This is a genomic window from Sphingomonas sp. (assembly GCF_965200105.1).
Taxonomy (GTDB): domain Bacteria; phylum Pseudomonadota; class Alphaproteobacteria; order Sphingomonadales; family Sphingomonadaceae; genus Solisphingomonas.
This window is the reverse complement of sequence record NZ_CBDATN010000003.1, coordinates 1-54,367: the sequence shown is the minus strand read 5'-3', so window position 1 is coordinate 54,367 and position 54,367 is coordinate 1. Positions and strand designations below refer to the sequence as shown.

General features: G+C 70.2%; 61 protein-coding genes and 1 other RNA gene. 34 read left to right on the top strand and 28 right to left on the bottom strand.

The genetic code is table 11. The features are described from left to right. Window positions 1-11: 11 nt before the first annotated feature. The 6 genes from ACOFKX_RS12920 to ACOFKX_RS12895 form a co-directional block, all read right to left on the bottom strand. Window positions 12-1,463, bottom strand: a complete 1,452-nt coding sequence (locus ACOFKX_RS12920; RefSeq protein WP_419827492.1) for an efflux transporter outer membrane subunit — start codon at window positions 1,461-1,463, stop codon at window positions 12-14. Then, entirely contained in the window at window positions 1,460-2,641 is a 1,182-nt protein-coding gene (locus ACOFKX_RS12915; protein WP_419827491.1) for an HlyD family secretion protein, read from the bottom strand. Before ACOFKX_RS12915 ends, ACOFKX_RS12920 begins: the two co-directional genes overlap by 4 nt. A 12-nt stretch (window positions 2,642-2,653) precedes the next feature. Beyond that, window positions 2,654-4,216: an MFS transporter gene (locus tag ACOFKX_RS12910; RefSeq protein WP_419828265.1), complete on the bottom strand. Its 1,563-nt coding sequence runs from the start codon at window positions 4,214-4,216 to the stop codon at window positions 2,654-2,656. A 63-nt stretch (window positions 4,217-4,279) separates the two neighbouring features. Next, on the bottom strand, window positions 4,280-5,230 hold the full coding sequence (locus ACOFKX_RS12905; RefSeq protein WP_419827490.1) for an alpha/beta fold hydrolase: 951 nt from the start codon (window positions 5,228-5,230) through the stop codon (window positions 4,280-4,282). Then, window positions 5,227-6,048: an SDR family NAD(P)-dependent oxidoreductase gene (locus ACOFKX_RS12900; RefSeq protein ID WP_419827489.1), complete on the bottom strand. Its 822-nt coding sequence runs from the start codon at window positions 6,046-6,048 to the stop codon at window positions 5,227-5,229. Before ACOFKX_RS12900 ends, ACOFKX_RS12905 begins: the two co-directional genes overlap by 4 nt. Beyond that, the gene (locus ACOFKX_RS12895; RefSeq protein WP_419827488.1) at window positions 6,045-7,493 is read right to left on the bottom strand and encodes a flavin-containing monooxygenase; all 1,449 of its coding nucleotides are present in this window, start codon (window positions 7,491-7,493) and stop codon (window positions 6,045-6,047) included. The genes ACOFKX_RS12900 and ACOFKX_RS12895 overlap by 4 nt, the downstream gene beginning before the upstream one ends. Window positions 7,494-7,594: 101 nt before the next feature. Between ACOFKX_RS12895 and ACOFKX_RS12890 the strand changes: the two genes are divergently transcribed. Further along, on the top strand, window positions 7,595-8,161 hold the full coding sequence (locus tag ACOFKX_RS12890) for a TetR/AcrR family transcriptional regulator (RefSeq protein ID WP_419827487.1): 567 nt from the start codon (window positions 7,595-7,597) through the stop codon (window positions 8,159-8,161). A 791-nt stretch (window positions 8,162-8,952) separates the two neighbouring features. Here ACOFKX_RS12890 and ACOFKX_RS12885 read toward each other — a convergent pair. Continuing rightward, the gene (locus ACOFKX_RS12885) at window positions 8,953-9,366 is read right to left on the bottom strand and encodes a hypothetical protein (RefSeq protein ID WP_419827486.1); all 414 of its coding nucleotides are present in this window, start codon (window positions 9,364-9,366) and stop codon (window positions 8,953-8,955) included. A 282-nt stretch (window positions 9,367-9,648) separates the two neighbouring features. Here ACOFKX_RS12885 and ACOFKX_RS12880 point away from each other — a divergent pair, with 282 nt between their 5' ends. Continuing rightward, entirely contained in the window at window positions 9,649-9,930 is a 282-nt protein-coding gene (locus ACOFKX_RS12880) for a hypothetical protein (RefSeq protein ID WP_419827485.1), read from the top strand. Between the two features lie 793 nt (window positions 9,931-10,723). Here ACOFKX_RS12880 and ACOFKX_RS12875 read toward each other — a convergent pair. Continuing rightward, window positions 10,724-11,071, bottom strand: coding sequence for a transposase (locus ACOFKX_RS12875; protein ID WP_419827484.1), 348 nt, complete (start codon window positions 11,069-11,071; stop codon window positions 10,724-10,726). 23 nt (window positions 11,072-11,094) lie between these two features. On the opposite strand from ACOFKX_RS12875, the gene ACOFKX_RS12870 reads away from it, so the two are divergent. From ACOFKX_RS12870 to ACOFKX_RS12805, 14 genes are all read left to right on the top strand, one after another. Further along, window positions 11,095-11,778, top strand: coding sequence for a Coq4 family protein (locus ACOFKX_RS12870; protein WP_419828264.1), 684 nt, complete (start codon window positions 11,095-11,097; stop codon window positions 11,776-11,778). A 611-nt stretch (window positions 11,779-12,389) separates the two neighbouring features. After that, window positions 12,390-14,039 carry an inorganic phosphate transporter gene (locus ACOFKX_RS12865; RefSeq protein WP_419827483.1) on the top strand — a complete coding sequence of 550 codons (1,650 nt, stop codon included), beginning with the start codon at window positions 12,390-12,392 and terminating at the stop codon, window positions 14,037-14,039. A 73-nt stretch (window positions 14,040-14,112) separates the two neighbouring features. Continuing rightward, on the top strand, window positions 14,113-15,801 hold the full coding sequence (locus ACOFKX_RS12860; RefSeq protein ID WP_419827482.1) for a GspE/PulE family protein: 1,689 nt from the start codon (window positions 14,113-14,115) through the stop codon (window positions 15,799-15,801). A gap of 146 nt (window positions 15,802-15,947) precedes the next feature. Continuing rightward, window positions 15,948-16,115: a hypothetical protein gene (locus tag ACOFKX_RS12855; protein WP_419827481.1), complete on the top strand. Its 168-nt coding sequence runs from the start codon at window positions 15,948-15,950 to the stop codon at window positions 16,113-16,115. Beyond that, the gene (locus ACOFKX_RS12850; protein ID WP_419827480.1) at window positions 16,112-17,317 is read left to right on the top strand and encodes a type II secretion system F family protein; all 1,206 of its coding nucleotides are present in this window, start codon (window positions 16,112-16,114) and stop codon (window positions 17,315-17,317) included. The genes ACOFKX_RS12855 and ACOFKX_RS12850 overlap by 4 nt, the downstream gene beginning before the upstream one ends. 3 nt (window positions 17,318-17,320) lie before the next feature. Beyond that, the gene (gene gspG, locus ACOFKX_RS12845; protein ID WP_419827479.1) at window positions 17,321-17,749 is read left to right on the top strand and encodes a type II secretion system major pseudopilin GspG; all 429 of its coding nucleotides are present in this window, start codon (window positions 17,321-17,323) and stop codon (window positions 17,747-17,749) included. Next, window positions 17,733-18,116 (top strand): type II secretion system protein, encoded by a 384-nt coding sequence (locus tag ACOFKX_RS12840; RefSeq protein WP_419827478.1) that lies wholly within the window; start codon window positions 17,733-17,735, stop codon window positions 18,114-18,116. Before gspG ends, ACOFKX_RS12840 begins: the two co-directional genes overlap by 17 nt. Further along, window positions 18,113-18,478, top strand: a complete 366-nt coding sequence (locus ACOFKX_RS12835; RefSeq protein ID WP_419827477.1) for a hypothetical protein — start codon at window positions 18,113-18,115, stop codon at window positions 18,476-18,478. Before ACOFKX_RS12840 ends, ACOFKX_RS12835 begins: the two co-directional genes overlap by 4 nt. Further along, window positions 18,475-19,059 carry a prepilin-type N-terminal cleavage/methylation domain-containing protein gene (locus ACOFKX_RS12830; protein ID WP_419827476.1) on the top strand — a complete coding sequence of 195 codons (585 nt, stop codon included), beginning with the start codon at window positions 18,475-18,477 and terminating at the stop codon, window positions 19,057-19,059. Before ACOFKX_RS12835 ends, ACOFKX_RS12830 begins: the two co-directional genes overlap by 4 nt. After that, window positions 19,056-20,057: a hypothetical protein gene (locus ACOFKX_RS12825; RefSeq protein ID WP_419827475.1), complete on the top strand. Its 1,002-nt coding sequence runs from the start codon at window positions 19,056-19,058 to the stop codon at window positions 20,055-20,057. Before ACOFKX_RS12830 ends, ACOFKX_RS12825 begins: the two co-directional genes overlap by 4 nt. After that, the gene (gspM, locus tag ACOFKX_RS12820) at window positions 20,054-20,605 is read left to right on the top strand and encodes a type II secretion system protein GspM (protein WP_419827474.1); all 552 of its coding nucleotides are present in this window, start codon (window positions 20,054-20,056) and stop codon (window positions 20,603-20,605) included. Before ACOFKX_RS12825 ends, gspM begins: the two co-directional genes overlap by 4 nt. Next, window positions 20,565-21,068, top strand: coding sequence for a hypothetical protein (locus ACOFKX_RS12815; protein WP_419827473.1), 504 nt, complete (start codon window positions 20,565-20,567; stop codon window positions 21,066-21,068). The genes gspM and ACOFKX_RS12815 overlap by 41 nt, the downstream gene beginning before the upstream one ends. After that, a complete protein-coding gene (gene gspD, locus ACOFKX_RS12810) occupies window positions 21,065-23,185 on the top strand; it encodes a type II secretion system secretin GspD (RefSeq protein ID WP_419827472.1) in 2,121 nt (706 codons plus the stop codon). Before ACOFKX_RS12815 ends, gspD begins: the two co-directional genes overlap by 4 nt. Further along, entirely contained in the window at window positions 23,182-24,054 is an 873-nt protein-coding gene (locus tag ACOFKX_RS12805; protein WP_419827471.1) for a general secretion pathway protein GspK, read from the top strand. Before gspD ends, ACOFKX_RS12805 begins: the two co-directional genes overlap by 4 nt. A 1-nt stretch (window position 24,055) precedes the next feature. On the opposite strand, the gene ACOFKX_RS12800 is transcribed toward ACOFKX_RS12805, so the two are convergent. From ACOFKX_RS12800 to ACOFKX_RS12775, 6 genes are all read right to left on the bottom strand, one after another. Continuing rightward, window positions 24,056-24,676, bottom strand: a complete 621-nt coding sequence (locus tag ACOFKX_RS12800; RefSeq protein ID WP_419827470.1) for a cell wall hydrolase — start codon at window positions 24,674-24,676, stop codon at window positions 24,056-24,058. 97 nt (window positions 24,677-24,773) lie between these two features. Next, entirely contained in the window at window positions 24,774-25,679 is a 906-nt protein-coding gene (locus ACOFKX_RS12795; RefSeq protein WP_419827469.1) for an ROK family protein, read from the bottom strand. Window position 25,680: 1 nt separating this feature from the next. Next, entirely contained in the window at window positions 25,681-26,112 is a 432-nt protein-coding gene (locus ACOFKX_RS12790; protein WP_419827468.1) for a secondary thiamine-phosphate synthase enzyme YjbQ, read from the bottom strand. 131 nt (window positions 26,113-26,243) lie between these two features. Then, window positions 26,244-26,873 (bottom strand): TadE/TadG family type IV pilus assembly protein, encoded by a 630-nt coding sequence (locus tag ACOFKX_RS12785; protein ID WP_419827467.1) that lies wholly within the window; start codon window positions 26,871-26,873, stop codon window positions 26,244-26,246. After that, window positions 26,870-27,457 carry a TadE family protein gene (locus tag ACOFKX_RS12780; protein ID WP_419827466.1) on the bottom strand — a complete coding sequence of 196 codons (588 nt, stop codon included), beginning with the start codon at window positions 27,455-27,457 and terminating at the stop codon, window positions 26,870-26,872. Before ACOFKX_RS12780 ends, ACOFKX_RS12785 begins: the two co-directional genes overlap by 4 nt. After that, window positions 27,454-29,349 carry a TadE/TadG family type IV pilus assembly protein gene (locus tag ACOFKX_RS12775; RefSeq protein ID WP_419827465.1) on the bottom strand — a complete coding sequence of 632 codons (1,896 nt, stop codon included), beginning with the start codon at window positions 29,347-29,349 and terminating at the stop codon, window positions 27,454-27,456. The genes ACOFKX_RS12780 and ACOFKX_RS12775 overlap by 4 nt, the downstream gene beginning before the upstream one ends. A 76-nt stretch (window positions 29,350-29,425) precedes the next feature. On the opposite strand from ACOFKX_RS12775, the gene ACOFKX_RS12770 reads away from it, so the two are divergent. Next, entirely contained in the window at window positions 29,426-30,076 is a 651-nt protein-coding gene (locus tag ACOFKX_RS12770) for a squalene/phytoene synthase family protein (RefSeq protein ID WP_419827464.1), read from the top strand. A 41-nt stretch (window positions 30,077-30,117) separates the two neighbouring features. Next, a complete protein-coding gene (locus ACOFKX_RS12765; RefSeq protein WP_419827463.1) occupies window positions 30,118-30,612 on the top strand; it encodes an EF-hand domain-containing protein in 495 nt (164 codons plus the stop codon). Window positions 30,613-30,620: 8 nt separating this feature from the next. Here ACOFKX_RS12765 and trmFO read toward each other — a convergent pair whose 3' ends face one another. After that, window positions 30,621-31,946, bottom strand: coding sequence for a methylenetetrahydrofolate--tRNA-(uracil(54)-C(5))-methyltransferase (FADH(2)-oxidizing) TrmFO (gene trmFO, locus ACOFKX_RS12760; protein ID WP_419827462.1), 1,326 nt, complete (start codon window positions 31,944-31,946; stop codon window positions 30,621-30,623). A 148-nt stretch (window positions 31,947-32,094) separates the two neighbouring features. On the opposite strand from trmFO, the gene ACOFKX_RS12755 reads away from it, so the two are divergent. Together ACOFKX_RS12755 and ACOFKX_RS12750 are read left to right on the top strand one after the other, a co-directional pair. Then, the gene (locus ACOFKX_RS12755) at window positions 32,095-32,592 is read left to right on the top strand and encodes an HdeD family acid-resistance protein (RefSeq protein ID WP_419827461.1); all 498 of its coding nucleotides are present in this window, start codon (window positions 32,095-32,097) and stop codon (window positions 32,590-32,592) included. Further along, complete coding sequence (locus tag ACOFKX_RS12750; protein ID WP_419827460.1) at window positions 32,589-33,020, top strand: DUF488 family protein; 432 nt, start codon at window positions 32,589-32,591, stop codon at window positions 33,018-33,020. Before ACOFKX_RS12755 ends, ACOFKX_RS12750 begins: the two co-directional genes overlap by 4 nt. An 8-nt stretch (window positions 33,021-33,028) precedes the next feature. Here the strand turns inward: ACOFKX_RS12750 and ACOFKX_RS12745 are convergent, their stop codons facing one another. Further along, entirely contained in the window at window positions 33,029-33,232 is a 204-nt protein-coding gene (locus tag ACOFKX_RS12745) for a DUF2945 domain-containing protein (RefSeq protein WP_419827459.1), read from the bottom strand. Between the two features lie 119 nt (window positions 33,233-33,351). Between ACOFKX_RS12745 and ACOFKX_RS12740 the strand changes: the two genes are divergently transcribed. Beyond that, a complete protein-coding gene (locus tag ACOFKX_RS12740) occupies window positions 33,352-33,516 on the top strand; it encodes a hypothetical protein (RefSeq protein WP_419827458.1) in 165 nt (54 codons plus the stop codon). Here the strand turns inward: ACOFKX_RS12740 and ACOFKX_RS12735 are convergent. Then, a complete protein-coding gene (locus ACOFKX_RS12735; protein WP_419827457.1) occupies window positions 33,503-34,783 on the bottom strand; it encodes an MFS transporter in 1,281 nt (426 codons plus the stop codon). The two genes, ACOFKX_RS12740 and ACOFKX_RS12735, sit on opposite strands and share 14 nt — an antisense overlap. A 132-nt stretch (window positions 34,784-34,915) precedes the next feature. On the opposite strand from ACOFKX_RS12735, the gene pgsA reads away from it, so the two are divergent. The 3 genes from pgsA to ACOFKX_RS12720 are packed head-to-tail and all read left to right on the top strand — an operon-like array spanning window position 34,916 to window position 36,186. Further along, entirely contained in the window at window positions 34,916-35,485 is a 570-nt protein-coding gene (gene pgsA / locus ACOFKX_RS12730; protein WP_419827456.1) for a CDP-diacylglycerol--glycerol-3-phosphate 3-phosphatidyltransferase, read from the top strand. Window positions 35,486-35,491: 6 nt separating this feature from the next. Beyond that, on the top strand, window positions 35,492-35,749 hold the full coding sequence (gene moaD / locus ACOFKX_RS12725) for a molybdopterin converting factor subunit 1 (protein ID WP_419827455.1): 258 nt from the start codon (window positions 35,492-35,494) through the stop codon (window positions 35,747-35,749). Further along, complete coding sequence (locus tag ACOFKX_RS12720; protein ID WP_419827454.1) at window positions 35,746-36,186, top strand: molybdenum cofactor biosynthesis protein MoaE; 441 nt, start codon at window positions 35,746-35,748, stop codon at window positions 36,184-36,186. Before moaD ends, ACOFKX_RS12720 begins: the two co-directional genes overlap by 4 nt. Here ACOFKX_RS12720 and ACOFKX_RS12715 read toward each other — a convergent pair. After that, window positions 36,183-37,082: a hydrogen peroxide-inducible genes activator gene (locus tag ACOFKX_RS12715; protein ID WP_419827453.1), complete on the bottom strand. Its 900-nt coding sequence runs from the start codon at window positions 37,080-37,082 to the stop codon at window positions 36,183-36,185. The genes ACOFKX_RS12720 and ACOFKX_RS12715 overlap by 4 nt on opposite strands. A 104-nt stretch (window positions 37,083-37,186) precedes the next feature. Here ACOFKX_RS12715 and ACOFKX_RS12710 point away from each other — a divergent pair, with 104 nt between their 5' ends. The 4 genes from ACOFKX_RS12710 to ACOFKX_RS12695 all read left to right on the top strand — a co-directional run bounded on the left by ACOFKX_RS12710 (window position 37,187) and on the right by ACOFKX_RS12695 (window position 39,444). Further along, window positions 37,187-37,729, top strand: coding sequence for a peroxiredoxin (locus ACOFKX_RS12710; RefSeq protein ID WP_419827452.1), 543 nt, complete (start codon window positions 37,187-37,189; stop codon window positions 37,727-37,729). A 74-nt stretch (window positions 37,730-37,803) separates the two neighbouring features. Next, complete coding sequence (locus tag ACOFKX_RS12705) at window positions 37,804-38,322, top strand: carboxymuconolactone decarboxylase family protein (protein WP_419827451.1); 519 nt, start codon at window positions 37,804-37,806, stop codon at window positions 38,320-38,322. A 79-nt stretch (window positions 38,323-38,401) separates the two neighbouring features. After that, on the top strand, window positions 38,402-39,103 hold the full coding sequence (epsC, locus tag ACOFKX_RS12700) for a serine O-acetyltransferase EpsC (protein WP_419827450.1): 702 nt from the start codon (window positions 38,402-38,404) through the stop codon (window positions 39,101-39,103). Continuing rightward, on the top strand, window positions 39,100-39,444 hold the full coding sequence (locus ACOFKX_RS12695; protein ID WP_419827449.1) for a DUF2794 domain-containing protein: 345 nt from the start codon (window positions 39,100-39,102) through the stop codon (window positions 39,442-39,444). Before epsC ends, ACOFKX_RS12695 begins: the two co-directional genes overlap by 4 nt. Before the next feature lie 28 nt (window positions 39,445-39,472). Here the strand turns inward: ACOFKX_RS12695 and ACOFKX_RS12690 are convergent, their stop codons facing one another. Next, a complete protein-coding gene (locus ACOFKX_RS12690) occupies window positions 39,473-39,754 on the bottom strand; it encodes a chorismate mutase (protein ID WP_419827448.1) in 282 nt (93 codons plus the stop codon). Between the two features lie 88 nt (window positions 39,755-39,842). Between ACOFKX_RS12690 and ACOFKX_RS12685 the strand changes: the two genes are divergently transcribed. Genes ACOFKX_RS12685 through ACOFKX_RS12670 form a run of 4 tightly spaced genes read left to right on the top strand, consistent with a single transcriptional unit; the run spans window position 39,843 to window position 44,427 of the window. After that, on the top strand, window positions 39,843-40,859 hold the full coding sequence (locus ACOFKX_RS12685; protein WP_419827447.1) for a polyprenyl synthetase family protein: 1,017 nt from the start codon (window positions 39,843-39,845) through the stop codon (window positions 40,857-40,859). Between the two features lie 55 nt (window positions 40,860-40,914). Then, a complete protein-coding gene (locus ACOFKX_RS12680) occupies window positions 40,915-41,601 on the top strand; it encodes a hypothetical protein (RefSeq protein WP_419827446.1) in 687 nt (228 codons plus the stop codon). A gap of 31 nt (window positions 41,602-41,632) precedes the next feature. After that, on the top strand, window positions 41,633-44,065 hold the full coding sequence (gene hrpB / locus ACOFKX_RS12675; protein WP_419827445.1) for an ATP-dependent helicase HrpB: 2,433 nt from the start codon (window positions 41,633-41,635) through the stop codon (window positions 44,063-44,065). Between the two features lie 56 nt (window positions 44,066-44,121). Then, window positions 44,122-44,427: an ETC complex I subunit gene (locus tag ACOFKX_RS12670; RefSeq protein ID WP_419827444.1), complete on the top strand. Its 306-nt coding sequence runs from the start codon at window positions 44,122-44,124 to the stop codon at window positions 44,425-44,427. On the opposite strand, the gene ACOFKX_RS12665 is transcribed toward ACOFKX_RS12670, so the two are convergent. From ACOFKX_RS12665 to ACOFKX_RS12650, 4 genes are read right to left on the bottom strand one after another with little or no spacing between them, the layout of a single operon-like run. Beyond that, entirely contained in the window at window positions 44,424-44,972 is a 549-nt protein-coding gene (locus ACOFKX_RS12665; protein WP_419827443.1) for an NUDIX hydrolase, read from the bottom strand. The genes ACOFKX_RS12670 and ACOFKX_RS12665 overlap by 4 nt on opposite strands. After that, entirely contained in the window at window positions 44,969-45,634 is a 666-nt protein-coding gene (locus ACOFKX_RS12660) for a TPM domain-containing protein (RefSeq protein ID WP_419827442.1), read from the bottom strand. The genes ACOFKX_RS12665 and ACOFKX_RS12660 overlap by 4 nt, the downstream gene beginning before the upstream one ends. Beyond that, complete coding sequence (locus ACOFKX_RS12655) at window positions 45,634-46,503, bottom strand: TPM domain-containing protein (protein WP_419827441.1); 870 nt, start codon at window positions 46,501-46,503, stop codon at window positions 45,634-45,636. Before ACOFKX_RS12655 ends, ACOFKX_RS12660 begins: the two co-directional genes overlap by 1 nt. A 7-nt stretch (window positions 46,504-46,510) precedes the next feature. Continuing rightward, a complete protein-coding gene (locus tag ACOFKX_RS12650; protein WP_419827440.1) occupies window positions 46,511-47,098 on the bottom strand; it encodes a LemA family protein in 588 nt (195 codons plus the stop codon). 126 nt (window positions 47,099-47,224) lie between these two features. Here ACOFKX_RS12650 and mscL point away from each other — a divergent pair, with 126 nt between their 5' ends. Then, on the top strand, window positions 47,225-47,665 hold the full coding sequence (mscL, locus tag ACOFKX_RS12645; RefSeq protein WP_419827439.1) for a large conductance mechanosensitive channel protein MscL: 441 nt from the start codon (window positions 47,225-47,227) through the stop codon (window positions 47,663-47,665). Window position 47,666: 1 nt separating this feature from the next. Continuing rightward, window positions 47,667-48,043, top strand: a transfer-messenger RNA (tmRNA) gene (gene ssrA / locus ACOFKX_RS12640). Window positions 48,044-48,498: 455 nt separating this feature from the next. Here the strand turns inward: ssrA and pnp are convergent. The 5 genes from pnp to infB all read right to left on the bottom strand — a co-directional run. After that, complete coding sequence (gene pnp / locus ACOFKX_RS12635; protein ID WP_419827438.1) at window positions 48,499-50,871, bottom strand: polyribonucleotide nucleotidyltransferase; 2,373 nt, start codon at window positions 50,869-50,871, stop codon at window positions 48,499-48,501. A gap of 169 nt (window positions 50,872-51,040) precedes the next feature. Then, entirely contained in the window at window positions 51,041-51,310 is a 270-nt protein-coding gene (gene rpsO, locus ACOFKX_RS12630) for a 30S ribosomal protein S15 (RefSeq protein WP_419827437.1), read from the bottom strand. Window positions 51,311-51,334: 24 nt separating this feature from the next. Next, on the bottom strand, window positions 51,335-52,345 hold the full coding sequence (truB, locus tag ACOFKX_RS12625) for a tRNA pseudouridine(55) synthase TruB (RefSeq protein ID WP_419827436.1): 1,011 nt from the start codon (window positions 52,343-52,345) through the stop codon (window positions 51,335-51,337). Then, complete coding sequence (rbfA, locus tag ACOFKX_RS12620) at window positions 52,342-52,734, bottom strand: 30S ribosome-binding factor RbfA (RefSeq protein WP_419827435.1); 393 nt, start codon at window positions 52,732-52,734, stop codon at window positions 52,342-52,344. Before rbfA ends, truB begins: the two co-directional genes overlap by 4 nt. 138 nt (window positions 52,735-52,872) lie before the next feature. Continuing rightward, window positions 52,873-54,367 (bottom strand): translation initiation factor IF-2 (infB, locus tag ACOFKX_RS12615; RefSeq protein WP_419827434.1); only part of this gene is annotated, 1,495 nt, incomplete at its 5' end.

The following is a 54,367-nucleotide window of genomic DNA, read 5'->3' as shown; positions in this document are numbered from 1 at the left end:
GATGCCGGAGTTCACCGCGCGAGCGGTCGCGCGCTCGTGGGCTCCGGCACCGCCTCCCAGCCGCCACCCAGCGCCTTGTAGAGCTGCACCAGCGAGGTCTCGATGCGGGCGTTGGCCTGCACGACCGCGTTCTCCGATGCGTAGAGCGCGCTTTGCGCCTGCACGACGTCGAGATAATCGGTGGCGCCTTGCCCGAAGCGATCCTGCGCGAGCTTGAGCGTGCGCTGGTTGGCGCGGTTCGTCGCGTCCGCGTCGGCGCGCGCGCGCTGCGCCTGCGCGTAGGCGGTGAGCGCGTTGTCGACGTCGTGCAGCGCGGCGAGTACCGCCTTCCTGTAGGCGATCGCCGCCTCGCGCTGCTCCGAACGGCGGAGTTGGAGATTGCCGGTCAGCCGGCCACCCTGGAAGATCGGCAGGCTGAGCGTCGGCCCGACCATGAACATCCGCGACATCCAGTCGAACAGCGTGCCGGCGTGCAGGCTGTCGAAGCCGGCTACGCCGGACAGCGACACGCGCGGGAAGAAATCGGCGACGGCGACGCCCGTGTCGGCGGTGGCGGCGTGAAGCCGCGCCTCCGCCTCGCGGATATCAGGGCGGCGGCGGACGAGGTCGCTCGGCAGGCCGACGGGCACGACGGGCGGCACCAGCGGCTGCACGCCGGGCCGCGCCGCCAGTTCCGCCTCTAGCGTGCGCGGCTGCTGGGCGAGCAGGAGCGCCAGCGCGTTGGCGAGCCGCGCCTGCTGCGTGACGATGCCCGGCAGATCCTGGCTGATCTGCGAGAGCTGCGCGTCCGCCTGCGCCACCTCCAAGTCGCTCGCGGCACCTTCCCGGAAGCGATCGCGTACCAGCCGGCTGCGCGCCTGGCTGGCGGCGACGTCGCGGCGCAGCACCTGCTCCTGCGCTTGTGCAAGGCGGAGCTGCATGTAGGTCTGCGCCAGCTCGGCAATGGCGGAGAGTGCAAGCGCCCGTCGATCTTCGATCGCCGCCTGCGTGTCAGCCTGCGCCGCCTCCACCTGGCGGCGGACGCGGCCGAACAGGTCCAGCTCCCAGCTCGCCTGCGCCTGGACCATATACTGGCTATATTCCAGCGGCGCGCCGGGCGCGGGCTCGACCAGCGAGACGAAGCCGTTTTCGCTGGGCCGCTGGCGCGTGTAGTTCGCGCGGCCCGAGATGTTGGGCAGTCCTTGCGCGCCGACGATGCGGCGCTCTGCGCGCGCCTGCTCGATGCGCTCGGCGGCGGACTGCAGATCGAGATTCTGCGCGGCCAGGCGGTCGACCAGCGAGGCGAGTTCGGGATCGCGGAAGCTCGTCCACCATCGCGCGTCCACGTTGCCGCCATAGGTGCGGCTGGCGACGTCCTGCGGCTGCCCGGCGAAGCTCGCGGGCGCGTCGGCGCGGGGCTTCTCGAAATTCGGACCGACGGTGCATCCGCCGAGCGCGAGCAGCGCCGCGAGCGCGCGTCTCACGGGTGCGTGCCCGGCGGCGGGGCCGGCGCTCGCGCGTCGGGCGCCGTCACGCGGCCCCGCGAGCCACCCTGCGCCGCGACGACGTCGTGGAGCCCGGTGTCCACCCACGTCTCCACCGACATGCCGACGCGCAACAGGCGGGCGAGCGGCTGGTTGGGCGCGACCACGATCTTGACCGGCAGGCGCTGGACGATCTTGGTGAAGTTGCCCGTCGCATTGTTGGGCGGGATCGGCGAGTAGGCCGCGCCTGACGACGGCGGCAGGCTTTGCACGAAGCCGTTCAGCCAGATGTCGTAGGCGTCGACGTGGATGCGCACCGGCTGGCCCGGCCGCACGTGGCGCAGCGCCAGCTCGCGATAATTGGCGGCGATGTAGACATCGTGGAGCGGCACCAGCACCATCAGCGCAGCGCCCGGCGCGGCATAGTTGCCGACTTGCACGCTCCTCTGGTCCACCGTGCCGTCGATCGGCGCGGTGATCCGCGTGTAGCCGAGATTGAGCCGAGCCTGCCGGATCGAGGCGTCATCGCCGTCGAGGCGTGCGCGCGCTGACGCCTGATCGGCGCGCAGCGCGTCGAGCTGACGGCGCGCGGCGACGAGATTGGCCTGCGCCTGCTCGCGCCCCGCCTCGTCCTGGCGGAGCTGCGCGACCGCCTGCTGGCGCTGCTGCACCGATCCCGCGCCCGTCTCCGACAGGTTGGTGTAGCGCGCCGCGTTGGCGTGGGAGAGCGCCAGCGCGGCGTCGGACGCCGCGACCTGCGCGCGCGCCTGCCGGATCAGCGCGGGCTGGCGACCCACCTGCGCCGCCGCCTGCTCCACCTGCGCCAGATCCTGCGCGCGCGTCGCCAGCGCCTGATCGAGTTGCGCGCGGAAGGTGGCGGGATCGATCTCGGCGAGGAGCTGGCCGCGGCGTACCGTCTGATTGTCCTCGACGAGCACGCGCGCGATCTGGCCTGCGACGCGCGGCGCCACCATCGCATAGTGCGCGGTGACGTAGGCGTCGTCGGTCTTCACGCGTGAACGCGGCCAGAAAATCAGCAGCAGTACGACGACGATGAAGAGGAAGACGATGGCGCCGCCGACGAACCACGGCCAGCGCGCCTTGGCGGGATGATCCCTGTCCTTGTCCTGCTCGTCGCGCTCGTCCTCGCGGTCGCCCTGCTTCTCGTCGTCGGCCATGCGGCGGCCCTTTCAGTGCTGCTTCAGCGCGATGCGCGGCGGATAGGTGCGCACCGGCAAGGTCGCCAGGACAATCAGCATGAGGATGGCGAGCAGGCCGAGGATCGCGAAGGTGTCGATCGTAGTCAGCGTCGTGACCTCCGCCTGGATCGCGCGCTGGAGCACCGTCAGCGCGCCGGGCACGCTCGGCTGGCCTTGCGGCGTCAGCGCGGGCAGCGTCGCGCCAGGGACGGGCGCCGCCTGCACCGCCTCCAGCCGCCGATCCCCGAGCACGTCGAGGATGCGATCCCGGTGCAGGCCGCCGCGCCAGCGCTGGATGAGTTGCAGCGCCCAGACGCCGATCCCCTCCGCGACCGCGCGCGGCGTGTTGACCATGCCGCTCGCGAACGGTCCCTCCTCGGGCTTCACCGCGTTGGTCGCCATCATCAGCAGCGGCATCACCACGAACGCGAAGCCCACCGACTGAACGAGCTGGGTCGCGTAGAACTGCTCGCGCGACCAGTCGCTCACCGCGAATATGTTTACCGCGCAGGCCGCGACGATGCATAGGTAGCCGGCCGCGCTGACCCATCTCGAGTCCACGTGGCGGTGGTTGAGCAACACGGCCGTCAAGGGCAGCAGAACGAGCTGCGAGGCGGCGACTTCCAGCGTCAGCACATGCGCCTGCAAGGGCCGGAAGCCGCGCACCTGCTCCAGGAAGGAGAGCGGCACCTGGCTCGCCGACAGCGCGATCACCAGGAACAGGATCAGCGCGATGGCGGCGTAGGCGAAGTTGCGGCGTTTCAAGAGCGAGAGCTTGAACAACGGCTGCGGCGCGGTCAGCTCGCGCCAAACGAGCGCGGGCAGCGCCAGCGCCGACACCAGCGTCAGCACCGCGATGGTGTGCGAGTTGAACCAATCGAGGCGGTCACCCTGCTCCAGCACGACCGACAGGCTGCCGAAGCCGACCATCACCAGCAGCATCCCCGGCCAGTCGAAGCGATCCAGCAGCTCGTATTTGGGCTCGTCCTGATCCATCCCCCACCACACCAGCAACGCGGCCAGCGTGCAGAAGGGCAGGGCCTGCCAGAAGACGAAGCGCCAGTCGTCGAGCCCGTCTGTCCACAGCGCCGCCAGCGTCGTGGAAAGCTGCGGCGCGAAGGTGGCCGACAGCGCGTAGGCGGCGAGGCCGTAGAGGCGAATCTCGGGGCCGAGCACGCGCAGCGCCGTCGTCATCAGCAGCGGAATGGTGAGCCCCGCCGCCAGCCCCTGCCACACGCGCAGGCCCAGCAGCATCTCGGCGTTGACCGAGAAGGGCATCAGCAGGCTGGGCACCAGCGACATGAGGATCGCGAACAGCGCGAAACGCCGCAGCGAGAAGGCGACGCCGAGCTGCGGCGCCACCGACATGCCCACCACCTCGCCCGTGACGTACAGCGTCGGCAGCCACGTCGCCTGGTCTCGCGACAGGCCGAGCCCGCCCATGACGTCGGCGAGCGCGATCGAGACGACGCCGTCGTTGAAGCCGACCGTCATCGTCGCGACCAGAATGCCGAACAGTCCGACGAGCGGCCTCACCCGCATCGCGGCGACCATGGGCAAGTGGCGGTCATGCGCGCGCCGCTACGACGCCGCGATGCGCCGCTCAAGCCACATAGGTTAGGCGGTGATCGCGTGCCGCCGACGGATCCAGTCGGCGACGGCGGCGGGGGCGGTCAGCGGGATCATGTGGCCGCCGTCGATCAGCGTCAGCTCCGCGCCCGGCACGGCGGCGACGGTGCGCTCGCCGTGCAGCGCGGGCGACAGGATGCGGTCGCCGCGCCCGAACAGGATGCCGAGCGGCACCGCGAGATCGGGGTAGCGCGCCGCCATGCCGACAAGCTCGCCGGTGCCGACACACACTTCCGAGGAGGCGGCGTAGAAGGCGGACGGCCGCACCGCTAGCGTGCCGCCGCCGCGCGTGCCGTAATCCTCGGGCACCGCGTCGGGCGAGAAGATGACGCGACGCGCCTTGCCCTGTCCAATCGTTCCCAGCGGGACGGCTAACATGTGCGCAATCAGCCGGCGCTTCAGTGCGGAGGGATGGTGGAAGGGGCGGAACACGCGCGGCACGCCCGCGATCGCTTGCGTCAGCGGCGCGATCAGCGCCAGCCCGCGCAGCAGATCGGGGCGATCGAGCGCCAGCGAGAGCGACAGCGCGCCACCTAGCGAATGCCCGACGAGCAGCGGCCGATCGAGCCCCAGCGCCTCGACGAAATGCCCGATCAGCGCGCCCTGCCCGCGCAGCGTGCGCGTGGCGGCCGGCGGTAGCGGCGAGTAGCCCGATCCCGGTCGATCGAGCGCAATGACGCGGAACTCCGCTGCCAGCAGCTCGGTCAGCGCGTAGGTGAAGTTGCGGAGTTGGCCGGCGAGGCCGTGAACCATGACGATCGCCGGCCCCCGACCCGCCTCGACATAGTGAAGCCTCGCCTCGTCCACCTCGACGAAGCCGCCGTCCCGCGGCACCAGCCGCTCGGCGCGAAGCGCGGCGAGGCTGGAGTAGAGTGCGAGACCACCCGCGACGCTCGCGCCCGTGGCGGCAAGCAGGCCGGCGGCGTTCCGCGGCGTCACGCCATCGCCCGGCCGAGCAGCCACCAGTAGCGCACGGGCATCAGCCGCTCGATGGTGGCGGCGAATTTGGCGTCGTTGCCGACGAGCACGCGGGCCGCGCGGCGTTCGATGGCCTTGACGATGATCTCGCCGGCCGGCCCCGGCGGCATCTTCAGCGCGCGGTCGAAGCGAGCCTGCAACCTCTTCTTCTGCTCCTCGCCGACGCTTCGAGCTACCCGCGCGGCTTTGGAGATGTTGGTGGCGACGCCCCCGGGATGCACCACCGTCACGCCGACGTTGGACCTCGCATAGAGAAGCTCGTTTCTCAGCGCCTCCGAGAAGCCGCGCACCGCGAACTTGGCGGCGGAGTAGGCGGTCTGCCCCGGCGGCGCGATCAAGCCGAACAGGCTGGAGAGGTTGACGAGTTGCGCTTCCGGCCGCGCCTTGAGGTGCGGCAGGAAGGCGCGCGTCATCTGCACGACGCCATCGAAGTTGATCGACATCAGCCAGTCGAAATCGGCCTCGCTGGCCTGCTCGAACAGCCCGCCCAGCGCCACGCCGGCATTGTTGACGACGATATCGACGTGCCCGTGCGCCGCCGTTACCTCGGCGGGGAAGGCTGCGACCGCCGCACGATCGGCGACGTCGAGCCGGTGGCGCGTCACCCGGACGCCGTTGCCGACGTGGCGCGCGGTCTCCTCCAGACCCGCCTCGTTGAGGTCGGCGAGGGCGAGATGGCAGCCGCGCTTCGCCAGCGAGATCGAGACGGCGCGGCCGATGCCGCTGGCGGCGCCCGTCACCACCGCCACCTTGCCGCCAAGTGCGAACGCCTTGCTCATGCCGCCTGCCTCTCGCGCCGCCGGCTGAAGCGCAGCACGCCGTCGCGCATCCGGCTCGTGCGGAAGGCGAGGAGGTCGCGCGCGTAGTTCTGGTGGACGCGCCACGGCGCCCGCTTGCCCTGCCGGGGCAGCGTCGCGGCGGCCCGCCGGACATAGCCCGAGTTGAGATCGATCATCGGATCGAGGCCTCGCGGCTCGTCGCCGGCGTCCGGAACCACAGAGTCGATCCGCCGCCGCGCCATGTGGTTGAGCAGCCGGCTGACGAAGCGCGCCGTCAGGTCGCACTTCAGCGTCCAGGACGCATTGGTGTAGCCCACCGCGAAGGCGAAGTTGGGCACGCCCTCCAGCATCGCGCCCTTGTAGAGCATCCGCGTCGCGGGCTCGACCGCCTCGCCGTCCACCGACAGCGTGGCCCCGCCCATCATCTGCATCCTCAACCCGGTCGCGGTGACGACGATGTCGGCGGGCAGCGCCTTGCCCGAGGCGAGCAGGAGGCCGTCCGCCGCGAAGCGCTCGATCGTGTCGGTCTCGATTGTCGCGGTGCCGGCCTTCAACGCGCGGAACAGGTCGCCGTCGGGCACGAGGCACAGCCGCTGGTCCCACGGCTGGTAGCTGGGCGTCAGGTGCGCCATGTCGAAGGCGGGGCCAAGGAACTTGCGCTGGCCGCCCGACACCATCGCCTTGAACTTCCCCGGCCGCCGCCGCGCAAGTTCGTAGAAGAAGGTGCTCAAGCCCACGCTCTTCCAGAAGATCGCCTTGTCGGCGAGCCACATGGGCAACCGCTCGCGCCAGCGGATCGCGCGCTTGTCGCGACTAGGCACCGAGACGATGTAAGTCGGCGATCGCTGGAGCATCGTGACCGACTTCGTACGGTTGGCGGCGAGCGCCGGCACCAGCGTCACCGCCGTCGCGCCCGATCCGATCACCACCACGCGCTTGCCCGCTACGTCGAGGTCGTCGGGCCAGAACTGCGGGTGGACGATCGTGCCGGCGAACGCCTCCTGGCCGGGCCAGGTCGGCGCGTAGCCGCCGGCATGATCGTAATAACCCGAGCATAGGAACAGGAAGCCGCAGGTGACGCGGGAGGGCGCGGCGTCGGCCTCATAGTCGATCGTCCAGCGCGCCTCCGCGCTCGACCAGTCCGCCGCGATCACGCGATGGTTGAGCCTGATCCTGGTGTCGATGCCATGTTCGCGCGCGGTGTCGCGGATATAGTCGCGGATGTCGCCGCCCTCCACGATGGAACGCTCGCCGCGCCACGGGCGGAAGGGGAAGCCCAGCGTCGTCATGTCCGAGTCCGAGCGGATGCCGGGATAGCGGAACAGGTCCCACGTGCCGCCGATCGCGTCGCGCGCTTCGAACAGCGCGAAGCTGCGGTCGGGGCTGCCGGTCTGCAGACGGTAGGCGGCGTCTACGCCGGAGAGGCCGGCGCCGACGATCAGCACGTCCAAGTGCTCCGTGGGGGGGAGATCGGATGCGGGGGAACGGGATTGCAGCATGGCTTTCTGTCGAATATGACAAGCCGCATTGTCAACAAGGAAGTGGCATGGCGGAGACGATCTCGAAACGCCGGTATGGCGGCGTCGACCCAGTCGAGCGCCGCTCGGCGCGCCGCGATCGGCTGATCGAGGCGGCGATCGGCCTGTACGGGCGGCAGGGCTATCGCAACACAGGAGTGCGGGCGGTATGCCAGGAGGCGGGGCTCACCGAGCGCTATTTCTACGAGAGCTTCGTCAACTCCGAGGCGCTGCTCGCCGCCGCGTATGACGCCGTGGTGGCGCGGCTGCTCGACGCGCTACGCGAGGCTGGGGGCGATGACGCGCCGCCCGTCACCCTCCGCGCGGCGCGGATGCTGGAGAGTTACTTCTCGACGATCCGTGCCCAGCGCGCGCGTGTTCCTGATCGAGATCACCGGCGTCTCGACGAGAGCTTCGTCAACTCCGAGGCGCTGCCGCTCGCCGCCGCGTATGACGCCGTGGCCTGGCGCGAGCTGCTCGACGCCGTGGCTACGTCACGGAGGCATGAACGCGCACGCCGCCGTCCCCGCCATCGCCGGCCTGCGCGATCGTCCTGGCGACGCCGTCGTCGAACGCCGCGACTGGCGGCGCGCTGACGGCCCTCCGCCGCCTGCTCGCCGACAATGCACCACGCAGGTGTTCGAGAGTTACTTCTCGACGAATTATATACTTGACGCAACAGGTGCTAGATGTTGGAAGAGCCAGGACAGGCCGGCGTTGATATTACTGAGGATGATTGAGGCAGGAGCTAGGGCTGTCCTGCGTCACGCTGGAGGACATCTGGAAGGTCGAAGATCGAGCCGGATAGCAGAGGCGGTACTGCGCGCATCCGCCTTCGCCAATCTTCCAGATCCATCGAGAAGAAAGGCTGTCTGTCCTACTTGGCGAACCAATCTATCCGTATCCTGTGGGTCGGTAGCGTGACGAGTATCGTACTCGACCCGGAGCGGCGATCGAGACTGCGGACGCTTTGCACGAGCGCGACGATCTAGGCGGGTCAGGGAGCCGTCCGAGAACTCCCAATAGTCGTGAATGAGCCGGTTGCGTGAGGGCGCTAGCTCAAGAGCGATCCGCTTTAGGAGGGCGTCAACAACGGCTATCCACGATGCGAGGCGCGCGCGCTGGGCGTCGGCCGTTGAGGCGATGCCGTAGCCGAGCCGCTAAAGTCAGGATATCGTTCAACTGGCGATCAATCGTCGCCCATGCTACGCAGAGCCTTCCCAGCGCCAAACAGTGAGCGTCGAAGATGGACGTGTCCGACACTGACGATCTCCCCCGCGCCGAGATCGAAGCACGGATGGTGCGGGGGCTCAAGCGGGCGCTGCGGCCCGATCGGGAAGCTCGCCGGCCGGCACCACGCGAGGACGCGCAGCCGGCGAGTAGGTAGCTACTTCGTCCAGGTCTCGGGATCGCAGCCCTGCGGCAGGCCGTCGTCATAGTGCGAGAGGATCATCTGCCTAGCGCAGCCGCGTGCGGCGGGCTTGTACGGCTCCGGATCAGGAGTGACGGGCGGCACCGGGCAGCCGGCCCCCTTCAGCACGTTCAGGTCGATGTTGACCTTCGAGAGCGTGTTCGCCTGTTTGGTCTGTGCCGTCGTCTGCGCGCTGGAGCGTTCCGAAGCATCCGCCATCGCGTCGCTGAAAGCCATGTAGCGGCTGGCCCGATCGACATCGGCCTTATACTGGCTCTGTAGGCCAGCGCATTGCCCGCCAGCGTGAGCGGTGTGGCGAGACGGTGTCTTCGCTGTGATTGGAATCGAGATCGACGCGGCGAGGATCGCCGCGAGGTAGACGTTGCGCATGAGCTATCCCCCGTGCTCAACCCGGCCGGAGCCGGGTGGTTGAACACGTGCGAGCACGGGTGCAGCACGCCCCACGTATTCGCCGTGAGGCTATTTTATTCCGCGGGCCGCCCGACAGAGCGGACCCGTGCTCGGCACGCGATGGTGCGCCGCTAAGGCTGTTCAGACCCGAGCGGCGGTGTTTGGATACGGCAGGAGCGTTTGGCTGTCGACGGGGTTGGTGCCACGGCCTTGCGCTCGGCGGGCGGACGGGACACGTAGGATGGCGATGAGACTCCACGCATGACCATCTTCACAGTGATTGATCTCGGAGGCAGCCCTTCACCGCCGCCCCTCGACGCGACCCTGGCCGCGGTGTTCCCGGGCCAGCACTACAAACTCGCGTTCAACGCTTGGTTGGTTGCTGCTGCGGCGACGGCGACCGACGTTTCTAACCGTCTCGGCCTTACCCAAGAGGGAGGCCGAATCGGGGTCGTGACCGAAGTCGGTGGATACTTTGGCCGCGCGAACCCGGAAATCTGGACGTGGATCAAGACCAATTGGGAAGGGCGTGCCCTTGCCTAGGTCGCCTCGCGATCCCGTATCTCCGCAGGGCGACGATTTCGCCGCCACGCAGCCGCGCGATCTTCACCCAGTCGCGGATATTCGCCTGGTTATTCAGGAGGTATCGAAGCTGTCCACTCTCGTGGAAAGGCTGGTAAAGGATGTCGGAGCGCTGGACGATCAGGTCGACAAGCTCCGGCATCGCGACATATCTGAAAGCGTGCTTCGCCGCTGCCGCACTCGCGCTTGCGGTTCTCGAACACGGCTCTGGCTACACAAGTAGCCGTCATCGCGCTTCCAGCGCTCGACGAACTCGATCGTCAGGCTATGCTGCGATGTCAGTCCGCCGATAGGTAAGGCGTTTCCCGCGCGCGCCGCGCATGGCGATGTCAGTGCGCACGTCGTCGGGCACCTTGCGCGTGTTGTAGCCGCTCGGCGCAGTTCGTCGCTCATGTGGTGATAGGTGCCGATCACCCCGCGCTTGAAGATCGAGAAGAAGTTCTCGAGTGCTTGAACGGCCCGAGGGCGACATACTCGCCGATCGAGTGGTTCACGCCGTGGCCGGCGAATTCGCGGCCCATGCGAGTGTAGACGGGGCGTCCGTCATCAGCTGGCGCGGTCGATCTTGGCGACGACGAGCGGGCGGACCTTTTCCGCTGTGACGGGCGACGTGGCGGCTCGCGACGCGGCCGTCGCGCTCGACAAGTGCGCACGGGCTTCTTCGCCGCCGGCTTGCGGTAGGCGCGGTTCTTAGCCTTGCCACCTACATAGGTCTCGTCGACCTCTACCACCGCTTCCGCCGCCCAGCGGGCCATCATCGATGTCCATCGCCTCGCGGATGCGCGCCATGAACCAGGCCGACTTGTAGGTGATGCCGAGCGAGCGCCTGCCCTTCTTCGCCGGCCATGAGGCGAAACGCCATCAACCACTTGTTGAGCGGGATCTTGGAGTCCTCGAAGATCGTCCCGACCGTGACGGTGAAGGGCTTGCGGCAGGCGTTGCAGTTGATGACGCCGGGGCGGGTGCTCTTGCCCGATGCGCGCTTCAGCCGCTCCGTCTCGCCACAGCGCGGGCACACCGGACCATTCGGCCAGTGCAGCGCCTCGAGGTGCTCGCGAGCTGCGTTGGCGTCGCTGTAGATCGGGTTGGTGAGCTCGAACATGCGGGTGATCCCTCCTTGCAGAGATCACTACCCCTAGAGCCTGTTACGTCAAGTATATAATTGCCATCGCCGGGCCGACCGGCGCCCGGCTCGCCTATGAGCACGTCGAGCTGGAGGCGCGGCTGATGGATGACGCCTGGCTCGACGGCTTCGCGGACGGAACGGTCGGCGCCGCCTACCGCGCATTCGTGCGTGGCGAGCGGCTGTCGGCGGGGGGTCTGGCGCAGGTCAGCAAGGCCGGGCTTCGCGCCGATCAGCATGACCAGCCCGACCCCGTCGCCTGGTATGGCCGGCGCATGCGGGACATTCATGATCTGTGGCACGTCCTCACCGGCTACGGCCGTGATCCGCTCGGCGAGGCGAGCCTCGTCGCCTTCTCCTACAGCCAAACGCGCGGGCTCGGCTGGCTGGCGATCGCGCTCGGCGTGCTGGTCAAGGGTGGGGTCGCGCATGGCGTGAGAGGTGTCCGCCGTGCGGTGATCGAGGGCTTTCGCCATGGTCGCGTTGCAGCCTGGCTGCCGGGGCTCGACTATGAGAAGCTCATGGCGCTGCCGCTCGACCTCGCGCGTGCCGAGCTGGGGATCCGGCCGCCTACGCGCTATCAGGCGGTCGTCGCGCGCGCGTTGCTCCCGTGTTCGAGCCCGGTGAGCAGTACCCTCTCGATCAGTGGCGCTCGGTGCGGGTCCGCCGTCGCACGCGTCTCATGAGGCGAGTGACGAAGCGGCCGCTAGACCTGTTCGGCCTGCCCTTCTGCTCGCCCGCCAACATGATGAAGCTGGCGAGTGGTGCGCGAGGCCAGAGCCGTGCCCGGCGCGTTGACGACCGGAATGGACCTGAACGATACTCGGCAGGAAGAGGCCTTCCGCGACGAAGCGGGTGCCTTCCGCGCGAGAAGGTGCCGCGCGGATCGCGGTCAGGGTGAAGGCGGCAGGCGTTTCACCGGGGCTGATCGAGAGGAACGGCATCATCCTCAACGATCGCCGCTGACTGGCCGCCGGTCCGGACCGGGTTGGACGGCAGCGCCCACATCTCGGACGTCGACAGCGTTGCCGCCGGGGCTTTGCGGATTATCCTGTTCGACGTGGTCATGCTCGGCATGGTGCTGAGGAAGCACGGTCCCCATTAGCAGCGCTGCGCCTACCTGCCGGCACCGCCAACGATAGCAACGGACGGCGCTGGGCTAACCGGAGCCGGGCGCCGGCTCCGGACTCGCCGCGCGCCTCCGCCTGAAGATGCGGATCAAGTTCCAGCGTGCGGGCTGTCGCGGAACTGTCATGTCCCTCTGCAAGCCTTCGTCGGGGCAGCAGGGAGAGTCGCCATGGCCACGCGCGCGATCGACGGCGGTTTTACGGGCCGGGCGGAAGGCTCGCCCGTCTCGTTGGACCACAAGGTCCACCCCGCCGGCGGCATCGCCTTCCTGGCGGTGCTGGTCGCGGGGCTGGGCTACGCGGCGTTCAGCATCTTCTCCGACACGCAGAATGTCGGCGAGCCGCTGGCGGTCGGCGCCTTCCTGTTCCTCGGGCTGGCGTTGGTGATCGCGCTCGGCTTCGAATTCGTGAACGGCTTCCACGACACCGCCAACGCAGTGGCGACCGTCATCTACACCAACTCGCTGAAGCCCGTGTTCGCGGTGATATGGTCGGGCTGCTGGAACTTCACGGGCGTGATGTTCTCGACGGGCGCGGTCGCCTACTCGATCATCACGCTGCTGCCGGTGGACCTCATCCTGGGCGTCGGCTCGGCGGGCGGCTACGCCATGATTTTCGCGCTGCTGATCGCGGCGGTGACGTGGAACCTCGGCACCTGGTGGTTCGGGCTGCCCAACTCGTCGAGCCACGCGCTGATCGGATCGATCCTCGGCGTCGGCCTCGCCAACCAGCTCCTCTCCACCGGCCCGGGCGGCACCTCGGGCGTTGAGTGGGGGCAGGCGAAGAACGTGCTGCTGGCGCTGCTCGTCAGCCCGATCCTCGGCTTCGTCGCCGCCGGCGCGCTGCTCTGGGTGATGAAGCGCGTCATCCGCGACAAGAAGCTTTACGAGCAGCCCGAAGGCGATACCCCGCCGCCCACCGGCATCCGCGCGCTGCTGATCTTCACCTGCACCGCCGTCTCCTTCGCGCACGGCAGCAACGACGGGCAGAAGGGCATGGGGCTCATCATGCTGATCCTGATCGGCGTCGCGCCCACCGCCTACGCGCTCAACCGCACCATGCCCGACAGCTCGACGCCAGCGTTCATCCAGTCGGCGACGAAGGCGCAGGGCGTGCTCGCCGCCAAGGCGGGCGGCGCCACCGTCGATCCTGCCAAGGCGGAGGAGACGCTGCGCCAGGCGCTGCGCACCCATCAGGCCGACAAGCCGGAGGTCTACGCCGCGCTTGCCGCCACCGCGACCGAGATCTCAACCGAGCTCAAGAACTACGGCTCGATCCGCCACGTGCCCGCCGCGCGCGTGAAGAACCTGCGCAACCAGATGTACGTCGAGTATGACACGCTGCGCCTGCTCACCAAGGATGCGGAGAAGGCGAAGGCCGATTTCCCGAACGGCGGCGACAAGGTGCTCAAGAGCTACGAGGATCTGCTGGAGAAGGGCACGCGGTTCATCCCCACTTGGGTGAAGGTGTCCGTCGCGCTGGCGCTGGGCCTCGGCACTATGGTGGGCTGGAAGCGGATCGTCCGCACGGTGGGCGAGAAGATCGGCAAGACGCACCTCACCTACGGCATGGGCGCGGCGGCCGAGCTGGTCGCCGCCTCCACCATCCTGCTCGCGCAGGTGAAGGGCATGCCCGTTTCCACCACCCACATCCTGTCGAGCGGCGTCGCCGGCACGATGGTTGCGAACGGATCGGGTCTTCAGGCGTCCACCGTGCGCAACATCGCGCTCGCCTGGGTGCTGACGCTGCCCGCCGCGATGGCGATCGCGGGCGCGCTCTACTGGCTGTTCCTCACGATCGTGCGCGCCGCCGGCATGTGATGTCGGCCCCATTGTGGGGCGGGAGAGCATGTGACAGGTTGATCCCGATGCCGTCGGGCCAGGACAGGAACGGGTGAACGCCGCCGGGCACGGCCTGCGGGCACGCGCGGCGACGGTGCGCGGGATCGTGGCCGACGCCGGGCTGGTCGCGCCCGAGGCGCTGGCGCGCGTCGATCGCGTCGCGGGCGAGACGGGGGAGCGCTTCGACGCGGTGCTGACTCGGCTCGGCCTGCTCAGCGAGAACCGGCTGCTGACGCTGGTGGCGGATCATACGGGGTTGTCCGTCGCCGATCCGGAGCGGCTGGCGGCGGCGCCGGCGACCAGCCTGTCCGCCGCCTTCCTGCGCGACGCGCGCGCGCTGCCGCTTGACGTGGAGGGGGAGGTGGCGGAGGTGGCCTTCGCCGATCCGCTCGATCCGTTCGCGGGCGACGCCATCAGCTTCGCGCTCGGCCGGCCTGTAACGCCGTGCCTGGCGCGCGCCAGCGACATCGAGGCGGCGATCGACCGGCTGCACGGCGCCGCCGCCGGCCGCGCCGGCAGCGAGGCGATCGCCGACGAGGCGGACCTGGAGCGCATCGCCGACCTCTCGTCCGACGCCCCCGCCATCCGCGCCGTCAACCGGCTGATCGCCGCCGCCGTCGAGCAGCGCGCCTCCGACATCCACGTCGAGCCGACGGACGATCGCGTATCCGTCCGCTTCCGCATCGACGGCGTGCTCGCCGAGCAGGAGGCGCTGCCCGTGCAGATGCGGAACGCGCTCGTCAGCCGCATCAAGATCATGGCCGGGCTCAACATCGCGGAGAAGCGCCTGCCGCAGGACGGGCGGATGCGGGCGGCGGTGCGCGGCCAGGAGATCGACCTGCGCGTCGCCACCGCGCCTTCGATCCAGGGCGAGAGCGTGGTGCTGCGCATCCTCGATCGTGCCAGCCTGCCGCTGGATTTCGCCTCGCTCGGCTTCGACGAGGGGATCGCGCAACGCTTCCTGCCGGTGATCCACCGCCCGCACGGCATCGTGCTGGTGACGGGGCCGACCGGCTCGGGCAAGACGACGACGCTCTACGCCGCGCTGGCGGAGCTCAACAGCGCCGCCGCCAAGCTGCTGACGATCGAGGATCCTATCGAATACCGCCTGCCCGGTGTGGTTCAGACGCAGGCGGCGCCCGCCATCGGACTGGATTTCGCCGCCGCGCTGCGCTCCTTCCTGCGCCAGGATCCGGACGTCATCATGGTCGGCGAGATCCGCGACGGCGAGACCGCGCAGGTGGCGGTGCAGGCGGCGCTGACCGGGCACACCATCCTGTCGACGCTGCACACCATCTCGGCATCGGCGGCGATCACCCGGCTGATCGACATGGGCACCGAGCCGTTCCTCATCAACTCGACGCTGAACGCGGTGCTGGCGCAGCGCCTCGCGCGGCGGCTGTGCGGCGAGTGCGCCGAGCCGTGGGCGCCGCCGCCCTCCGCGCTCGCGGCATTCGGGCGGCACGGCATGGCCTACGCGGAAGGTGCGTTCCGGCGGCCGGTGGGCTGCCCGGCGTGCAAGCGCACCGGCTATCGCGGCCGTATCGCGTTGCTCGAACTGCTTGTGATGGACGAGTGCGTGGCGGCGCTCGTCCTCGCCCGCGCCGAGGCGCGCGAGATCGAGCGGGCGGCGACGGCGGCGGGGATGCGGCTGCTCGTCGAGGACGGGCTCGCCAAGGCGGCGGCGGGGCTCACTTCGCTCGACGAGGTGCTGCGCGTCGTCAGCGCGGACACGGCGTGACGGGGCGTCGCTACGCCGTCGCCGTTGGCGGCGAAGATGCGGCTGATCGTCGCCGGCGGCCCCGCCAGGGGGGCCGGCCCGTCCTCGCAGAGCGAGGTGGTCCGCTACGGCGGCGTGGCGGTGTCGCGGCGTCGCGGCGTCGCGCGGTGACTGCCGCGGGTGGCACCTGGGCGGGCGTGCTCCACGCTGAGGACCGTAGGGCTGGCTCGGCAGCGGTGAGGGCGTGGCTGTTCGTCGACGGCGAACGCGCCGGCGCGGCGGGCCCGACAGCGGTGGCCGATGGGCCGCGCGTCGACGGCGGCGAGGCGGCATGACGGCATACCGCTACCGAGCGGTGGACGCCGCTGGCGGCACCTCCGCCGGCGCGCTCGACGCCCTCGACCGCGAGGCGGCGCTCGCCCATCTGCGCGCGCTCGGCCTCATGCCAATCGCGGTGGACGAGGGCGCCGCGCCGAAGTCACGGAGTCGCATCGGTGGAGCGGGACGGCGCGCGGCGGTGAAGGCGATCGGCGAATTGGGCGTGCTGCTCGGCGCCGGGCTGCCGATCGACCGCGCGCTGGCGCTCGCCATCGACAATATCGAGCATGCGGCAACGCGCACCCGGCTGGAGGAGGCGCTGCGCCAGGTGCGCGAAGGCGTGCCCTTGTCGCGCGCGCTGGGCCAGGCGGCGGAGCTGTTCCCGCCGATGGCGCAGGCGATGATCGAGGCGGGCGAGGCCAACGGCCGGCTGGCGGACGCGATGGCGCGGCTCGCCGCCACGCTGGAGGCGCGCGAGGAGATGCGTTCGATGATCGTGGGCCAAGCCGTCTACCCGGTGGCGCTGCTGGTGATCGCGGTGGGCGTGATCCTGCTGATGCTGCTGTTCGTGATCCCGCAGTTCGAGACGGTGTTCGCCTCCACCCCCAACGCCAAGCTGCCCGCCGCCTCGCTGGCGATCATGGCGGCGAGCCGCTTTACGCGCGATTACGGCCTCGTGATCCTGCTGCTGCTCGTGCTGGCGGTGCCGTTGGGCGTACGCGCGCTTCGGGCCGAGCGGGTGCGCGCGGGCGTCGATCGCATGCTGCTCGACGTGCCGCAGGTGGGCACGATCGTGCGCTACGCCGAGACGGCGCAGCTCGCCCGCACGCTGGGCGTGCTGGTGACGGGCGGGGTCGACCTGCCCGTGGCACTGGCGATGGCGCGGCGCTCGATCGGCAACCGCCACATGGGCGCGGCGGTGGATCGCGCCGCCACCACCCTGCGCGAAGGCGGCGGGCTCACCGCGCCGCTGGCGGCCACCGGCGTGCTGCCCCGCCTCGCCGTCGGCTTCCTGCGCACCGGCGAGGAGACGTCCAGCTTGGGGCCCATGCTGGATCGGCTGGCGGACGTGCTAGACCGTGAGGTGAGGCTCAGGATCGAGCGGCTGGTGGCGGTGCTGACGCCCGCGATCACCGTGCTATTGGGGGGCATCGTCGCCACGGTGATCGCCTCGATCATGACGGCGATCCTCGGCTTCAACGACCTCGCGCTGGGATAAGGCATGGCAGTCCGCAGGAAGAACGGCGAGGAAGGCTTCACCCTGTTCGAGCTGCTGGTGGTGCTCGCCATCTTAGGCTTGCTCGCCGCCATCGTCGGCCCGCCGGTGGTGCGCTACCTGGGCTCCTCGCGCACGCAGACCGCCAAGGTGCAGGCCAAGAACGTCGCCTCCGCGCTGGAACTCTACCGACTGGATGTCGGTCGCTACCCCACGGCGCAGGAGGGTTTGCAGGCGCTGGTGACGCAGCCGGTGCCGCCGCCGGTCGGCTGGAACGGGCCGTACCTCCCGCAGGTCAGCGCGCTCGTCGATCCGTGGGGCAAGCCCTATCGTTTTCAGGCGCCCGGCAAGCATGGCGAGGTCGACGTGTGGAGCGCGGGCTCGGACGGGGTCGAGGGCGGGACGGGCGAGGCCGCCGATGTCGGAAGCTGGTGAGCGCGGCTTCACGCTGTTCGAGATGCTGGTGGTGCTCGCCGTCCTCGGCCTGATCGGTGGGCTGGTGTGGCCGGCGCTGGCGGCGGGATCGCGCGGCCAGGCGCTACGCTCCGCCGCGAGCGGGGCGGCGGCGACGCTCGCGGCGGCGCGGGCGAAGGCGATACGCGCCGATGCGACGGTGTCGCTCCCGTCCGCAGGCTTCGGCACGCAGTCGACCGGCGTGACGATCGCGACGATGCCGTCCGCCGGCATCGTCTTCTTCCCGGACGGCTCGTCCACCGGCGGCATCGTCGACGTCGCCGGCCAGGGCGCGGGTTACCGCTACGCCGTCTCGCGCACCGGGATCGCGAGACCGGCGCCGCGATGAGCCGCGAGGAGGGATCGATCGTCATAGAGGCCATGGTCGCGGCGCTGATCGTCGCTGCTCTGGCGGGAACGCTGTTCGAGACGGTCGCCGCCAACGCGCGCACCGGCCGCCGCGTCGCCGAGGCCGAACGCGCGCTGCTCGTCGCCCGCTCGCGGCTCGCCGCCGCCGGCGTGGAGACGCCGCTCGCCACCGGCATCGTCGAGGGGCGCGACGGCGACCTCGCCTGGCGCGTGGCGGTGGAGCCCTATGAGGGCGACGGTGCCAGCGACGTCGATCCCGTCTCGCGCGTCACCGTCTCCGTCCGCGATCTGCGCGCGCGCGTGCCGCTCGCGACGCTGACCAGCCTGAGGATCGGCGGGTGAAGCGGGAAGAGGGTTTCACCCTCGTCGAGCTGCTCGTCGCGCTCGCGATCATCGCGGCGGTGGCGGGGCTGCTCTCCGCCACGCTGTGGTCGGGCGGCACGGCGTGGCGACGCGGTGCCGCCGTGGCCGGAGCGGGGGAGACGGTGGCGGCGGCGCAGGCGCTGCTGCGCGACCGGATCGAGCGACTGGCGCCGGAGGACGCCAACGCGCCCGGCGGCACCGCCTTGGTCGCGACGCCTGCACGCTTCGCCTTCCTGGCGCCGCCCGCAGGCGGAGAGGGCACGGGCGCGATCGGGCGCACGACGCTGGCGCTCGCGCCGGGCGGGCGGCTGATGCTGTCGCGGCTGCCGGTGCTCGACGGCGTAGCCGCCATCGCGCTGTCCTACTTCGGCGTGGCGGCGAACGATCCAGTGCCGCGCTGGCGATCCGCCTGGACAGGCGCCGATCCGCCGCGCCTCGTCCGGTTGCGGCTGCGCTTCGCCGGCGGCGACCTTCGCGTCTGGCCCGACCTCGTCGTGCGCGTCGGCGTCGACGCCGCCGCCGCCTGCCAGGTCGATCCCGAGCGGGGCACCTGCGCGTGAGCGTGCTCGACGCCGACATGGGCGAGGTGGGCCGCTGGATCGGCGAGGGCTGGCGCTGGTGGACGGGCGAACTCGCGGCGATGGTGCCGGCCCGCTGGCGGCGGCGGAAGCTGCGCGGGCCAATCGCGCTGATCGACGCGGCGGGTGGCGTGACGGTGACGCGCGGTGGTCGCCCGGTAGTGGTGCCGGCGGGGACGCCGGTGATCGCGGCGGTGCCGGAGCGCCAGGTGCTCGTCCGCACGCTGTCGCTGCCGCCGCTGGGCGACGAGGATCTGCGTCGGCTGGTGACGCTCCAGCTCGATCGGCTGATGCCGTTCCCGCCCGGCTCCGCGCTGACCGACATCGTGCCCGGCCCGGTGACGGACGGCGCGCGCACCGCGACGGTGGCGGCGCTGCCGGTGGCGCAAGCCGTCGAGGCCGAGGCGGCGGTGCGCGGGGCGGGGCTCACGCCCATCAAGCTCGGCGCGCGGCGCGCGGACGGCGGGGTGGCTTACGACTTCCTGCCCGCGCTACGTGCCGCGCGGGGCGAGCGCGATCCGCGCGCCGGGCGGCGGGCGTGGTGGCGGCTGGTGGCCGCGCTGTTCGCGCTCAACATCCTCCTGCTGATCGCCGCCGACATGCTGGCGCTCCGGAATGTCGAGCGGCTGGTGGGGAGCCACGCGCAGGCGGCGGACGGCGTGCGGCGCGCGCGCCGCCGCGTGCTCGACGAGGAGGTGGCGCGCCACGCGATGCTCGCCCGCCGCGTCGCGCGCGATCCGCTGGCGATCGTCGCCGACATAAGCCGGAAGATGCCGCCGGGCGCCAGCGTGCGTCGGCTGGCGATCGCGCCAGAGGGCATCCGCGTCGCCGGCGTCCGCCGCGCCGACGTCGACGTGCTCGGCGCGATGCGCGCCGGTGGTCGTTATCGCCAGGTCCGCAACGCCACCGCCGAGGTGCTGGCGGCGACGCCCGAGGGACAGCCCTTCGATATCGGTTTAGACTGGCCTTCGCGGCGATGAGGACGCTGGCGCCCCGCGAGCGGCGGCTCTCGGCGATCGCGCTGCTGACCTTCACGCTCGTGCTCGGCTGGGTGCTGATCGTCGCGCCGATCGTACGCGGCTTCGAGGATCGCGCGGAGCGCCGCCGCGAGCTGCTTTCGGCCTATGCCCGTGATGAGCGCGCGCTGGCGCAGGTCGCCTCCATCGGCCGCGCGGCGGCGGCGCAGCGCGGGCGTGCCGGGCTGTTCCGAATGGCGGCGGCCGATCAGCCCGCCGCCGCCGCGATGCTCGCCGAGCGGCTGGCGGCGGAGGTCGCGCGCGCCGGCGGCGAGATGCGCGGAGTGGAGGATCTCGGCGGGCCACCCGGCATCGCGCGCGCGCGCGTTCAGGCGGCGATGGCGCTGCCGCAGGCGGTGGCGCTGATCGCGCGACTGGAGGACACGCCGCCGTTGCTGCTGGTGGACGCCGCCGACCTGGTCGCGCATGATGCCGCCGACGAGCCGACCGCACGGCCACTGGATGTCCGCCTTGAAGTATCGGCTGCCTTTTCCTCGACCACGCCGCGATGACGGCACGCTGCCGCCCGCGCTCGCCGCCGCGGTGCTGGCGGCGATGCTGCTGCTCCAGCTCGTCGTGCCCCGCGCGGTAACGCTGCCCGAGCCGGGCGTGGTGCGTCCGTTCGCGCTTGAGCCGGCGCGGCTCACCGCGCTCGCGCCCGATGCCGCGATCCTCGCGCGGCCGCTGTTCGCGGCGCGCGTCGCGGCGGGCCCGGCGGTGGTCGAGGGACCGGTCGGTGGGGCGCGCGCGATCGGTGTGGTGGTGCGTGGTGGCGCGCGCAACGGCTTCGTGCAAGCGCCGGACGGAACCGTCGTCTCGCTGGCGCCGGGTGCGAGCTACCGCGGCTGGCGGCTGGTCGGCGTGCGTGCGACGGTGCTCCTCTTCCGGCGCGGCGGCGAGACCGCGACGTTGCCGGTGACGGCGGGCGCTTCGCCCACGCAGCCGCTCCCAGCACCGCCGGTTGCCGGGCGATGAGGCGGACGGGCGGAGTATGCGGCGCCGTGCTGCTGGGCGTGGCGGCGATGGCGTGCACGCCCAAGGCCCCGCCCACGAGCATGAGCGAGGCGGCGCGGCCGGGTATGCCCGAGTTCACCGGCGGCACACCGATGCTGCTGCCGCCGCCCGCCGCCGGCACCAGCGGTGAAGGAGATCGCGTCGTCCGCTCGTCGGTGATCGTGGGCACGCCGCCCACGCCGGCCTCCACGCCGCCGGTGCGGGCGCTCAAGTCTGGCGACGTCGCGCTCAACTTTCCCGGCGCCGATCCGCGCGCGGTGGCGCAGGCGGTGCTCGGCGACGTGCTGCGTCTGCCCTATCGCGTCGAGCCGGGCCCCACCGCCCCGGTGACGCTGGTGACGCCGCGCCCGGTCGCGCGGAGCGCCGTCTTCGCGCTGTTCGAGGACGCGCTACGCGCCAGCAACCTGGCAGTGGTGCGCGACGGATCGACCTTCGTCGTCGCGCCGATCGACGCCGCGCGGACGATAGCAGGGCCGGCCTCGCCCGGCGTGCCCGGCTTCGGCACCGAGGTGATCCCGCTCCAGTTCGTCTCCGCCGACGAGATGCGGCGGCTGCTGGAGCCGGTGCTGCCCGGCGTCGTCACCGCATCCGATCCGACGCAGAACAGCATCACCGTGTCGGGCACCACCGGCCAGCGTCAGAATGTCCGCGACCTGCTCCGCCAGTTCGACGTCAACTGGCTCAGGAACATGACGTTCGGCCTGTTCGTGCCGCAGCGCACCGACGCGCGGCTGATCGTGCCCGAACTCGACCGGCTGCTCAATGCGCCCGGCGCGCCCACAGCCGGTCTCGTCCGCCTGATCGCGATGGAGCGGCTGAACGGCATCCTCGCGATCACCCAGCAGCGCCAGTATCTGGAGGACGTGCGCCGCTTCATCGAGGTGCTGGATCGCGAAGGCGAGTCCAACGAGCGCCGGCTTTGGGTCTACCGCGTGCAGAACGGCCGCTCGAAGGATCTCGTCCGGACGATCAACGCGGCCTTCGGCCGATCGACCGGCACCGGCGATCAACCCGTCGCCGACGTGCCGCCGGGCGGCCCCGGCGACGCTCAGCCCTCGCCGCCGCCGCAGAGCGTCAACCCGCTCGCGCCGCCTCAGCCGGCCAACGCCGCGCCGCCCGTGGCCGGCGCCCCGGCCGCCACGCCGGCGGACGACAGCGTGCACGCGACGATCACCAGCGACGAGGCCAACAACTCGATCGTCGTGTTCGGCACCCAGCGCGACTTCGCGGTGATCGAGGATGCGCTGCGCAAGCTCGACATCCTGCCGCAGCAGGTGATGATCGAGGCGGCGATCACCGAGGTGACGCTAAACGACAACATGCGCTACGGTGTTCAGTGGAGCTTCGACACCGGCCGCAACAACTTCGCGCTCACGGAAGGCACGACGGCGGCGCCGGTGCGCCAGTTCCCCGGCTTCTCCTACTTCTACGGCGGCAACTCGATTTCCGCGACGCTGAACGCGCTGGAGCAACGGACCCACATCAACGTCATTTCCGCGCCCAAGCTGATGGTGCTCAACAACCAGACGGCGGCGTTGCAGGTGGGCGATCAGGTGCCCGTCGCCACCCAATCGGCGGTCGGCGTCGTCACGTCGAACTCGGCGATCGTCAACTCGATCGAATACCGTGACACCGGCGTGATCCTGCGCATCACCCCGCGCGTGAACGCCAGCGGGCTGGTGTTGCTCGACGTCGCGCAGGAGGTGAGCGCCGTCAGCCCGGCTTCGACTACGACTTCGGCGACCAGCAACTCGCCGACCATTTCCACGCGTCGTATCTCCACCTCGGTGGCGGTGCAGGACGGGCAGGTGATCGCACTGGGCGGCCTGATCCGCGACAGCCGGACGCGCGGGCGGGACGGCCTGCCTTACCTCTCGCGCATCCCCGTCGTCGGCGCGCTGTTCGGGCGGCAGGACAATCTGCAGGATCGCACCGAGCTGCTCGTCCTGCTGAAGCCGCATGTCGTCCGCACGCCGGAGGATGCGAGCGCGATCACCGACGAGCTCCGCTCCAAGATCCGCAGCGTCGAGCCGATCCGGGGCCGCACTGTGCAGCCGGTGACGCGCACGTTGCCGTGATCGGCGGGCCGCCTTCCGCCGGGTCGCGGGAGGAGGGCGAGGATCCCGAGGCCGGCTTCGCGCTCCTCGTCGCGGTGCTGGCGATGGCGCTGATCGCGGTGGTGGCGGCGGGCGTGATCGCATCGACGCGCGGCACGCTCGATATCGCGGGCGCCGAGCGGCAGCGCGCGCGGCTGGAGGCGGCGGCGGACGCCGGCGTGGTGCTCGCCGTCCGCGCGCTGTCGATGACCGAGCGCGAGCGGCGCTGGGCGCCCGACGGGCGGCACCGGCTGCGCTTCGACGGGATCGAGATCGACGTGAGCCTGGAGGACGAGCGCGGCAAGATCCCGCTCAACGCCATCGACGAGCAGCAGGCACGCCGCATGTTCGAGGCGGCGGGGGCGGAAGGCGAGGCGCTGGACGCGGTGAGCGACGCCTTCCTGGATTGGCGCGATCCCGATGGCAACCCCCGCCCGCATGGCGCGGAGGCGGCCGCCTATGTCGGGCTCGGCCGGAGCCCGCGCAACGGCCCGTTCCGCTCGATGGACGAGCTCGGTGGCGTGCGCGGCGTGACGCCTGCGATGGTCGCGCGGCTGCGGTCGGCGGTGACGGTGATCGGGGCGGAAGGCGAGGGCTTCGACGAACGCTACGCGCACCCGCTCGCGCTCGGCGTCATGGGGGTGGGCGCCGCGAGCGCGATCGAGCGAGAGCGTGAGATCGCGGGCGAGCGCCCGGTGCTGCCGCTTCAGGCCGTGGAGAGTCTCGTCGGGCGCGGCATCACCATCCGCGTCGAGGCGCGGGACGGGCAGGGCGGCCGCTACCGCAAGGCCGAGATCGTGCAGCTCACCGGCCGCCGCGATCCCGCCTATCTGGTGCGCGCGGTGGAGTAGCTCAATTCGTCCGCACCGCGACGCCGCCGCCCGCCACCGGCGTCAGCACCGCCGCCGTCAGACCCCAAACCGACAGCGTCGCGGTGCGGGGCGCGTCGCGTGGCCCGTCGGCTGCCGCAACCGCCGCGCCGCCGCCCGCGCCGTAGAAGATGTGCTGACCGATCTGCGTCACCCGCGTGAGTCGCGCCGCCCAACCAGGATGCACGTAACCCGCATGGTAGTTGAGCGCGGTGCCCACCGCCGACGCTGGCAGCCCGCCGTCGATCGCCAGCGTCGCGATGCGCACCGCGCCCGCCCAGCTCGCGCCCGGCTTCCACCGCGCCATCGCGCCGTCGCAGGTGAAGGTGAACTGACAGCCGGTGCGTCGCTCGGAACCCTGGTACACCACGCCGCACACCGTCTTGGGATAAGCGGGGTCGCGCAGCCGGTTGAGCACCACCTGCGCCACCGCCTCCTGCCCCGCCTGCGGTTCGTGGCCCGCTTCGTAGCTGATCGCCTGCGCCAGGCACTGGAGCGCACGCTCCCGCTCGCCGCCCGTCAGGCCGAGCCCGGTGGCGACGCCGGCCGTCGGCAGATTGCCCCCTGCATGCGCGGGCGCGCAGGCGAGCGCCGCCCCAACCATCCCGCCAAGAGTCCTCCAGCCGCGCAATCGCCCGTCCCCGATCCTGCCGCGTAGAGGCCATGTCGAGGCGGATTTTGCAAGCCACGGATCGCGTCGGCTAGGCGGTCGCCGGTCCGGCCGCGAGGGCGGCCAGCAGGAGCGCGCCGAGAGGACCCGCGTCTCCGCCGAGCGCCGCCGGCACGATCATCGTCGCGATCGTCTCGGCGGTGACGAAGGGCAGGTAGCCGCCAAGCTTGGCGACGATGCCGGCGCGCACCAGCGGCAGGAGCTGCGGCTGGCCAAGCCCGACGCCGCCGCCGACCACGATCGCGGCGGGGGCGAGCGTGGTCAGCAGCGCGGCGAAGCCCTCAGCCAGCGCGTCTGCAACCAGCGACCAGGCCGGATCGTCCGGCGGCAGTGCGTCGGCCGGGCGGCCGGCACGCGCAGCGATGGCAGGGCCGGAGGCGAGGCCCTCCAAGCAGTCGCCGTGGAAGGGACAGCTCCCTGCGAAGCCATCGCCCGCCAGTCGCCGCACGCGCAGGTGCCCGGCCTCCGGGTGCATCCGCCCCGAGACAGGCGCCCCGTTCGCGACGAGCCCCACGCCGATGCCGGTGCCGATCGTCACATAGGCATGGTCGGCGAGGCCGCGCGCCGCGCCCCAGCGCCCTTCCGCCAACGCGGCGGCGGTGACGTCCGTGTGGAGGCGCGCGGGCGCTCCCGCCGCTTCGGCGAGGGGGCGCAGCACGTCGGCTCCCGCCCAGCCCGGCTTGGGCGTCGCCAGCATCCGCCCGTGCTCGGCCGACGCCGGGTCGAGCGCGACGGGGCCGAAGCTCGCGACGCCCAGCCCCGCCAGCGCGCGGTCGCGCCGCCACTCCGCGAGGCGGTCCGCCACCGCAGCGAGCGTCTCGGCCGGGGTGGTCGTCGGCACCGTCAGCCGATCGACGATGTCGCGATCGCGGCCGAGCACCGCCACCGTCTTGGTGCCGCCGAGCTCGACGCCTGCGAAGAACGCATCGTCCGCCACCTCAGGCTCCCATCAGGTGCGCCGCGATTTCGCGCCTGTGCGGCCGCCGCCGATGCTCGAACAGGTAGAGCCCCTGCCAGGTGCCGAGCACCATGCGGCCGCCCGCGACGGGTATGGCGAGGCTCGTCGCGGTTAGCGCGGTGCGCAGGTGCGCGGGCATGTCGTCCGGCCCCTCGTCGTCATGCTCGTAGCCGGCGCCCTCAGGCGCCAGCCTCTCGAAATAGGCGGCGATATCGCGTCGCACCGCCGGCGCGGCATTCTCTTGAACGAGCAGCGATGCCGAGGTGTGGCGGCAGAACAGCGTCAGCAGCCCTTCGTCGACGCGTCTCTCCGCCAGCCAGCGCGCCACCTCTTCGGTGAACTCGACGAGGCCCTTGCCGCGCGTCTCGATCGTGAAGCGGGTCGAGGCCTGGCGGAGGGGAGCGTCGCTCATCCTCCTGCAAACGCGGCGGCGCGCGCGTCCGATCCCGAGCAGTCGTCGCCGATCCCCGTCGCGATCCCCGGCATCGGTGCGCAAGGCCAATTTGGGCCACGCCGGTCGCGGCTCATGATCCGAGCCGGCGCTCACAACCCGTTGGCGGTCGTGCAGTTGCCCTTGTTGGGATGGGTCGCGTCGGGCGAGACGTTGAAGTCCTTGCTGCGCGCCCGGAAGGCGGCGGTGCGGGTGATCGTGGCGGGCAGGCGCAGCAGCTCGTTCATGCGAAGCGGGAAGAGCGCGGCATACCGGTAGCTCACCTGCGCGTGGATCATCACCTCGTCCTTGGTGAGCGTGCGCGCGTAGACCGGCGTCGTGCTGGTGGTGGCGCAGCCCAGCACCGGCGCCGCGGCGATGAGCGCGCCGTCGAACTGCTGGTTGATGATCTGGTTGGCCACCACGCCGTCGCCGTCGGGATCGACGCCCTTGATGACGGTGAGCACCGCGCGGCCGGCGTTGCGGATGTCGTAGGGCTTGGCCGAAACGTCGAGCGCCGTGAACAGGTCGTACACCTGCGTCTCGGTCGCCGCGATCGGGCCGTCGCCATTCTGGGCGAGCAGGTCCGCCAGCATCGTCGCCATGCGCTGCACCTTGTTGGTGGCAAGCTCGTAGTTGGCGATCTCGAGCCCGCCCATCATCAGTGCGAGCAGCACGGGCAGGACAAGCGCGAACTCGACGAAGGCGACCGCGCGATTGTCGCGCGCGAGGTGCCGGATCACGACGTCTTCACCGGCTCGTTGCGCGTGACGACGGTGGCGGTCAGCGACTGGTAGGTCTTGCCGGTGATCCTGCTCATCCAGGTGAACAGGTAGGCACCGGGAAAGGTGGCGGTGTAGCTGACGACATCGCCGGTGCCGCCCTCAGTGCCGCTCTTCGCGATTGCGGCGTCCCAGCGACCGTTCCCGTTGCGATCGGTGAACGTTTCGGCGGCCTGGTTGCCGCTCGCCGCGTCATAGACGCCGTTGCCGTTGCGATCGACGAAGGGCTCGGGTTGCGAGCTCGTGAAGTCGGCGTAGACCGTGGTCGAGATGGCGAGCGACCGCCCCGACGCGATCGCATAGTCCGCCATCGCACGCGTGACGTAGGCGCGCATCGCCGTGTCTCGCGCGGTCTCCGAAGACTCCTGCGATGCCGACGAGGCGCGCGCCGCCTCCAGCAGCGCGCCGTTGAGCGACGTCTGCTCCATGTAGAAATGGCCGAACTCGATCGTGCCGCAGATCAGCGTGATGAGCACCGGCGCGATGAGCGCGAACTCCATCGTCGTGGTGCCGCGACGATCGCGCCGGAGACCGCGTCGCGTCATTGCGTGAGATGCAGGTCGATGAGCTCCTGCGCGATCGTGGTGAAGGCCGAGTTGATCGCGGTCGTGCTCGTCGTCTCGAAATAACCGCCGGTCGCGCAGCCCTGGAACATGGAACGGGTATCCGAATTCATGTCGTTGCCGCCGCGATTGAGCGCGACGATGAAGATCAGCGGCGGGTTGGTCTCCGCCTTGGCCGCTTCGCACGTCTTCTTGAAGCGCAGCTCCTCGGCGGACTTGAACTTCGAGTAGTCCGTGTCGTTGATCAACGTCTTGTCGACCGTCGCGCCATAGGCGGTGTAGAAGCGATCATTATAGTTGTTCCCTTGGATCAGGTCGGTCCTACCGTCCGTCATGAACACGATCGCGCGCTTCGGCTTCTCGGTCGTCGGATTGGTGCGGGTGAACACGTCGTCGCGCACCAGCAGCCGGTAGCCCCACAGGAAGCCGATATGGTGCATGGTGCCGATCGCGGGGGTAACGGGCGCGACCTTGTTGTCGATAAAATTGTCGTAGGTGCTCTTGGTGCGGCCATAGCCGACCTCCATGCCGGCCTCGGGGCATTGGAAGTTCGGCGACGGCGGTGCGGTATCCTGCCAATTGCCGGAGCTGCTCTTGCTACCCTGCACCTGGTAGGCCGACGGCTGCCTCCAATAGGAAGTCTCGGACACGTGCGGGATGCGTGAAGTCACGATCTTATACTTGGCAAGGTTGCCAGGAGCGGCCGGATCGAAGTTTGACGCCGGTGCCCAGTAAGTTGTCGTGTTACTCGCGTCGTTTGTGTTGTTGGTTACCACCACATCATTACCGACGCCTGCGTACCCGTCGTTTAGTCCGATGTAGAACTTGTAGAAATATGGTTTAGCGTAATTTTGATTCGCCACAAAGTCGAAGATGCTGCTGCCATAGCCCGCATCCATGAGGAACATGTTGTTCGCGATGTCCATGCCCGGCAGGACCTTATAGTAGTTGCTGGTGGGATCGTTCGCGTTGTTAAGGCTGTAGGGCAGGTACACCGGGGGATAGAAAAAGGGGGTGATCGCCGGCATGTTGCCCTCGCCGGGCAGCGTGCGCTGGATGTCGTAGGCATCGCTTTCCTTGACGGAAAGATTTGAACTCATGTCGACATGTGTCGGATCGTCCGCGACGCAGCCCTTCCAGGCGAGCGGCTGGCTCGGCCAGGTAAAATTGACCTGTCCGGAATATGGCCCAGCGGAGGTGAAGCCGATGAGCTCCTTCACCGACACGCCGTACTTCTTCAGGATGTCGCCGACGTTGGTGGTGACGGTATAGTTGATGATGCCCATCGCCAAGTCCGAGCGCGTGGTCGAACCCTGGTATAGCGCGGTGATGAAGTTGTGCATCGACGTCTTGAGCGCGTCCATGCTGGTGTTGGTGCCGTCCAGCATGTTCGCCATCGAGCCGGTATTGTCGAGCACCACCATCACTTCCAGCGGGCGCGGCTGAAGTGACGCCTTCGCTATGACCGAGATGCGCTGGGTGCGCTTGCCGAACAATTGCATGAACGCCATCGGCAGATCGCCCTGCGCGGTGACGGTGGTCTGGTTCACGCCCGCCACCGTCTGGAACAGCGGCGTCGGCGAGATCGTCGGCATGCCCATGTAGCCGTCGGGAAAGTTGCCCGTGAAGTAGGCGCTCACCTGATGGTTGCGATCGCTCGACGTGCCGTCGGTGTTGTTGAACGCGCGCGCCCCGGCCAGGGCCGCGGCATCGACGCCCGCCTGCATCTGGCTCTTCGCGATGTAGATGCGGCCGAGATCCGTCGCCGAGCCCACCGCGCCGATCATCGGCAGGATGCTGGCCGCGACCAGCGGTAGGCTCGCCCCGCGTTCCGAACGCCACAGCGCGCCGGCGCGCGCGCGCGCGGTCGCCACAGCCGTCTTCGTCCGCGATAGAGCTTTCCGGAACATCGTCGATCCCGGTAGCGGGCGATGGGTTAAGGAATCTTCCATGGCCGACCTGTCCGATCCCGATCGCGCGCTGGCGCTTGCCACCGTGCCGCCCGCCACGCGGCAGGCGGTGGCGGTGCTGTGGGCGCTGGACGAGCGGTTGGCAGGGATCGTGGCGGCGACGCGCGAGCCGGCATTGGGGCTGATGCGGCTGGTCTGGTGGCGCGACGCGCTCGACGCGCTGGCGGCCGGTGCGCCGGGTGGCGAGCCGCTGCTCGCCGCCTGCGCCGCGGCCGGGCTCGACGGGCCCGCGCTGGCCGCGACGGCGGCCGGGTGGGAGGCACTGCTCGACAATCCAGAAACCGGCGACGCCGCCGTCGCCGCCCACGCCGTCGAACGGGGCGAGAGGCTGTTCCTCCTCTCGGGTGCTCTGATCGGTGCCGCCCACGCTGAGGAGGAGCGGTTGCGTGCGGCGGGCAATGGCTGGGCGCGGGTCGACTGCGCGCGGCGGCTCGGGCGGACGGCGCGCGCGGCGGCGATCCGCGCGGGTGCCGTCGCAGCCTTGGAACGCGCGATGGCGGAGCGGTGGCCGCGTCGGCTGCGGCCGCTCGGCCAGCTCGCGGCGCTGGCGCTCGCCGACTGCGGCGGTTCCCCGCCTGCCGGTCGGGCGCGGGCGCTTCGCGTGCTGCGCCACCAGTTGACGGGCCGCTGAAGGCTTGGCGGCGGCGGCGACGCGCATTACCCTGGCGTCCGATGGGGAGCGGCCTGACACGATATCTCGCGGGCGTCGCGTCGGCGCTGCTGCTGGTGGCGGCCGGTTTCTTCCTGTGGCGCGCGCTTGCTCGCGACGGCACCGCCCCCGCGCTCCCGCAGCCGTTGGCGCAGGTGGCGGCCGCCGGACCGGAAGCGCCGACCGCGGCGGACGCCCCGCAGGCAACCGAGGCGACGCGCGAGGAGAAGCGCTTCCACCGCTACGACCATGACCGCGACGGCAAGGTTTCTCGCGAAGAGTATCTCGCCGCTCGCCGCAAGGCGTTCGCGCGGCTGGATCTCAACCATGACGGCGTGCTGCAGTTCGACGAATATGCCGCGAAGGCGGGAGCCAAGTTCGCCGGCGCCGATGCCGACAAGTCCGGCGCGCTCGACGCCGCCGAGTTCGCGACGACGCGCGTCGTCCGCAAGGCCAAGCCGCGCTGCCCGCCCGCGCAGGCCACGTCGCCCGCGCGGGACGACGCCGACGAGGGTTGATCGAGGGGCTAGGCGGGCACCGCCTCCGCGCCCGCTCGCCACTCCGCCAGCGCCTGCGTGGCGCGCGCTGTCATCAGTGTCTTGCGATCGGCCTTGCGCGCGCGGCCGTCGAGCGGCGGGAACAGGCCGAAATTGACGTTCATCGGCTGATAGTGCTCGGCCTGCGCGCCGCCGGTAATGTGGCCGAGCAGCGCGCCCAGCGCGGTCTCGGCCGGGGGCGGCGCGAGCGCGCGGCCGTGGCGCTCCGCCGCCGCGAAGCGCCCGGCGAGGAGGCCGATCGCCGCCGACTCGACATAGCCCTCGCAGCCGGTGATCTGGCCTGCGAAGCGGATCGCCGGCCGCGAACGCAGCCTGAGCTCGCCGTCGAGCAGTAGGGGCGAGCGGATGAAGGTGTTGCGGTGCAGCCCGCCCAGTCGCGCGAACTCCGCCTTCTCCAGCCCGGGGATGGTGCGGAAGATACGCACCTGCTCGGCATGGCGCAGCTTCGTCTGGAAGCCGACGATGTTCCACAGCGTGCCCAGCGCATTATCCTGGCGAAGCTGGACCACGGCGTGCGGCCAGCGCCCGGTGCGCGGATCGTCGAGGCCGACGGGCTTCATCGGCCCGTGGCGCAGCGTCTCGCGCCCGCGCTCCGCCATCACCTCGATCGGCATGCAGCCGTCGAAATAGGGCGTGTCGCGCTCCCACTCGCGAAACTCGGTCTTGTCGCCGGCAAGCAGCGCGTCGACGAACGCACCATATTGGTCGCGGTCCATCGGGCAGTTGATGTAGTCGTGGCCTTCGCCCTTGTTCCAGCGCGACTGGAACCAGCACACGTCCATATCGATCGTGTCGCGGTGCACGATCGGTGCGATTGCGTCGAAGAAGGCGAGTGCGTCGCGACCCGTCTCGGCGGCTATCGCGCCGGCGAGGCCGCTGGCGGTAAGCGGCCCGGTCGCGACGATCGCGGGGCCGTCGGGAAGCGCGTCGATGCGCTCGCGGACGAGCTCGATCAGCGGGTGCGCCGCGATCGCGGCGGTGACGCCCTCCGCGAAGCCGTCGCGATCGACCGCCAGCGCCGATCCGGCGGGTACGCGGTGACGATCCGCCTGCGCCAGGATCAGCGAGCCCAGCGCGCGCATCTCGGCATGGAGGAGTCCGACGGCGTTGCGCTCCGCGTCGCCCGAGCGGAAGCTGTTCGAGCAGACGAGCTCGGCGAGCTGATCGCCATGGTGCGCGGGCGTCGCCTCCACGCCCCGCATCTCCGACAGCCGGACGCGCAGGCCCGCTTCGGCGAGCTGCCATGCGGCCTCCGATCCGGCGAGGCCGCCGCCGATGACGTGGATATCGTGCATCGCCACCCCCTAGCGCAGCGCGACACCGGGCGGAACCGGCCGTGCAGAGGGCTCGTTCGGCCGGCGACAGGGGAGAGCGACCACGGCCGATACCGTCGACACGCCTACCGTCGCCAGCGTCGCGGCGCCGCCATCGGCGTGGGGCTGGGTGCTCGCCAGCGGCGTGGCGATGGTGGTGGCCGGCATCGTCGCACTGGCGGCGCCGATCGGCACCTCGCTCGTCGTCACGATCGCGCTTGGATGGATCCTGACGATCTTGGGCGTCGCCGGGATCGTCATGGGGCTGCGCGCGCACACCGCGCACCGCCGCTCGCTTGACCTCGTCTACGGGGCCGCGTCGCTGGCGATCGGGCTGGTGGCGCTACTGGAGCCCGCCAGCGCGACGGCGGCGCTGACGCTCGGCTTCGCGCTGTGGCTGGCGGTGCGTGGGCTGGCCGAGCTTGTCGGCGCCACGCGGGCGGGGCAGGGGCGTATCCGCACGCTCCTCATCGTGGCAGGTCTGGTCAACCTGCTGCTCGCGGCGGCACTGCTCGCCTCCTGGCCGTTCCCCGCGATCGAGGTGATCGGGCTGTTCGTGGGGCTGAGCCTGATGATCGCGGGCGTGGTGGCCATCGCGACCGCGATGCAGCTCCGCCGGCTCGCGTGAGGCTGTTCACGATCGGCTATGAGGGCGCGACGCAGGCCGATCTCGTCGCGGCGCTGGAGCGGGCGAGCGTGCGCCGGCTGGTCGACGTCCGCCAGCTGCCGCTGTCGCGCCGCCCCGGCTTTTCTAAGACGCCGCTCCGGCTGGCGTTGGCGGAGCACGGGATTGACTACATACACTTGCGCGCGCTCGGCACGCCACCCGCCGGGCGCGAGGCGGCGCGGCGTGGGCGGTACGAGGAGATGGCGACGATCTACCGCGCGACGCTCGCCCATCCGGACGCGCTCGCGGCAGCGGCGCGGTTGCGTGACCTAGCGGCGGACATGCCCTCGGCGCTGCTCTGCTTCGAGCGCGAGCCGGCGCATTGCCACCGAAAGGTGCTGATCGACGAGGCACTGCCCGACGCGGAGGTCGAGCATCTCTTCGCCTGAGCGCCGGCTCAGCCCTTCTTCAGCGTCGAAGGATTGTGCGCGGCCTTGGCGCCGCTGTCCGTCTTCACGACTACCTTCGGGTCGTCCTCGGATGCCTTGAACTTATTGCCCTTGATGGTGACGTCCGATGTCACCTTCTTCTCGACCGTGCCGTGGGCGGTGCCGCCGTGGCTCTTCCACGTCACCTTGTCGCCCTTCTTCACGTCCGCCATTATCGTCTCTCCCGTCACCGGCGAGTGAGCGCGCGGGCGTCTTCGCGGTTCCGTCCCGCGCCGGGACATGGGTCGCCAAGTGACAGGCGCCGATCGTCCTTCCTGACGTTTAATCTACCATGATGATCGAAGCAGCCGCCATCGCACCACCCGTGCTTGTCGCCGACGCCGTCGTCGAGCCGCAGGAGGGCACGCCGCGCTGGGCGACGCTCGCCGCCGACCTGCGCTTCTTCCTGATCTGCTACTTGGCGGGGCTGATCGTCTTCCTCGTCATGTTGAGCTGAGCGCACCGTCGCAGGCGCGGTGCAGCCGCCACGCGATGGCGGCTGCCGCCACGCTGCCCGCCGCCACCAGGAACAGCGTGTCCGCGACCGGCACGCCCAGCCGCACCGCGCCCGCGAACAGCAGCGATCCCGCCACCATCGCGCCCGAGTTGACGATGTTGTTCGCCGCGACCGTGCGTGCGGTGTGCAGCTTGTCCACCGTGGTGGTCAGGAAGGCGTAGAGCGGCACCACGAACATGCCACCGAACACCGACAGGCCGAACAGGTCTACGAGCAGGTGCACCGCCTCGTGCCGCCGCAGGAACCGGGCGATATCCGCGACGTCGTCGAGCGCCTGCCAATGCCCGCACACGTTGCGCAGGTCGACCAGGAACAACCCCATCAGGATCGACGCCGCCGCCGCGTAGCGCGCCGAGACGGTGCCGCCGAGAAGGCGGTTGATCGCGAGCGATCCGCACGCGACGCCGATCGAGAAAATCGCCAGGAACAGCGTCGCCACCGATTGGTCGGCCTGGAGCACATTCTTGACGAGCGGCACGAACAGCGCGGAGAGCACCGCCGCCTGCATCCAGAAGGCGCTGATCGCCAGGACGGCGAGCAGCAGCCGAGGCACGTGCAGCGTTTCCGACACCAGCCGTATCGAAGCCCGTACGACGTGGAAATCGAGCGGCTTCCCGCGCTCGCCGGGCGGCGCCGCGGGGATCTGCGTCGCCGCCACTCGCCCCATCAGTGCGACACCGAGGACGCCGGCGGCCGCCGCGGATGGCGGAATGATTCCGCCCACCAGGATGCCGAGCAGCACGGCGGTGTAGGTTCCCGCCTCGACGAGGCCGGTGCCGCCCAGCACCTCGTCGGCGCGCAGGTGCTGGGGTAGCAGCGCGTACTTGATGGGTCCGAAGAAGGTGGAGTGCATCCCCATCGAGAACAGCGCGGCCAGCAGCACCGGTACCGACTGGATCATCAGCCCGGCCGCGCCGACGAGCATGATGACGATCTCCAGCGTCTTTACCCAGCGCGTCACCATCGCCTTGTCGCGACAGTCCGCGAGCTGGCCGGCAAGCGCGGAGAACAGGAAGAACGGCAGGATGAACAAGCCGTTGGCCAGCGCATTGAAGGCGGCTTCACGGTGCGGATCGGAGAAGACGCGATAGGTGACGAGCATCACCATCGCCGTCTTGAACAGGTTGTCGTTGAAGGCGCCGAGAAACTGCGTGACGAACAGCGGCAGGAAGCGCCGCCGCGCCAGGAGATGGAAGGAAGCCTGCATTCGGAACCGAGAACCCTGTCTGCCCCGACGCCCCGCATAGCGCGACGGGATCGCTCCGCCAATCGCCTGGCGGGATCGCCTCGCCTTGCGAGGTTCAAACGCCGTCCGATCCGGGCTAGGCAGGGGGCGGCCATGCTGTCGCTGCCCAACATCCTCACGCTGTCGCGCATCTTCGCGGTGCCGATCCTGGTAGCGCTGCTGTGGCATCCGGGCTGGCTCGGCTATATCCTCGCCTTCCTGCTCTACTGCGTGGCGGGCGTGACCGACTATCTCGACGGCTATCTCGCGCGCGCGCAGGGTGCGGTGTCCAGGCTGGGCGTGTTCCTCGATCCGATCGCGGACAAGATCATGGTCGCCGCCGTGATCGTGATGTTGATATCCACCGAACAGGCGCTGGGCGGGCACCCCGTGGTGGCCGGGTGGCACGTGATGGCGGCGCTCGTCATCCTGCTGCGCGAGATTGCGGTCTCCGGCCTGCGCGAGTTCCTCGCCGGCGTTTCGGTATCGGTGCCGGTGTCGCGGCTCGCCAAGTGGAAGACGGCGTTCCAGATGGTGGCGCTGGGCGCGCTGATCCTCGCGGGCGCGACGCCGCACGCGCCTTGGGTACACATCGTCGGCTTGGCCTGCCTCTGGGGCGCGGCGGCGCTCACGCTGGTGACGGGGTGGGACTATCTGCGCATCGGCCTCCGGCACATGGATTGACGCGGCATGAGCATCGAACTCCTCTACTTCGCCTGGGTGCGCGAGCGCGTCGGCCTCGATCGCGAGGAGGTGGACGTGCCCGACGGCATCGAGGATGTCGCGGCGCTGGTCGGCTGGCTGGCGGCGCGCGGCGGCGGCTGGCGGCAGGCGCTGGGGGACCTTTCGCGGCTGCGCTACGCTGCGGACGAGGCGTTCGTAGGTGCCGATCATCCGCTCGCCGGCGTGCGCGAGCTGGCGATCTTCCCGCCGGTGACGGGCGGGTGATCCGCGCCGTCTCGACGGCCGCGCCGATCGACGTTTCGAACGAGTTCGCCGCGTTGGAGGGGCTGGGCGGCGGCGGCGTGGCGAGCTTCACCGGCGTGGTGCGCGGCGACGACGACCTCGTCGCGCTGACGCTGGAAACGCACGCGGCGATGGCGGCGCGCGCGCTGTCGGCGATCGCGGAGCAGGCGGTCGCGCGCTTCGACCTGCTCGGCGCGACGCTGATCCACCGCCATGGACGCCTCGCCGTGGGTGAGCGCATCGTGCTCGTCGGCACCGCCGCGCGCCACCGCAGCGCGGCGCTCGACGGCTGCGCCTTCCTGATCGACTGGGCGAAGACAAAGGCGCCTTACTGGAAGCGCGAGGAGTGGGCGGACGGCACCGCCCGCTGGGTGGAGGCCAGGCACGAGGACGAGGCGGCGGCCGCTGCCTGGCGCTAGGCGGCGTCGCGCAGCGCGTCGGCGAGCAGTGCGAACTCCTTGGCGCGCGGGCTGCCCTTGCGCCACGCGAGCGCGATGCGGCGCGCGGGGTGCTCGGCGTCGAGCGGCCTCGCGACCACGTCGGTGCCGTTCAGGATGCCGGCTTGGATCGCCATCTCGGGCAGGAGCGTGAGGCCAAGCCCGTTGTCGACCATCTGGACGAGCGTGTGGAGCGACGTGCCGAGCATCGCCGCCTCGCTCGCCATCTCGGGCCGGTTGCAAGCGGCGAGCGCGTGGTCCTTCAGGCAATGCCCGTCCTCCAGCAGGAGGAGGCGCGTCTCGTCGATCTCGTCGGGCGCGATCGACACGCTCTTGGCCCCCGCTTCGCGCGCGGGCATGGCGATTTGAAGCCGGTCTTCGAACAGGTCGACCGTCTCGACGTCGCCGCAGCGGAAGGGCAGGGCGAGGAGGACGCAATCGAGCCGCCCGCGCGCCAGCGAGTCGCACGCCTGCGACGACACCTCCTCGCGCAGGTACAGCTTGAGATCGGGCCAGTCGGCGCGCAGCTTGGGCAGCAGGCGCGGTAGCAGGAAGGGTGCGATCGTCGGGATGACCCCCATCCGAAGGTCGCCCGACAGCGGCTTGCCCGCCGCGCGCGCCAGATCGGCGAGCTTCTCGGCTTCGGCGAGCACGCGCCGCGCCTGACCGGCGATGCGGTCGCCGACGGGAGTGAAGCGTACTACTCGCCGAGTCCGCTCGACCAGCGGAAGGCCGAGCAGCGACTCAAGTTCGCGCAAGCCCGCCGACAGGGTCGACTGCGTCACGAACGAGGCCGCCGCCGCCTGCCCGAAATGCCCATGCTCGTGAAGCGCCACCAGATACTGGAGCTGCTTCAGCGTCGGCAGGTAAATGCTCATCAAAAAGAGCCTTACTCGATCACTGGCGGTGGAATAATCGATTTGTGCTTTTACCGAGCTTCCTGCAAGAGGGTGTGGACCCCCCCCCTTTAGGAGTGCCCCCAATGCTCACCGTCGGCGACAAGTTTCCTTCGCTTACCCTCCCCGTTCAGCAGGGCACCTCCGCGCTTCCGGCTGACGAGACGATCGACACCGGCGAGACCGGCGGGAAGTGGAAGGTCGTGTTCTACTGGCCCAAGGACTTCACCTTCATCTGCCCGACCGAGATCATCGGCTACGGCGAGCTCAAGTCCGACTTTGAGGATCGCGACGCGGTGCTGATCGGCGCGTCAACCGACACCGATTTCGTCCACTTCGCATGGCGCAAGTCCGACGAGCGGCTGGCAAACTGCGATTTCCCGTGGATCGCGGACAATTCGAAGAAGCTGGCCTCCGCGCTCGGGATCGTCGCCGAGGATGCGGGCGTCGCCTATCGCGCGACCTTCATCGTCGATCCGCACAACGTCATCCAGCACGTCACGGTGAACGGCCTTAACCAGGGCCGCAACCCGCAGGAGGCGCTCCGCGTCCTCGACGCCCTGCAGACCGACGAGCTCTGCCCCTGCAACTGGTCGCAGGGTGAAGAGGTGCTGAAGCCGGCGGCGTAACGCCTTCGGCAGGTTTTCCGGGGCGTGCGGGCCGCGCTCGCACGCCCCGGTTTTACGTCGGCAAAGGAAAGATCATGTCGCTCAAGGCGTTCGCCGAGGCTCTTCCGGATTATGCGAAGGATCTGCGGCTCAACATGGGATCACTGCTCAACGATCAGTCGCTAGGCGATCAGCGCAAGTACGGGCTGATTCTCGCCTGCGCGCACGGCACAGCATACAAGCCGATGGTCGAGGCCGCCGAGGCGGAATGCGAGGGCAAGCTGTCGCCCGAGGCTGCCAACGCGGCACGCGCGGCGGCGGCGGTGATGGCGATGAACAACGTCTACTATCGCTTCGTGCACCTGGTCTCGAACCCGGACTACGGCACGATGCCGGCCAAGCTGCGCATGAACGTGATCGGCAATCCCGGCATCGACAAGGCGGATTTCGAGCTGTTCAGCCTTGCCGTCTCGGCGATGAACGGCTGCGGGATGTGCATAGACAGTCACGAGAAGGTGTTGAAATCGCATGGCGTCGGCACCGACGTGGTGCAGGCCGGCGCGCGTGTCGGCGCGATCGTCAAGGCGGTGGCGACGGTCCACGCGACGCTCTGACCGTGGGCGCACACGCGGCGCGACACTGGCAAAGCGTCGGGCTTGTGCCTACCTCGTGATGTAACCGGACGGAGCCGCCATGTCGCTCATCGCCTACCTCGACTCGATCGCGGCGCGCGATCCTGCGCCGCGCACGCGCTGGGAGGTGCTGACCTATCCTGGCGTCTGGGCGCTGTTCTGGCACCGGATCGCGTATCGCCTTTACGGCAGGCGGCTGTTCTTCCTCGCGCGTGCGGTCAACCACTATGCGCGCGCGCGGACGGGGATCGATATCCACCCGGGCGCGACGATCGGGCGCAACTTCTTCATAGATCACGGCTTCAGCGTCATCGGCGAGACAGCCGTGATCGGCGACGACGTGACCATCTACCAGAACGCGACCTTGGGCGGCACGAACCCGGTGAACGGCGTGGCGGGCAAGCGCCACCCCACGATCCTCTCCGGGGCGGTGATCGGATCGGGCGCGCAGGTACTAGGCCCGATCACGGTCGGCGAGGGAGCGCGGATCGGCGCCAATGCCGTGGTCACGCGCGACGTGGCGGCGGGCGCGACGATGGTCGGAATCCCCGCGCGCTCGACGCTGGTCGACGCGGCGGAGACGCAGCGCTTCACGCCCTACGGCACGTGCGGGCAGATGTTCGATCCGGCGACGCAGAATCTCGAGATCATGCGTTGCGAGATTGAGCAGTTGAGGAAGCGCATAGACGAGCTCATCCGGGAACGGGACGTCGAGCCCATCGAGCGCGGCCGCGCCCGCGACGCGGATCGGGAGAGCGCGTGAGCGCGGTAGTCCCGTTTCCTCGCGGGGGCGCGGCGCCGTCGCAAATCGGCTTCGATCGGGCCGAGCTGGCCCGCATCCTCGATCTTTACGGCCGTATGGTCGCCGCCGGCCACTGGCGTGACTACGCCATCGATCTCGGCCGAGACGCCGCCGTCTTTGCAGCCTTCCGCCGCACCGCCGAGCGGCCGGAGTTCCGGATCGAGAAGCGTCCCGCGCTCCGCCTTCGCCAGGGCCAGTGGGCGCTCGTCGCGGAGCATGGCGCGGTGGTGAAGCGCGGACACGAGCTTGGGCCAGTGCTGGCGCCCGTCGAGCGCAAGCTTCTCAAGCTGGTCGAGGACTGATCGGCCGGGTTCGAGGCCGACCTTGCCGCTAGCGGTCGCGCACCCGCTCGTGATGGCGGATGACTTCCTCGATGATGAAACGCAGGAACTTCTCCGAGAAGTCCGGATCGAGCCGTGCATCCGCGGCGAGCCCGCGCAGCCGCTCGATCTGGCGCATCTCGCGGCTGGGATCGGCGGGCGGGAGTCCGGCCTCCGCCTTGTGCCGGCCGACCGCCTGCGTGACCTTGAAGCGCTCGGCCAGAAGGTAGACGAGCGCCGCGTCGATATTGTCGATGCTGCGGCGGTATCCGTCCAGAACGTCGTCGGCCATCGGTACCCCCTGAACGGGCCTCATCGCCATCCATGAGGACGCTGGCAAGCCTTGCCATCGCCCGCGCCAGCCCCCAATGCACCCGCGCATGATCGCGACCGTCCATCCCCTGCGCGGCCCCGGCCGCGCGCCCTCGCTCGATCCGCTGCTGTCGCTCGTCGCCGCCGACATGAACAAGGTGAACGGCGTTATTCTTACCCGGATGGAGAGCCACGTGCCGCTCATCCCGGAGCTCGCCGGGCACCTGATCGCGGGCGGCGGCAAGCGGATGCGGCCGATGCTGACGCTCGCCTGCGCGCGGCTCGTCGGCTATCAGGGCACCCGCCACCACCTGCTCGCCGCCACCGTGGAATTCATCCACACCGCGACGCTGCTCCACGACGACGTCGTCGACAGTTCCTCCACCAGGCGCGGGCGGCGCACCGCCAATACCATCTGGGGTAATTCCGCGAGCGTGCTGGTCGGCGACTTCCTGTTCAGCCGCGCCTTCGAGCTGATGGTCGAGGATGGCGGCCTGCGCGTACTCAAGATCCTGTCGCGCGCCTCGGCGATCATCGCCGAAGGCGAGGTGGCGCAGCTCACCGCGCAGCGTCGCATCGACACCGGCGAGGAGCGCTATCTCGCGATCATCGACGCCAAGACGGCGGCCCTGTTCGCCGCCGCCTGCCGCATCGCCGCCGTCGTCGCCGAGCGCGACGAGGCGGAGGAGGAGGCGCTCGACGCCTATGGTCGCAATCTCGGCATCGCTTTCCAGCTCGTCGACGACGCGATCGACTATGCGTCCGACCGAGGGACGATGGGCAAGGATGCCGGCGACGATTTCCGCGACGGCAAGGTGACGCTGCCCGTCATCCTCGCGCACGCGCGCGGAGACGAGGCTGACCGCGCGTTCTGGCGCGAGGCGATCACGGGTGTCCGCAACGACGAGGGGGCGCTTGTGCAAGCGATGGGCCTGCTGGAGCGCACCGGCGCCGTCGACGACACGCTCGCCCGCGCGCGCCATTACGGCCGCCGTGCGATCGACGCGCTCGGCCGCTTCCCCGACGGACGCGCGAAGGCGGCTCTGATCGAGGCGGCGGAGTTTGCGACCAGCCGCGCCTACTGACGCCGACAGACCTTCGTCATGGTCGCGCCACGACGCACGCGCTAACGGCTACGCGGTGGGGGCACGGGCGAGGAGATATGCGGCGGCGGTGATGCTCGCCACGGCGGCGGCGCGGGCGCGTGCGTCGGGTGGCGCGGACGTCGTCGACGACTCGGAAGTCGAGACGCCGGGTCACTGCCACTTGGAAGCGTGGGCGACCGACCTACCCGCCGGTGGCAGCCTCTACAATCTCGCCCCTGCCTGCACGCCCAAGCGAACACCGTGGCTGGAGATCGACGGCTTCCTCACCCATTATGATCCGGTGCGTGGCCAAGCATCGAAGGCGATCGGCTTCGGGCCCAAGATCAACCTGCGGCCTGCGGCGAGCGGGCTGGGCATCGGCATCGAGGGCTCGATCGCCATCGACGCCTCGCGGGGCAAGCCCGCCTACGTGACCGCGATGGTGCCGTTCACGCTGCCGATCGGCCCGCGCTGGATCGTGAACGCCAACATCGGCACGCAATATGTGCGCGGTGTCCACGGTCTCGGCATCACCGCCGGTACTCAGGCGGTCTATCAGCCGCCGAAGGGTCCCGAGTTGATGATCGAGACGTTCGTGGTCGGTGGCGGCCCGATCGGCCAGCAGGCGCACCTGCGCTGGACGGTGGACAGGGGTCGCATCGACCTCGACCTCATGGCATCGCGCTACCCAGATGGCGTATCGCGCCACGCCATGACGCTGGGCTTGACCATCCGGCGCTGACGGGCGCGACGCGGGGGGCTAGGGCAGGGCGGTGCTGCCGATCGACGCCGTCCTTCCCGATCTTCTCGCCGCGCTACGCCAGCGCGCCACAGCGGTTCTGGTGGCGCCGCCCGGCGCGGGCAAGACGACGGAAGTGGCGCCGGCGCTGCTCCGCGAGCCTTGGTGCGCGGGCGAGGTGCTGCTGCTCAGCCCGCGCCGTCTCGCCGCGCGCGCGGCGGCGGAGCGGATGGCGGGGCAGGCCGGCGAGGCGGTCGGCGACACGTTTGGCTATGCGACGCGGCTGGATAGCCGGCGCTCGGCGGCGACGCGGGTGACGGTGATGACGGAGGGCATCTTCGTCGCACGCATCCAGGCCGATCCCGAACTCGCCGGCGTGTCTGCCGTGCTGTTCGATGAAGTGCACGAGCGCAGCCTCGACAGCGACTTCGGCCTGGCGCTGGCGCTGGACGCGCAGGGCGCGCTCCGTCCCGATCTGCGGCTGCTGGCGATGTCGGCGACGCTCGACGGGGCCGGCTTCGCCCGGCTGATGGGCGACGGCACGCCGGTGATCGAAAGCGCGGGCCGCGCCCATCCTATAGAGATGCGCCACATCGGCCGTGATCCGGGCGCGCGGATCGAGGACGCCGTGGCCGCCGCGATCCGCCGCGGGTTGGCCGAGGGGGAGGGCGGCGTGCTCGTCTTCCTGCCCGGCGTCGCAGAGATCGAGCGCACCGCCGAGCGGCTCGACGCGCTGCCACCCGACGTCGCGCTCCACTGCCTTCACGGCAGTCTCGATCCCTCCGAGCAGCGCGCCGCGATCGCGCCCGCCGCTCCGGGTGCGCGCAAGCTGGTGCTGGCGACCGCCATCGCCGAGACCAGCCTGACGATCGATGGCGTGACGGTGGTGATCGACTCGGGCCTCGCGCGCCGACCGCGCTACGATCGCGCCGCCGGCGTGACCCGGCTCGCCACCGAGCGGGTGAGCCGCGCCGCCGCCGATCAGCGCGCTGGCCGCGCCGGCAGACAGGCGCCGGGCGTCGTCTATCGGCTGTGGGAGCAGGCGGCCACCGCTGGGCTGCCCGCCTATGATCCGCCCGAGATCATGGAGGCGGACCTCTCTGCGTTGCTGCTCGACTGCGCGATCTGGGGCGTCGCCGATCCGGCGGCGCTACGCTGGCTCGATCCGCCGCCAGCCGCCGCCGTGGCCGAGGCGCGGGCGCGGCTCGCATCGCTCGGCGCGCTCGATGCCGACGGGCGGCCGACGCCGCACGGCCGCTCGATCGCGCGGCTACCGCTGCCGCCGCGCCTCGGGCATATGCTGGCGGCGGCGCCCGATCCGGCGCTGGCGGCGGAGGTGGCGGTGCTGCTCTCCGAGCGTGGGCTCGGCGGGCCATCGGCCGACCTCGCCGAGCGGCTCGACCGCTGGCGGCGCGAGCGGGGTGGGCGGGCGGAGGCGGCGCGCGGCCTCGCCCGACGTTGGGCCAAGCTCGTGCCGCCGCGAACGGGCGAAGGCAGCGTCGCGGCCTGCGTGGCGCTCGCTTACCCTGACCGCGTCGCGCGTCGGCGCGATGCGACGGGGGAGGCATGGGTGAGCGCCGGCGGTCGCGGCTTCCGCCTCGATCCCGCGGTACTGCTCGCCCGGGCGGAGTGGCTGGCGGTGGCGGAGACGGCGGGATCGGCCGCGGGTGCGCGCATCCTCTCCGCCGCCGCGATTGACCGCATCGAGATCGAGGCGCTGTTCGCGACCCGCATCGTCGAGCATCGCGACGTCCGCTTCGTGCCCGAGACCGGCGGCGTCGTTGCGATTCGCGAGCGGCGGCTTGGCGCGCTACGCCTCTCGGGCGGGGCCGACGACGCGCCCGATCCGGCGGCGATCGCGGGAGCGTTGCTGGATGGCGTACGCGCGGGCGGGCTGACGCTGGTCGACTGGCCGGAAGCGACGGCGCGGTTGCGCGAGCGCGCCGCCTTCGCGCGGCGTTTCGATGCGTCGATCGTCGATCTCGGCGACGCGGCGCTGCTCGCCGGACTTGACGAGTGGCTGCCGCCGTTGCTCGCGGGCGTGCGCCGGCTGAGCGCGATCGACCCGGCGGCGCTCGGCGGTGCGATCGACACAGCGCTCGGCTGGGAGGGCAGGCGTGCCGTCGACCGGCTCGCGCCCGATCGCTTCGCCAGCCCGGCTGGGAGCACGCACGAGATCGACTATGCGGCCGACGCTGGCCCGACCGTTGAGCTGCGCCCGCAAGCACTGTTCGGGCTCGCCACCCACCCGACGGTGGCAGACGGGCGCGTGCCGCTCGTCCTGTCGCTCACCTCGCCGGCGGGGCGCGCGATCCAGACCACGCGAGACCTGCCGGGCTTCTGGGCGGGGAGCTGGGCCGATGTCGCGCGCGAGATGCGCGGCCGTTATCCGCGTCACCCCTGGCCCGACAATCCCGCCGCCGCCGACCCGACCTTGCGCACCAAGCGCGCCGCGCAGCGCCCTTGACGTCACTCGAGCGGCTGCGGCATCGCTCGCGCGGGTTCCAGCGTTGGGGTCGGATCATGGCGGCGCGCATCTATCAACGGGTCAAGAGCACGATGCAGTCGGGTAAGCGGCGCGTCGGCCAGTGGACGCTGGAATTCGAGCCCGCGGAGGCCAAGCGCGCCGATCCGCTGACGGGCTGGGCGGGATCGGGCGATACCCGCGAGCAGGTGCGGATCACCTTCGATTCGTTGGAGGCGGCGACCGGCTACGCGGATCATCACGGCATCCCGGCGACGGTGATCCCCGGGCATGAGCGCAAGCTGCAGATCCAAGCCTATGCCGACAATTTCATCGTCGGCCCGATCACGCCCGCCGGCGACTAGGCCTCTGCCAGGAAGCCGGCACCGAGCAGCAGCAGCAGCTTGACGTCGATCATCGCGCCCGCCGCGCGCCGTTCCGCCACGTACGCGGAGACGCGCCCGAGCGGCACGCGATGGACGGTGATGCCCTCGCCCTCTATGCCGCCGCCGTCGCCCGTCTTCTTGAGGCCCGAGCAGCGTACCAGCGTGAACGTCTCGGAGACCATGCCGGGCGAGGAGGCGAACTCGCCCAGCTCCTCGATCGTGGCGGCGCGATAGCCGGTCTCCTCCTCCAGCTCACGGCGTGCGGCGTCGATCACGTTCTCGCCTTCCCGCTCGTCGCCGATCAGGCCGGCGGGCAGCTCCAGGCAATCGCGCCCGATCGGCACGCGATACTGCTCGACGAGCAGGACGTGGCCGTCGTGGATCGCGAGCATGACGGCAGCGCGGATGCCCCGCGCGCGCGACACATATTCCCAGCGCCCTTGCTGGCGGACCTTGATGAAGCGCCCCTCCCAGCGCGTCTCGACGGGGGCGTCGCGATCGGGGTCGTGGGCGGGGTCGGTCATAGCAGGATCAGTCTGTCAGGAAGCTCGTTGGTGTCGTCCGGAGAACGCGGGAAATGCTCGGCCAGCACCGCGCCGATCCGCTCTACCGCGTCGATCATGCCCTCGGCCGGCCGGCCATCGCGTACGCCGGCGACTAGCAGCGCCATCGCCGCGCCCCACGTCTCCGGCGCCACCCGTTCGTTGATCGCCGCATCCGCAACGATCTCGGCGCGCCGCTCGGCCAGCGACAGGTAGACGAGCACGCCCGTCCTTGCGCGCGTGCGGCTCTCCACGCTCAGGCGGAACAGGAGGATGGCACGGCGGCGCACCCGGCGCGTGGCGGTGCCGGCGGGGATCATCGCGCGCCGCACCGCCGGCGCGCCGAACAGCAGCCGCCCGGCCACGAACAGCAGCGTCGCCAGCAACAGCAGCACGAACAGCAGCTCGCCGAGCGTCGGCACGCTCCAACCGCCACGCACACCGGCGAGCAGCGCGACCCACGGCCCCGGCGACGCCGCCGCCAGCGCCAGCCCCAACAGGGCGAGCAGCATCGACCAGTGCGCGACCACGTCGCCATAGCCATCGGACTCGGGCGCGATCACCGTCACGATCTCGCCGTCGCTCCGCGCCTCGGCGGCGGCGACGGCGGCCGCGACGCGTGTCCGCTCGGTATCGCTCAGCATCACCAGCCCCCCGAGGCGCCGCCGCCGCCGCCCGATCCGCCGCCGCCGCCGGTGAAGCCGCCGCCCATCCAGCCGCCGCCGCCGTCGGACAAGCCGCCGCCGAAGCCGCCGCCGCTCCAGCCGCCGCGCCGGCTGTCAGACAGTGCATCGAGTGCCGACCACATCAGGATCGGGCCGAGCCCGCCGCCCCCGCCGCCGTAGCGCGTGCCCCGCCGTCTGAGGCCGCTCAGTACCACGAAGCCGATCACGAACAGCCAGAAAACAAGGCCCCACGGCACGCCGTCGCCGCCCGATCGCGCGTGCGCCTTGTTCCACGCGGCGATCGCCGCCTGCTCCTTGGCGCGCGCCTGGTCGTCGGGCTGCGAAAGGATGTCGGCGATGGCGTCGGCGCCGGCATCGATGCCGCCGGGCATGTCGCCGGCCTTGAAGGCCGGCAGGATCTTCGTCTGGATGATGATACTGGAATAGGCGTCGGTCAGCACACCCTCCACGCCGTAGCCAGTCTCGATGCCGACCTTCCGCTCGGCGGGCGCGACGAGCAGGATCGTGCCGTTGTTGGCGCCCTTCAACCCCACTCCCCAGGCGCGCAGCAGCGCCACGCCATATTGCTGTACGTCCTGCCCGCCGAGCGTCGGCACGGTGGCGACGACGAGCTGGCGCCCGGTGCGCTGCTGGAGGCCTTGCAGCTTCGCGGTCAGCGCCGCCTCGCGATCGTCGGGGATCACATTCGCCGCATCGACGACGAGCCCGGTGAACTTGGGAAACTCCTGCGCGCGCGCCGCTCCGGCAATCAGCAGCAGCGCGAGCGCGACTAGCCATGCCAGCAAGCGCGGATCGGCGGCGACCCGGACAGGGCGGGCGAGCGTCACGCCCGCCTCAGAAGCTCACCTTGGGCGCTTCCTCGGCGTTGGCGGCGGTGGCCTTGAACGGGGTGATCGGCTTGGCGCCGTAGATCAGCTTGGCGCCGATCGCGTCGGGGAAGGTGCGGATGCGCGTATTATAGTCCTGCACCGCCTGGTTGTAATCCGAGCGCGCGACCGCGATGCGGTTCTCGGTGCCTTCGAGCTGCGACTGGAGTGCCACGAACTGCTCGTTGGCCTTGAGATCGGGATAGGCCTCCTGCACCGCCAGCAGCCGCCCGAGCGCGCCGGAGAGCTGGTTTTGCGCGTCCTGGAAGGCCTTCACCTTGGCGGGATCGGAGAGGTCGTCGGCGTTGAGCGTCACCGAGGTTGCCTTGGCGCGCGCGTTGGTGACGCCTTCCAGCGTCGACTGCTCGTGCGTGGCGTAGCCCTTCACGGTCGCGACGAGGTTCGGCACCAGATCGGCGCGCCGCTGATACTGGTTCTCGACGTCCGCCCACTTGGCCTTGGCGTTCTCCTCCGCGGTAGGGATCGCGTTGACCCCGCAGCCGGCGAGCGCGAGCGTGGCGAAGGGCGCGGTGAGGACGAGGCGCGAGCGGATCATGGCTTTGGTGGCTCCCCAGGTGTCTGGCGGAGGCAATACACTCGCGTCGGGCTGGTCGCAACGGCGCTTGCGGGGTCGAAACCAGATGATACGCTCAGCAAAGGACGCGGCGAGGGGAGGCCAGGAATGTTGTCTGAGTTCAAGAAGTTCATCATGCGGGGCAACGTCCTCGATCTCGCGGTCGCCGTCATCATCGGCGCCGCGTTCAACAAGATCGTCACTTCGCTCACCGAAGACGTGCTGATGCCGGTGATCGGCCGCGTCTTCGGCGGGCTTGATTTCTCAGGCTACTTCCTCGTGCTGGCGCCTGCCAAGGTGCCGTCCGCGCTCGCCGGCTCCAGCGACTATGCCGCGCTCAAGAAGGCGGGCGTGCCGCTGCTCGGCTACGGCGAGTTCATCACCCAGGCGGTCAACTTCCTGATCGTCGCCTTTATCGTATTCCTGATCGTGCGAGCCGTGAACAGGCTGGTCCGCCTCCACGAGAAGCCGGTCGAGATCGCGGCCGCGCCCGATGCGGCGGACGTGGTGCTGCTGCGCGAGATCAGGGACGAGCTGCGACGCCGGTGACGAGGTTGCGGCCGGAGCCTGGCAGGTCTATATCGTTCTCGCTTGCTTCGGCGGCTATGGTGATAAACGGTGTCGTGAAATAGATGCAGCGGACCCGGGGGCAGTACCCGGCGGCTCCACCAAAAGCGCCGGCAACGGGGCTTCTGACGGGGCCGAACCAGGATCGACGTGTATTCAAAGACGATATTTTTGCCCGGCCTGATTGAGCCGTTAAACCGATCAAATCCACAAGTGCCAACGACAACGAGGCGCTTGCCCTGGCCGCGTAACAAGTCCTAACGGATAAGTTACTTCAACCAGAGCGCGGTTGGTCCGCACCGGGCAACAGAAGCGGTATCCAGCGGCACGGGGGGTGCCGGGCAACAGAAACCCCCCACCTTCCTATAGCGCTACTCCGTCACCCAGGACTGGATCAGGGGTCCAGCTTCTCACGGCCAGACGCAGCGGGATGCCTGCCGGATCAATTCCAGGATACGAGCTGCGGCGACGTACCGGGCACTGCGCCGGACCTCCTAGCCGTTCGCCCTGACCCTGTCGAAGGGCTGCCTTGCCTTCGTCCAGGAAGGGCAGGGCTTCGACAGGCTCAGCCCGAACCGGGTGGTTGCGAGAATGGGTAGCGGCGGTCCGGTCCGGTAGGGCGCGTGGCGCATCAGTCGGCCCTGTCGATCGGAGAGGGCGGTGGCCTCCCGATCAAGCCTGGCGACACCGGGCCGCCACTGGCCATGGGGCCTTGGAGGTGCGCCGACACCGCTCACGCCGCAACGAAGAAGGGCTCCCAACAAAGAAGGGCCCCCGTCGCCGGGAGCCCTTCTCGGTCAGGCCTGTGGGCCGGATCAGTCGTCGTCGCGGGTGAGGAAGGCCGGCGCGAACTCGGGCGCGGGGCCCTCGTTGCCGCCTTCGCCGCGATCGCGACGCGGCCCACCATCGCGGCGGGGCCCGCGATCGCCGCCTTCGCCGCGCGGGCCACGATCGCCGCCGTCACGGCGGGGACCACGATCACCATCGCGACGCGGGCCGCGATCGCCGCCACCGCCGCCATCGCGACGCGGGCCGCGATCGGAGCGCGGCTCACGCGGCTCGCGCGGCGGACGCGTGTCCTCCAACTCGGCGCCGGTCTCCTGATCGACGACGCGCATCGACAGGCGGACCTTACCGCGCTGGTCGATTTCCAGCACCTTGACCTTCACGGCCTGGCCCTCGGTAAGCGCGTCCGCCACCTTCTCGACGCGCTCGTTCCTGATCTCGGAGACGTGGACGAGCCCGTCCTTGCCACCCATGAAGTTCACGAACGCGCCGAAATCGACGAGGTTGACGACCTTGCCGTCATAGACCTTGCCTACCTCGGCCTCGGCGGTGAGGCCGATGATCCAGGCCTTTGCGGCCTCGATCTGCGCGGGATCGGAAGACGAGATCTTGACGGTGCCGTCGTCGTCGATGTCCACCTTGGCGCCGGTGGTGGCGACGATCTCGCGGATCACCTTGCCGCCGGTGCCGATCACGTCGCGGATCTTGTCCTTGGGCACCTGGATGCTCTCGATCCGGGGCGCGTGCGCGGACAACTCGCCGCGCGTTTGGTCGAGCGCCTTGGCCATCTCGCCGAGGATGTGGTCGCGGCCGCCCTTCGCCTGGGCGAGCGCGTCGCGCATGATCTCCTCGGTGATGCCGGCGATCTTGATGTCCATCTGAAGGCTGGTGATGCCCTCCGACGTGCCCGCCACCTTGAAGTCCATGTCGCCGAGATGATCCTCGTCGCCGAGGATGTCGGACAGGATCGCGTAGTCCTTGCCTTCCAGGATCAGGCCCATCGCGATGCCCGAGACCGGCCGCTTGATCGGCACGCCGGCGTCCATCAGCGCGAGCGACCCGCCGCACACCGTCGCCATCGACGAGGAGCCGTTGCTCTCCGTAATGTCGGAGGTGAGGCGGATCGTGTAGGGGAACTCCTCCTTCGTCGGCAGCACGCCGTGGAGCGCGCGCCAGGCGAGCTTGCCGTGGCCGATCTCGCGGCGGCCCGGCGCGCCGAAGCGGCCGACCTCGCCCACCGAGTAGGGCGGGAAGTTGTAGTGCAGCATGAAGTGCTCGTAGCGCAGCCCGTTCAGGCCATCGATCATCTGCTCGGACTCCTTGGTGCCGAGCGTGCAGGTAGCGATGGTCTGCGTCTCGCCGCGCGTGAACAGCGCCGAGCCGTGGGCGCGCGGCAGGAAGTGCGCGAGCGCCTCGATCGGGCGCACCGTCTTGGTGTCGCGGCCGTCGATGCGGCGGCCGTCCTTCAGGATCGCGCCGCGTACGATATCGGCCTCAAGCTTCTTCACGAGCTTCAAGGTGCCGAGATACTGCGCCGGATCGCTCTCCTTCAGGCTCGCGAACGCCTCGCGCGCCTTGGTGCGTGCGGCGTTGACCGCGTTCTGGCGCTGCTGCTTGTCGGTGAGCTTGTAGGCGGCAGTGAGATCGTCGCCGATCGCGGCGCGCAGCTTGGCCATCGACTCCGACTTGTCGGCGACGGGGGCCAGTTCCCAAGGCTCCTTCGCGGCCTTCTCCGCGAGTTGGATGATCGCGTCGATCACGGTGCGGCTCGCCTCGTGCGCGAACACGACGGCGCCGAGCATCACGTCCTCGGAAAGCTCCTTGGCCTCCGATTCCACCATCATGACCGCGTCCTGCGTGGCGGCGACGACGAGGTCGAGCTCGCCCCCCGCGACCTCGGCGTCGGTCGGGTTGAGCTGATACTCGCCGTCCTTGTAGCCGACGCGTGCGCAGCCGATCGGGCCCATGAAGGGCACGCCCGAGATGGTGAGCGCGGCGGACGCGGCCACCATCGCCAGGATGTCGGGCTCGTTCTCGCCGTCATAGGAGAGAACGTGGCAGATCACGTTGATCTCGTTGTAGAAGCCTTCCGGGAACAGCGGGCGGATCGGCCGGTCGATGAGGCGGGAGACCAGCGTCTCCTTCTCGGTGGCGCCGCGCTCGCGCTTGAAGAAGCCGCCCGGAATGCGACCGGAGGAGAAATACTTCTCCTGATAATGGACGGTCAGGGGAAAGAAATCCTGCCCCTCCTTCACGGTGCGCGCGGCCGTCACGGCACACAGCACCACCGTCTCGCCGAGCGTCGCGAGAACCGCGCCGTCGGCCTGGCGCGCCACGCGCCCGGTCTCCAGCGTCAGCGGCTTGCCGCCCCACTGGATCTCGACCTTCTGGGTATCGAACATTCGTTTTCCTTCAGACCGCGCGCCCTATGCGTCGCGGGGCCTCATCTGCGGGCTATCCGGCCCGCGTCGGTTCGGAGCCTGTTGTCGCGGCTCCCGGAGGCGATGCGGCCGGATTGCCGGGCCCCCCATGCGAAACGGCCCGCCGGGTGAGCGGGCCGTTCCGAAATCCTTACTTGCGCAGCCCGAGCTTGGAGATCAGGTCCGCGTAGCGCTGCACGTCCTTCTTCTTGAGATAGTCGAGCAGCGTGCGCCGCTTGTTGACCATCATCAGCAGGCCGCGGCGCGAATGGTTGTCCTTGGCATGGCCCTTGAAGTGCTCGGTCAGGTTCTTGATGCGCTCCGTCAGGATCGCGACCTGGATCTCGGGGCTGCCGGTATCCCCCGAGCCACGCGCATTCTCTTCGATGACCGCGCTCTTGCGCTCCGCCGTGATCGACATTCGTGTCAGTCCTTCGACATCGGGTTACAGGTTGAAGCCGCGCACCACCGTCATCCCCGTCCCGTCGTGATCGACGAGGGCGACCGGAACAGAGCGGTCGGTCGCGAGGTACGGGCCCGGTGGCGCTGGCGTCCCGATCACCCGGCGCCCTTGGCGGAGCGCCGCTGCCTGATCGGGGGTGAGGGCGAAGGCCGGGATGTCGTCCAGCCCCGCACTCAGCGGCAGGAGTGCCTGTTCAAGTGCGCGGGCCTTAGCCAGTTCGGCCAAAATGTCGAGCGAAATCGCCTCGGCGAGCCCGAAAGGGCCGGCCCGCGTGCGGCGGAGCATCGTGACGTGGCCAACGGTGCCGAGCGCGTGCGCGATGTCGCGCGCAAGGCTGCGGATGTATGTGCCTTTCGAGACGGCGGCTTCGAGCGTGACGTCATCCTCCCCTGCAAGGGGAGGGGGACCGCCGCAGGCGGTGGAGGGGTGCGGCGCAGCGTCGCTACCCCTCCACCACGCTTCGCGCGGTTCCCCTCCCCTGGAAGGGGAGGATCGAAGATCGCGTACCGTCACTTGCCGGCTCGCCAGCGTGACCGCCTCGCCGCTGCGCGCGAGATCGTAGGCGCGGCGGCCTTCCACTTTCAGCGCGGAGTAGGCGGGAGGCACCTGCTCGGTCGCGCCGGTGAAGCTCGGCAGCACCGCCTCCACTTGCGCGAGCGCAGGCCGCACGTCGCTGGTCGCGATCACCGCGCCCTCGGCGTCGAGCGTGTCGGTCTCCTCTCCGAACCGAACGGTGAAGGCATAGGCCTTGTCGCTGTCCAGCGCGCGGCCGCACAGCTTGGTCGCCTCACCAAGCGCCACCGGCAGCACGCCCGACGCCAGCGGATCGAGCGTGCCGCCGTGGCCCACCTTCACCTTGGCGTAGCCGCCGTCGCGCAGCGCGCGCTTGACGCGCGAGACGATGTCGGTGGATCCCGGCCCGACCGGCTTGTCGATCACCAGCCAACCGTGGAGCGCAGGACCAAGCCGGGGCGCCCTGTTGTGCGCCGTCATTCGCCGTCGAGGTCGCGCGCCACGTCGGGGCGGCGGAGCAGCGCGTCGATGTGGCTGCCCTCCTCGAAGCTCTCGTCACCGACAAATTTGAGCCTGGCGGCGAACTTCATGTTCACCCGCGCCGCCACCTCGCGCTGGAGGTAGGCGGTGTTGGTGCGCAGCGCCTTCAGCACGGCAGGCTCGTCGGCGCCGAGCAGCGGCTTCACGAACACGGTGGCGTGGCGCAGATCGGGCGACATGCGCACCTCCGTCACCGAGACGCTGTGCTGGCTGAGCGTCTCGTCATGCACGTCGCCGCGCATCAGCACTTCCGACAACACATGCCGTACCTGCTCGCCGACGCGGAGCAGGCGGACCGAGCGATCGCCGGCGGTATCGTTGTGGCGCATCACCTAAGCTCCCTCTCCCCTCGGGGAGAGGGGTGGGGTGAGGGGCCGCGCCGGCGGGCGCGATCCGGACTTGGCGGAGGGAAGCTCGGCTCACGCCCTCATCCCCGACCCTCCCCCGCGTGCGGGAGAGGGAGTATCTCACAGCGTCCGCTCGCGCATCTCCACCTCGAACGTCTCCAGGAAATCGCCCGCCTTGATGTCGGTGTGGCTCTCGAAAGTCACGCCGCACTCCAGGCCGGCGCGGACCTCGGGGACGTCGTCCTTGAAGCGGCGCAGCGAGGCAATCGTGCCGTTGTAGATGATGACGTCCTCGCGCGTGATGCGGGCGCGCAGCGCCTTGCGGATGAAGCCCTCGACCACCAGAAGGCCGGCCGCGCGGCCGTGTTTGCCCGCCGAGAACACCTCGCGCACCTCGGCGCGGCCGACGACCGTCTCGATCGCCTCCGGCCCGAGCTGTCCGGCCATCGCGGCGCGGATCTCGTCGAGCAGATCGTAGATCACGTCGTAATATTTCAACGCGACCTGATCGCGGGTCGCGATCTCGCGCGCCTTGGCGTTGGCGCGCACGTTGAAGCCGATGATCGGCGCCTTGGACGCCGCCGCCAGCGTGACGTCGCTCTCGGTGATGCCGCCGACGCCAGAGTGCAGGATGCGCACCTGGATGAGATCGGTCGAGATCTTGTTGAGCGACCCGACGATCGCCTCGACGGAGCCTTGCGTATCCGCCTTCACCACCACCGGATATTGCTGCGCCTGCTTTTCGCGGAACTGCGAGAACATGGACTCGAGCGATGCCGGCGCGTTGGTGGTGCGCTTGCGCTGGATCACGCCGGCGCGATACTCGGCGACCTCACGGGCGCGCGCCTCGTTCTCCACCACCGACAGCGGATCGCCCGCGCCGGGCACGCCCGACAGGCCGAGGATCTCCACCGGCTGCGATGGGCCCGCCGTCTTCACCTGCGCGCCCTTGTCGTCGATCAGCGCGCGTACCTTGCCGCTCTCCGCGCCGACGACGAAGATGTCGCCGACCTTGAGCGTGCCGCGCCGCACCAGCACCGTCGCCACCGGACCACGACCCTTGTCGAGCTTGGCCTCGATGACCGAGCCCTCGGCCTCGCGGTCGGGATTGGCGCGCAGTTCGAGCAGCTCCGACTGGAGCAGGATCTTCTCGATCAGCTCGTCCAAGCCCGTCTTGGCGAGCGCGGAGACCTCGACCTCCTGCACGTCGCCGCCCATGCTCTCGACCTGGACGTCGTACTGGAGCAGCGCCTCGCGCACCTTTTGTGCATTGCCACCGGGCTTGTCGACCTTGTTGATCGCCACGATCATCGGCTTGGCGGCCGCGCGCGTGTGGTTGATCGCCTCGATCGTCTGCGGGCGGATGCCATCGTCGGCGGCCACCACGATCACGACGATGTCGGTCACGTCGGCGCCGCGCGCGCGCATGTCGCTGAACGCCTCGTGGCCCGGCGTGTCGAGGAAGGTGACGCGATCACCGGTGGACACCGTGATCTGATAGGCGCCTATATGCTGGGTGATGCCGCCCGCCTCGCCGGCCGCGACGTCGGTGCCGCGCAGCGCGTCGAGCAGCGACGTCTTGCCGTGATCGACATGGCCCATGATCGTCACCACC

Bases quoted from the DNA above. Each gene is read 5' to 3' on its own strand.
- ACOFKX_RS12915 (WP_419827491.1), bottom strand. From the start codon at position 2,641: ATGGCCGACGACGAGAAGCAGGGCGACCGCGAGGACGAGCGCGACGAG.
- ACOFKX_RS12910 (WP_419828265.1), bottom strand. From the start codon at position 4,216: ATGGTCGCCGCGATGCGGGTGAGGCCGCTCGTCGGACTGTTCGGCATT.
- ACOFKX_RS12900 (WP_419827489.1), bottom strand. From the start codon at position 6,048: ATGAGCAAGGCGTTCGCACTTGGCGGCAAGGTGGCGGTGGTGACGGGC.
- ACOFKX_RS12890 (WP_419827487.1), top strand. From the start codon at position 7,595: ATGGCGGAGACGATCTCGAAACGCCGGTATGGCGGCGTCGACCCAGTC.
- ACOFKX_RS12885 (WP_419827486.1), bottom strand. From the start codon at position 9,366: ATGCGCAACGTCTACCTCGCGGCGATCCTCGCCGCGTCGATCTCGATT.
- ACOFKX_RS12880 (WP_419827485.1), top strand. From the start codon at position 9,649: ATGACCATCTTCACAGTGATTGATCTCGGAGGCAGCCCTTCACCGCCG.
- ACOFKX_RS12875 (WP_419827484.1), bottom strand. From the start codon at position 11,071: ATGTTCGAGCTCACCAACCCGATCTACAGCGACGCCAACGCAGCTCGC.
- ACOFKX_RS12865 (WP_419827483.1), top strand. From the start codon at position 12,390: ATGGCCACGCGCGCGATCGACGGCGGTTTTACGGGCCGGGCGGAAGGC.
- ACOFKX_RS12850 (WP_419827480.1), top strand. From the start codon at position 16,112: ATGACGGCATACCGCTACCGAGCGGTGGACGCCGCTGGCGGCACCTCC.
- gspG (WP_419827479.1), top strand. From the start codon at position 17,321: ATGGCAGTCCGCAGGAAGAACGGCGAGGAAGGCTTCACCCTGTTCGAG.
- ACOFKX_RS12840 (WP_419827478.1), top strand. From the start codon at position 17,733: ATGTCGGAAGCTGGTGAGCGCGGCTTCACGCTGTTCGAGATGCTGGTG.
- ACOFKX_RS12835 (WP_419827477.1), top strand. From the start codon at position 18,113: ATGAGCCGCGAGGAGGGATCGATCGTCATAGAGGCCATGGTCGCGGCG.
- gspM (WP_419827474.1), top strand. From the start codon at position 20,054: ATGAGGACGCTGGCGCCCCGCGAGCGGCGGCTCTCGGCGATCGCGCTG.
- gspD (WP_419827472.1), top strand. From the start codon at position 21,065: ATGAGGCGGACGGGCGGAGTATGCGGCGCCGTGCTGCTGGGCGTGGCG.
- ACOFKX_RS12800 (WP_419827470.1), bottom strand. From the start codon at position 24,676: ATGGTTGGGGCGGCGCTCGCCTGCGCGCCCGCGCATGCAGGGGGCAAT.
- ACOFKX_RS12790 (WP_419827468.1), bottom strand. From the start codon at position 26,112: ATGAGCGACGCTCCCCTCCGCCAGGCCTCGACCCGCTTCACGATCGAG.
- ACOFKX_RS12780 (WP_419827466.1), bottom strand. From the start codon at position 27,457: ATGACGCGACGCGGTCTCCGGCGCGATCGTCGCGGCACCACGACGATG.
- ACOFKX_RS12770 (WP_419827464.1), top strand. From the start codon at position 29,426: ATGGCCGACCTGTCCGATCCCGATCGCGCGCTGGCGCTTGCCACCGTG.
- ACOFKX_RS12765 (WP_419827463.1), top strand. From the start codon at position 30,118: ATGGGGAGCGGCCTGACACGATATCTCGCGGGCGTCGCGTCGGCGCTG.
- trmFO (WP_419827462.1), bottom strand. From the start codon at position 31,946: ATGCACGATATCCACGTCATCGGCGGCGGCCTCGCCGGATCGGAGGCC.
- ACOFKX_RS12745 (WP_419827459.1), bottom strand. From the start codon at position 33,232: ATGGCGGACGTGAAGAAGGGCGACAAGGTGACGTGGAAGAGCCACGGC.
- ACOFKX_RS12740 (WP_419827458.1), top strand. From the start codon at position 33,352: ATGATGATCGAAGCAGCCGCCATCGCACCACCCGTGCTTGTCGCCGAC.
- ACOFKX_RS12735 (WP_419827457.1), bottom strand. From the start codon at position 34,783: ATGCAGGCTTCCTTCCATCTCCTGGCGCGGCGGCGCTTCCTGCCGCTG.
- pgsA (WP_419827456.1), top strand. From the start codon at position 34,916: ATGCTGTCGCTGCCCAACATCCTCACGCTGTCGCGCATCTTCGCGGTG.
- moaD (WP_419827455.1), top strand. From the start codon at position 35,492: ATGAGCATCGAACTCCTCTACTTCGCCTGGGTGCGCGAGCGCGTCGGC.
- ACOFKX_RS12715 (WP_419827453.1), bottom strand. From the start codon at position 37,082: ATGAGCATTTACCTGCCGACGCTGAAGCAGCTCCAGTATCTGGTGGCG.
- ACOFKX_RS12710 (WP_419827452.1), top strand. From the start codon at position 37,187: ATGCTCACCGTCGGCGACAAGTTTCCTTCGCTTACCCTCCCCGTTCAG.
- ACOFKX_RS12705 (WP_419827451.1), top strand. From the start codon at position 37,804: ATGTCGCTCAAGGCGTTCGCCGAGGCTCTTCCGGATTATGCGAAGGAT.
- epsC (WP_419827450.1), top strand. From the start codon at position 38,402: ATGTCGCTCATCGCCTACCTCGACTCGATCGCGGCGCGCGATCCTGCG.
- ACOFKX_RS12690 (WP_419827448.1), bottom strand. From the start codon at position 39,754: ATGGCCGACGACGTTCTGGACGGATACCGCCGCAGCATCGACAATATC.
- ACOFKX_RS12685 (WP_419827447.1), top strand. From the start codon at position 39,843: ATGATCGCGACCGTCCATCCCCTGCGCGGCCCCGGCCGCGCGCCCTCG.
- ACOFKX_RS12670 (WP_419827444.1), top strand. From the start codon at position 44,122: ATGGCGGCGCGCATCTATCAACGGGTCAAGAGCACGATGCAGTCGGGT.
- ACOFKX_RS12665 (WP_419827443.1), bottom strand. From the start codon at position 44,972: ATGACCGACCCCGCCCACGACCCCGATCGCGACGCCCCCGTCGAGACG.
- ACOFKX_RS12660 (WP_419827442.1), bottom strand. From the start codon at position 45,634: ATGCTGAGCGATACCGAGCGGACACGCGTCGCGGCCGCCGTCGCCGCC.
- ACOFKX_RS12650 (WP_419827440.1), bottom strand. From the start codon at position 47,098: ATGATCCGCTCGCGCCTCGTCCTCACCGCGCCCTTCGCCACGCTCGCG.
- mscL (WP_419827439.1), top strand. From the start codon at position 47,225: ATGTTGTCTGAGTTCAAGAAGTTCATCATGCGGGGCAACGTCCTCGAT.
- pnp (WP_419827438.1), bottom strand. From the start codon at position 50,871: ATGTTCGATACCCAGAAGGTCGAGATCCAGTGGGGCGGCAAGCCGCTG.
- rpsO (WP_419827437.1), bottom strand. From the start codon at position 51,310: ATGTCGATCACGGCGGAGCGCAAGAGCGCGGTCATCGAAGAGAATGCG.
- truB (WP_419827436.1), bottom strand. From the start codon at position 52,345: ATGACGGCGCACAACAGGGCGCCCCGGCTTGGTCCTGCGCTCCACGGT.
- rbfA (WP_419827435.1), bottom strand. From the start codon at position 52,734: ATGCGCCACAACGATACCGCCGGCGATCGCTCGGTCCGCCTGCTCCGC.